Source organism: Arthrobacter nitrophenolicus (genome assembly GCF_000332815.1).
Lineage (GTDB): Bacteria > Actinomycetota > Actinomycetes > Actinomycetales > Micrococcaceae > Arthrobacter > Arthrobacter nitrophenolicus.
In genome coordinates this window covers 1-51,536 of the sequence record NZ_AOFD01000030.1, presented here as the reverse complement: position 1 = coordinate 51,536, position 51,536 = coordinate 1, and the positions used below count along the sequence as shown (strand labels likewise).

The following is a 51,536-nucleotide window of genomic DNA, read 5'->3' as shown; positions in this document are numbered from 1 at the left end:
TCGGCACAATCAAAAAAATATGTACGCACGCCCCACAAACCGCAAACCCTTACAACATGACCTTGGATGCTTCCGGGTCAAGAACGCCATCGTGATGGCCATGATCCCGGTCCGCCAGCGCCGTGAAGCTCGCAGCCTCGAGCGCCTTCCCATATACGGCTTGAACATTCACGCCGTCGACAGCGGCTGGCCAGCTCTGTAAGCCCACGCCTTTGCTGTCAGGCACCAAAAGCAGCCTTACGACGGCGGGACGTCCCGCGTCGTAAGTATGGCACCGGTGCTTCCTCGAGCCCGAGGAGGACATTCGTTAGCGCCGCGCCGCGCACCGGCGAATGCGAAGCACTCCGCAGAACTGCCAGCCGGCACCCTATTGACTTACGTACGATTCGTGTGCTGAAGTGATCGAGGCCGACACCAACATATTCGCCCCTGGTGTCGCGTTTGGAGCATTTGCTCATTCCAGCGCATCCAATGAGGGATACGCACCACGCAGAAGATAGGGCCAGCTTAAATGTCACGTTTTAAAGACCAGGTCGCACTCATCACCGGTTCAGGCCGCGGCATCGGACGAGCCACCGCACTCAAGTTCGCGGAGGAAGGTGCCCTGGTACTCATCAACGACCTTCACCAGGAATCTGCGGACGCGGTCGTTGCAGAAATCAACTCGCTGGGCGGCAATGCTGCCGCCGCAGGGTTTGATATCACCGACCGGGAAGGAGCCGCAAAGGCTGTTCAGCAGATCGTTGAGGACCACGGTCCATCGACGTTCTGGTCAACAATGCAGGCGGCGAGAACATGCAGCCTGCAGAAGCGTATGCCTCCTGGGACCGAGTGATTGGCGTCAACCTCACGGCAACCTTCTTCATGTCCCAGGCAGTCGCTAACGCCTCCATGATTCCGCGCAACCGGGGAGCCATCGTCAATCTGGCAGCCTCGCGGGCCTTGCTGCCCTGCCCAACGACGCCGGCTACACCGCTGCCAAGCACGCGGTCGTAGGGCTCACGAAGGCCTTGGGCGTGGAGTGGGCAAAGTACGGTATCCGCGTCAACGCCGTCGCCCCGGGAATGACCGAAACGCCAGCTTCCTTTGAATGGCAGAAGCGCGAACCCGAGGCCTTTGAGGCGCGCATCGCACGGGTTCCGTGGAAGCGAATGGGCCGGGGTGAGGAGCAGGCTGCTGCCATTCTGTTCCTGGCCTCCGAGGACGCGTCCTTTATTACAGGCCACACGATTCCTGTTGATGGCGGTCAAATGGCCCTCAACCCTGGCCACTCGATCCGACCCCAGTAGGGCCTTGACGGGCACCGCGGCAGCGTCCCGTCACCCGCGGACCGGCGTTCACGCGTCCTTCCAAGGGCCGCAGGTTCAGTCCGGCCCGCTACCTACGTGATGCCCTAACGCATCCAGGACGGCCGAGCTCCCGAATATGGGCTCGGCGTCCGGTACTTTAACTCCCCGATCAATTCGGCTCCCGTCGAAGAATCAAATGCCGCACCAAGGTGCGCACGAGAGCCTCGAACGATCCAGACGAGGACGTCACGTGCGGCTCCGCTGCGTGTCAGCGCTCTCGCTGGCCCTCGCCGCAAAGACCACCTTCCGTCCAACTGACGTGTCCCTTAGGGCCTAACCTGCCGCCGGCCGTGGAACCAGTCTGACACCGGCCCACCGGGATAGCGCCCAATCCTCCTCCGGGATCATGCACCGGGAGGCCTGTTTTCGCGCGCCTGCTTCTCTGCACCTCTAAGTCAACTCAGCGCCTTATCTTCCGCGTTGCATCATCTTTCCCCTACATGAGCTTGACTTTGGCGGCGCTGGTACGTGGGGCGGCCGGCTACTAGGCCGATGAATTTACTACTCGCTGCGTTGCCCGGCAGTGGAACTGTGGACGAACTGAGGGTTATTTTGTGGGTTGCATCGCCTGGTCCATGGCGGCGATATATCGGCTGAGGGCGTCACGGTTTTGCTTGAGAGATGCGATGCGCTCGATCATAGCGTCGCGCTGATTGACCAGCATGCGCCGCAGTTCGGGGTCTGGATCCCGAACGATGATTTCCTGGGATTGGTTGAGGCAGGGAAGAATGTCACCGATGATGCGGGTGGGCACACCGGAATCAACCAGGCCCCTGATTTTGGTGACCCGGTCGACGAGGTAGCCGTCGTAGTCCCTGTATCCGTTCGCTAAGCGCTGGGGTGTAATGAGTCCCTGTTCCTCGTAGTAGCGCAGCATGCGGGTCGCCACGCCGGTCCTCGCGGAGAGTTCACTGATCTTCATGACCCTCAGCCTAACTTGACATTGACAGGGTGTGAAGGTTCCAAGATGGAGTTATGCACCAAAATTCTTTGTCATCCGGGCCTGTCACCGCACTCGAGATGCGTCACGTCCTTGCTGGATTCCCCACGGGTCTTGTCCTCGTCGCCGCCGAGGTTGAGGGCAAAGTCGTTGGACTCTCGGGGAACTCCTTCGCCTCGGTCTCTCTTGACCCGCCCCTTGTGTCCATATCGTTCGCGCACACATCAACGAGCTGGCCTGCCCTGCGGAAGGCCCCTCGCTGGGGGTGAGCGTCCTGGGTGAGCAGCTGGCGCATGTTCTGCAGGAGTTGCGCCTGCCTTCCGCTGAACGGTTCGCCCGTCTCAATATGCAGGTCGAGTCCGGTGCTGCTTTCGTGGCCGGCGCCCTTGCAAGGCTCACGGTGCAGCTCGACACAGAAATCGAGGCCGGCGATCACGCCTTGACGCTGCTGCGGGTTCTTGAGCTTCAGCGCGACACCGAGCAGCTTCCCCTCATCTTTTTCGGCAGCGGCGCGCACCGCCTCGCCCGCTAACAAGCCCCTACGACTAAGGACCACCCACATGACAGAGAAGAAACTCATCCTAGGCTTGGCGCTCCACGACGGATCCGGGGCGTTAAACAACGCCTGGCGGGCCCCTCAGGTCAACCCGGAAAACTATGCGAACTTTGAAGCGAACATCCGTTATGCGCAAGCGGCCGAACGCGGCAAGTTCGCCTTCCTCTTCATCCCGGATTTCCCCGCGGTGCGCGGAGACATCGAACACGGGGGCGTGCGCAACATCATCGACCCGATGATCGCACTGACTGCCATCTCGCAGGCCACCTCACGCATCGGGTTCGTGGCCACCGGTTCCACCTCTTTCCAGGAGCCGTTCAACCACGCACGTCAGTTCAAGGCGCTGGATGTGCTCAGCCACGGCCGTGCGGGCTGGAACGCCGTCACCACGAGCGACCCCGCGGTGGCCGCGAACTACGGTAAGCCTGTCGCCGAACGCTCGGAACGCTACCAGCGGGCCCACGAGTCCATTCAGATCGTCCAGGCGCTGTGGGGCAGCTGGCAGAAAGAGGCTTGGATCAAGAATCAGGCCTCCGGCCAGTACATCGACAGCTCGAAGCTTCAACCGGTCAACTTGCAGGGTAAGTACGTAGCCTCACGCGGACCCCTGGCAATTCCGCCCTCGGAGCAAGGCCAACCCGTGATCTTCTCCTCCGGGGGTCCGAGTCCTCACTTGCTGGCTCTCGCGGGCCGTTACGCCAGTGGTTTCATCGGTGAGGTTTGGACCATCGAGGACGGAAGGGCGCAGCGTGCGATGGTAAGGCGCGCCGCGGAAGAGGCCGGCCGTGATCCCGATGACATTAAGTTCTTCGCCGGGATCATGCCCACCGTTGCCCCGAGTGTTCGCGAGGGCCTCGACCGTCGAATCTCGATCCTTGGAGACACTCTCAAAGCACAGGTACCCCAGCTGGCTAACATGTTGGGAGTACAGATCGACCGCAGACGACTCGATGAGCCTCTCACCACCGAGCAGCTCTCCGGAGCTTACCCGTCACGGGATCCACGCTCCGGTATCGCCCTGGACGTCGCCCGCCAGGGCTGGACTGTCCGCGACATCCTCGCCCACGGCGTCATCGACTACCACCCCACCGTGGTAGGCCCGGCAGCACTGCACGCCGACCACATTCAGGAGTGGTTCGAAGCGGAAGCCGCGGATGGTTTCTGGCTCTCACCTGACATCTTCGAGGACGGCGTCGATGCCTTCGTCGACGAGGTAGTACCCGTGCTCCAACAACGCGGCATCTACCCAAGCGACTACATCGGCACCACCCTTCGCGAGAACCTCGGCGTCGCCGAACAGTACGGCCTCGACCCCCGGGTCGTCGGCACAGAAGACTAGCCCCCGCAACCACCAGCATCGCCTTATCACCCGTTGGTGGCAGCCAGGGAGATGAGTCCTGTCAAGGGCACTCCGGCGGCGGTCCGGCGATCCCACCGATCACATACAGGTGTGCCCCGAATAGGCCACCAATCAGTACGACCATGGAAGAACGTAGATGAATAGCGAACACATGATCCTGGGCGTAGCCCTGACGAACAGTTTTGGTGCGCACCCTGCTGCCTGGCGGTTGCCCCACGTGAACCCAGAGGCCTACACCGACATAGATGTAACGGTTGAGCATGCCCGGACGGCAGAGCGGGGTGGTCTACAGTTCGTTTTCATCGCTGACCGGCTGTTCCTGCACGGAGACCTGGCCGTATCGAATCCGCTGTTCAACATGGACCCGATCGTTACGCTGTCGGCGGTCGCTCAGGCGACCGAACGGATCGGGCTCGCCGGCACGGCCTCCACATCCTTCTTTGAGCCATACCTGTTGGCCCGTCAGCTCAAAACCCTCGACGTGATCAGCAACGGCCGGGTCGGCTGGAACGCGGTACCAAGTTTCGAACCCGATGCATTCGCGAACTTCGGCAAGGAACCCCCTGCACGGGAGAAGAAGTACGAACGACTTCACGAAGTAATGCAGGTCGTCCAGGCGCTGTGGGGCAGCTGGGGGTACGAGGCAGGCAAGCCCGACCAGCAGGAAGGTACGCCGATCCGGCACATGTGAAACCGGTGAACCTGTATGGCACCCAGGTCGGGACGCGCGGCCCGCTACCGGTTCCTCCGTCCGAGCAGGGACAGCCGGTCATCATCATGCCCGCTAGCAGCGGCTACGGCCTGCAAGCGGCGGTCATGTACGCGGACATCATCATCGCCATGCCGTCCAGCATCGAAGAAGGCCGGGCGCAACGCCAGGCCATCCGACAAGCCGCAGCACAGGCCGGCCGGAATCCCGAGGACATCAAGTATCTCGCCTTCGCCGGCTTCACCACCGGCGACACCGAACGTGACGCCCTCGACACCCGCCTCGCGCTGGACGCCCACACCGACATCCGCGGCCCCCTGGCACGCCTGAGCGCTTACCTTGGCCTGCAGCAGCAACTCACCCGTCCCGACGAACCCCTCACCACAGCGCAGCTCACCGCCGTGCAAGCTCACCCCCAGGACGCGCGGTCAATTCGCGCAGTCGAGCTCGCCCACGCGGGATGGTCACCCCGTGACATCCTCGCCCACGCCGTGTTCGACCCTTACCCTTCCGTCGTCGGAACCGCCGGACAAGTCGCCGACCACCTCCAGGAATGGTTCAAAGCCGGCGCTGCGGACGGCTTCATGCTCAACTTCGACGACTTCAGCACCGAAATCGGCAACTTCGTCGAACAGGTCATCCCGGTCTTACGCGAACGTGGCATCTTCCACAACACTTACGAGGGTAAAACCCTCCGCGACCACGTGGGAGTGCCACCGCAGTACGGAGTCAACCCCCGCATCACGACCGGCCCCCAATGAGGTGTCTTGTCCCAGGAAACCGCTTTTCAGACATGACCTAGAACTTCAAACAGGAAGAACGCTCTGGAGACAAGAAAATCAGGTACCTGGCCGACGCTGGGGACCACGGCATGCTCGCCTGATGCCCAGCGTGCTTGTCCAGTTGGAAGTACATTCCCCAGTATTGAGCAGGTTTTTCCGCACCAGGCCTAAAGACGGCGTGTCAGACCGTCATTCCCACAATCCCGTCAAAACCAGCACACCTAGCCTAGCTATCCGCGATGCCGGACAGGTAGGACTCTTCCAGCTCTTTGACTTGGGCACCGATATGGTCCGAGGGGCCCTGGAGAATGACCTTTCCGTCGCGGAGGACATAGGCTCGGTTGGAGACAGCGAGGGCGAGTTCAACCTTCTGTTCGACGAGGATAACGCCGATGCCATGCGTAGAGGCAGCGTCCCTTACCACGTCAAGGAGTCGGTGAACCACGAGCGGGGCTAGTCCGAGGGAAAGTTCGTCGATGAGTAGGAGTTTAGGCTTTCTGCTCAGCGCGCGCGCGATGGTTACCATCTGTTGTTCGCCGCCGGAGAGGAGTCCAGCAGTGCGGTTCATGAGGGGTTCGAGTTCGGGGAACATTTGTAGGCACTCTACTGCGTCCGCTCCACCGACCCGGAAATTTTCCGCAGTCGTAAGTTGCATGAAGACAGAACGTTCTTCGGTGACGAACGCGAGCCCATCTGCAGCCCGTTTATAGAGTGCGTCAGTTCGTTTCCGTCCGAACATCTCCACGGTGCCGCTGAGAGCAGGGAGTTCTCCCGCGATCGCAAGTAGCGTTGTCGTTTTCCCCGCCCCGTTAGGACCGAGCAAAGCTATCACTTCTCCAGGCTCTACAGAGATGTCGAGGTCTGTTACGAAGGCGTGTCCATGGTAGCCGGAGGAAAGTTGGTGTGTTTCAAGCACTGCGGACATAGTCATACCTCCACTCCGCGCCCTGCAGCGTCAGATAGGTTGTGTTCCGTTTCGTCGGTTCGTTGGCCCAGGTAGGCCTCGATGACAGCCGGATCTTCTTGAATTTCCCTTGGCAGGCCCATGGCGATTCGTTTTCCTGTCTCCATGACCACGACTCGGTTGCTGACTCCCATCACTAGTCCCATATCATGTTCAACCAGCAGGATGGCTACTCCCCAGCTCGCTATCTGCCTTATCACGCTTCGAACTCGCGGGTTTCATCGTCGCCCAACCCGGCGGCGGGTTCGTCAAGTAACAGCACCGAAGGTGAACCAGCCATCGCTCTGGCTACGGCAATGAGTCGTCGCTGCCCGTAGGGCAAGTCATCCACACGCTTGTCAAGTACGTCAATAAGTCCGAACTCCTTGACCACCGCGAGTGCGATGGGGTTCAGGGTCGGGCGTTTGGACCAGAAAAGGTCGCGGACGTAGTGGCGTACGCGTCCGTCATCAGCGGCGATGAGAAGGTTATCGCGCACGGACAGGCTCTCGAAAAGCTCCAGCGACTGGAAGGACCGCGCCATGCCTTTCCGGGATCGGATGTGGACGGGAGCGCGGGAGACGTCCTCCCCGTTGAGCAGGACGCGTCCCGTACTCGGCACGAATCCACTGATCGCGTCAATACACGTACTCTTACCGGCACCGTTGGGCCCGATCAGGCTACGACTTCGCCTGGATCGACATGGAACGATACGCCATCCACCGCTACGACCTTCTGCCCGAAACGCACACCCAACGAGTCGACCACCAACCGCACCGGAGGGACTGAGATTGCGGCAACCTCGGGGCCGATAACATCCAGAAGGGCGCTTCGGCCATCCTTCCGTTTGGTCTCAGGAGCACCCTGGGCCGATGGGCGGGCTGCTGCGTCGTTCCCTTTGGTTTGCTTACCGCGAAGGCGGCCACGTATTGCCGCGGCGGTCCGTACCCAGTCGCGAGCGAACCCGTCTGGCTGCAGGAGAACAAACAAGATGACCATGAGTCCACTTATGACCTGCAGCCAAGTGCCCGTGGCACCCGGCCAAATTACGTCGATCAGCCAGCTCCCGAAAGAACCCGGAGCGAATTGACCGCCGGCTGGTGCACCGATGATAAATCCGACGCCGCCCAAGAACGCGTAGGCGATGACTGAGATTGATTGCATTGGAGAGAACGTGGCGGGGCTGAAGGCGGGCGACGAGAATGCCAGAATGATGCCACCCAGGCCTGCGATCGCCGCCGACACCCCAAAAACGTAGAACTTCGCACCGATGACGTTTACTCCCAGCGCGGCGGCGGCACGATCGTTTGTCCGAACGGCTAGCAGTCGCCCGCCCGCTGTTCCACGACGAATCGACGCTGCGATTAGGCAACAAGCGAGGAAGACCACAAACGCGAAAATTGCGTAGCCCTGAGGGTTCAGGAACGGGTCCAGGTCCATGCCGAACAATTCAACCTTCGGGATGAACACACTCCCGAAGGGGCCCACAAACAGCTCATTCTTGAAAATGAACTCGGCCGTGATGCTCGCAATCCCGAGCGTCACAATCGCGAGGTTGATACCGTTCGTCCGCAACGCCGGCAATGCAAAGGCCAGCCCAATCAACACCGTCGCTATGACCGCAACCACCATAGCCAGCGGCAGTGAAACACCAAAAGATGCCACTGAATGGGAAGCAATCAACCCGGCGACCCCGGCCAAAGCTGCCTGCGCCAATGACAGCTGACCGGAGTACCCGATCAGCATCACCACAGACAACACGATGAGCGACCACCCGAACGTTGCTATCGCGGCCGCGAGGAAGGGGTCATTGAACCAAAACCCTATCCCCGCCGCAATCACGGCGACAATAACCGTAAGGGTTCCCCATCTGATTTGCCCTGTCCCAACCATCGGCAACCGTTCAATAACATGCGAGCGGCCGACCCGTTCCTTGCCCCGGACAACCAACAAAATCAGAATCAGAATGAACGGAAGACTCTGAGACATCCCGGGGATGGGAATGAAGCTGAAGATCAAGGATTGACCTACACCAACCACTACCGACGCCCCGAGCAGCAACGGGAACGACTTGAATGATGCGAGAAGAACCGCAGCGAGCACAGGGATGATCATCAACGGCATCGTGTCCACGCTAATCGTGGTGATAGGGGCGATCAGCGTTCCTGCGAGCCCCGCAAGACCTGCACCAACAGACCAGGTCAACAGTCCCAACTTCACGGGCGACCAACCGAGTGCAGATGTCGCCCGCGCGTTTTCCGCTATCGCCCTCAGTGCCAAGCCCACGGCGGTGTGCTTCGCGGTAAGCCACAAGACCACTGTTACAACAATCGCGATCCCGAAGAGAATCAGTCGATCCCAGCTCCCGACCACGCCCAGCACATCTATAGTGCCCGACGGTAGGAACCGTTCAACATTGAATGGACCCGTGCCCCACACGATCACGACAACGCCTTGGATGAGGATAAGCAAACCCAGCGTCGCGATCGTCCGCGCGGTAGCCGAACTTTGCGCCAAAGGACGCATGATCACCAGGTACACCAGAGCACCAAGGGCCGCTGTGGCTGCGACAGCCAGAATGATCGCAACGCCCCACGGCAGACCCAACTGGCCCCTGAGAGTGAGAAACAACATCGCCGCAACAAGCGCCATTGCACCATGTGCGAAGTTCACCACACCCGAACCGCGATTGATGAGAATCACGCCGCAACCCAACAAGGTGTATGCAGCGGCGGCGCCAAGGCCAAGAACCATGTACTGAAGAACTTCAATCAAAGTGTTTTCCAATCAGCGACGAGAAAGCCAACGTCTAAACGCACAGTGCGAGCAGGACTCGGCGCCATCCTCGCGCCTGGTATCAAGAGACAATGTTGCGGCCGGACCCGGCCCGGGCTGCTGAATCCGAACGATCAGACTCGAAAACAGCCCGGACCGGGCCAGTTACTTGCTGTTTTTATTCAGCATCGGAACCAGATCAAAGGGAGCGAGGTCCATGGCAGCGATCTTCCCACCCTTAATTTCGTTGAAGTACGAAACCATTTGTGGCATCCGCTCATAACCGGCAGGGCCCGCCACACCAGGGGTCCACGTTTGGAAACCAAAAAGGTCAATACTCGTATCTGACGCATTCAACGTGTCGGTCAAAGTCTTGGCAGTCACGTCGTCACCGGGGATGAGCTCAACGGCCTTAGCCAGCGCGTAAACGGACAGCCACGCATTAATGTCGTTGTTCCACGACGTATCCAGGACCGCGTCGGCGATCCATTCCTCACCCGTCACACCAGCGTGGGCGCCCCGATCCTGGATGTACTTCTGCATAATCGGCCAATCCGCATGTGCCCGAGGGGACGGGAATGCCGCGGGAGTGAGGTATCCCTCAAGAAGCTCGCCATTCTGCGCGGCCTCCTTTTCCGTAATTGCCTGAGGATTCCCTGCATACAGTGGCTCGAAGCCGATGTCCCGGGCAGCCTTGATAAGCGCAATGGACGTTCCCCCTGAGAGGATCTGAACGACGGCTTCAGGGCCAATACCCTTCGTTTTTTGAACCGCCGGCGAGTAGTCCGGTAAACCCGCGTTAGGCACCTCCAAGGATTCCGGAGCAACGTCCAGTCCAAATTCCGGACCGAAGGTCGAAATCTGCTCTGCGAGGATGCCGCAGGCCGGATATTCACACGCTTGGGACATGACCCGCTTCACCCCCAACTGCTCAAGCACTTGGGGAATCCCAAGGTTTGAAGCAGTCGCACCGGCCGTGATGGGGAAGCTTGCGGGACTGGTGAAGTCCGCCGGATTGGAATAGCTGAAGAGTCCGACTGAGGGGATTCCCGCGGCAGCCAGAAGAGGTAAGGATTGATCCGACTGAATATCATCCTGCCCCACCCACGCGACGATGTCCTTTGCCGATCCTTGCCGCGCGCAAACCAAGGCCTGCTGCGCCTCGAACCGGTTGTCGCACGCGACCAGTTCGATCTGGCGGCCCTTGACTCCGCCGTTCGCGTTAATCGCTTTCACTGCCGCTTCGGCGCCAAGCAGCGTCTGCGGGTGAGAGTTTATGGCGTTCTCCCCGGCGTAGCTGAGAAAAACCTTGATGGTATTTCCCGACCCTTCCTGGGCCGCCTGCCCTGAACATCCCGACAAGACGAGCGCCGAGGCCGTCATAGCGGCAACGGCCAAAGCCGCTTTTCGTAGATAGCCGAAGTTTCGGTTCATACAAAATTCTCCTTAGTGAGTACCTGGGCCGCATTCGGGCATCATTGCCGCGAGTACAAACCGGCGCTTCTGACGGTGGACGTCCATCGCCCAAGACCGCCCGACTAGCTAATTCCTGACGTGGACACTGCAAGGCCAACAAGCCTCCCGACCGGCGTGGCAACTGAGTAACCGAACCGCCATGGTCCGGTAAGCACCACAGCGACCCTTACGGGCCCGGTCGAGTTACTCGGCGCTGATGCAAGTAACTATGAGTGAGCCGTGCCACAAAGTCAACAGGTTTGCGCCACTTACTAGTCAGTACCTCTAGATACGCCAAAGCGAAGTGTCTAAGGCACTGGTTCGAAATCGGTTATTCAACGCCACACGCTGCGCCTTACCGTTCGTCGGAAATGTCCGGGGCCAATCCAAAGCCCCCCCCCCCGCCGCAGTAGCTGGACGCGGCAACGCGGGGTAGAACTCGGCTGGTAGACAGATGCACGCACGCCCCCAGGAGCCGGGGGCTGGCCCTGCATGACGATCGCCACAGCTAGGTCGGATCGGGAGCAAATTCCCTGCTGGTTCGACGAGCAGCCGGCTTGACACGGAGACAGCCCTTCCGACTTACTTAAGGATGATTCCAGTAAGATTGCACGACCCACAGCACGAAGTCCACGGGGCAGGGCTTGTAAGTGGACAATGCCTAAAGTAACGTTTCGAATCACACAGTAGGGGCGCAACTGCGAGGCTCACCGTCGAGTCCGCTCCCATGTGCCCCACGCGGGGTATCTGCGCTCAGACCTTTCATTTGCCAAACTTCTACAGTGGAGAATCCGTGCAGACAGAACAAACCTTGATTAAGTTAATCTGCCACTTCAAGCGCAAGCCCGGCCTGACGCTCGAACAGTTCAGGGACTACTACGAGAACCACCACGTCAAGCTCGTTCTTGAGCTACTCCCTCATCCAATCGACTACCGGCGGAATTATCGGATCGACGACGCAAAGTTCGACCCGTTTGACCAGCATGCGGATGGCGAACCCGATTACGACGTCATCACCGAGAGTTGGTATCGCCGCGAAGACCTCGAGGAGATGGCAGTTATTGCCGCCCGGCCAGAGATCGCTGGCCCCATCGTCGCGGACGAGGAAGAGTTCATGGACCGTTCCGCAACGCAGCTGATGCTGTTCGAAGAGTATGGCACCAAGGGCGGGGTCGGGGGCTTTCGTCGACTCCCCGAGGACGCCCTAGCCACGCGATAGCCCGCGTCCGCGAACGGGAACTGATGCGTCAAAGTCTTTAGCGATTGTGACTGGTGACCCAGAAGTCGTTAGGGGCAGTGCTAGTGACTGGAAAGCGCTTCAGGTAACGCTCCAACTCGTAGCGGAGACACCCTTCACGTAAGTAGGGATCCGCCGGTGTCCGCGACAGGATTCACATTCAATAAAGCAAGATCGGCATTCGTTGTTGAAATTGCCGACTTCGATCACTGCAAGGACGATAGGACTAAAGATGAAGATTGTTGTCGTAGGGGGCACAGGCGCTTTAGGTGCACATGCAGCCTGTTACCTCAAAGGCAAAGGGCATGACATTACAATTGCCTCCCGCAAAGCCCCGCCTAAGAATACACTCATGGCAACATTGCCGTTTCTGCAGGGGGATTATGTCCGAAGGGACTTCACGCCCGACCGGCTGCGCGGCTTCGATGCGGTCGTCTTCGCCGCGGGCAACGATATGCGCCACTTGCCGACGTCGGAAAACGCTGAGGAGCTTTTGATTCGCGCCAACGTTGAGGGTATTCCCCGCTTCGCACGTGCCGCGCGCGAGGCGGGCGTGAAGCGTATGGTCCAGATCGGCTCCGCGTACCCACAAGCCACGCCGGAGTTGGTGAAAGACAGTCCCTACTTGCGCTCACGTCACCTCGCCTGCGAAGGCGCCCGGGCCGAGGGGCAAGCAGGCTTCGACGTGATCAGCGTCAATCCCTCGTTCATGGTCGGAGGCGTTCCCGGCCTGCCCAGTTACTTCCTTGACCCCTATTTTGAGTGGGCACTGGGTCTGGTCGAAGCGCCGTTGTACGCCCCCACCGGCGGCACCAACTTCATGAGCTACCGTTCGCTGAGCCAAGCGATCGAAGGCGCCCTGCTCCGCGGCGAACCTGGCAAGGCCTATCTGGTGGGCGATGAAACCCTCAGCGTTGCCGACTATTTGAACCTGTTCTTCGAGGCGGTCGGCAACCCAGTCCGACTGGAAGCACGCGACGAGGAGCACCCCGTGTTCCCCAGCCACACGATGGTCCAGGGACGCGGCAACTGGATCCGCTACGAGCCCGACGCCGAAGAAGCAGCCCTGCTCGGCTACGACCGAAACGACGTTGCAAACGGCGTCGCGGAGGCCCTTGCGGCCTTCAAAACGACCCACGTCAAAGGCAGCCTACTCACGAATGGATGATCCGGGTAAGGCTGGGCGTTCCGTGAGGCGCACAACGTTATAGTCCCAAACGGCACCTACGCCCTAGTGTTCCCCGGCAATGTCGCGACACGGAACGCCTGGCCTTGGCGTCAGACTTCGCCTAGCACGCGCTGCGCCTATTCTTCCTTGCCGTGGTCCGGGAGCAGTTCGTCCTCGACGAAGCGGCCCGAGCACGCCGCAACGTTCTCCGGCCGCCTTGGGCGGTGGGAAGCCCCCGTTGCTGGCCGCAGCCGGCGTGGATGGTCGCGACCCGACCAGATCGGCTTTCGGTGCGTTACCTGGCATGAGGCACGCAGCATACGTCATCGGGAAAATAGATGTAGAGCACCTAACCAGGGTTGTCTCGCCCAGAAAGGGTCGTGGCAAGAGTTGTCGAGGATCCTCTGTTCTTCACCGTAGCCGGCATTTGGGCCTTGCGTCGGATGGAGACGGGATCTGGATTAGGCAGCAGCAACCCACTCGAGCATCTTTGTCGTCTTTTGGCATATGGACGATCCCCAACCCCCGTAAGTATCTCGGCGATCGTGCTTCCCTCTATCTTCCCCGATGTTACTGGGTGTATCGGGCTGCATCTCCTACTGCAGGCCCGCAATCCTGGGTGCGGTTTGTCTGTCTCCCCCAGAGTCCTCGCACTTCTCGTTATAACTCCCCGCTCCGCGCTAAGTATCTCTGGACCCGGCTGGGACCCAATCGCCTCAGTCCGAAACTGGTCCTTGCCTAATGCCGCGAGCGTACCATCCAGCACTTCGTCGACCCCAGCAAAATTAACCAGCGAAGGCAGACTCATTGCAATACCCCCGCGAATGCTCCGATATGGAAACGAACGCTGCCCGTCCCGCCCGCTCTGCAGAGCGGGCATGCATAGCTCGGCCACAACTTGAGGTGTCTCGCCATGACTAACACCTGGACTATCGTCGTGCCAGTCAAGGGCACGGCAGCCGCGAAGTCCCGGCTCGGTGGTGATCTTGGTCTTGCGCGGGCGATCGCACTCGATACGGTGGCTGTTGCATTACTGGTGGCCCGCGTCGTTGTCGTCACCTCCGACGCCGCTGCCGCCGGTTTCCGTGCCCTTGGCGCCGAAACCGTGCAGGATCCAGGACAGGGGTTGCACGCAGCTGTGCTCTACGGGATCAAAGTGGCAGGCCCTGGCCCCGTTGCCGTGCTCCAGGGAGACCTGCCAGCAATCACTTCGACTGAGCTCGAGTTCGCACTGCGGCTCGCCTCAGCCATTGAACTAGCGTTCGTCGGAGATGCCGCCGGAACCGGTACGACGCTGATTACCGCGCTCAACCCGGAGCGACATCGTCCTGCGTTCGGCGAGGGTTCTCGTGCTGCCCACCGCGCCGTGAGTTACGTCGAGCTCGATTTTGACGATATGTCGGGGCTGCGTTCGGACGTCGACACCTGGGCGGACGTCGAACGGCTCGAGGGGCGGCTCGGCCTACGGACAGCGGCGGCCCTGGAAACGCTCAGGCAGTCTGCACGTTGAGCAGGTAGTCGGCCGGGTCGAACCGGGCGAGCCGCTCCCGGAACGCCGAGGCGGTGTCCGGCCATAGAAGGGTCAGACGGCGGCTCCGCTCGTCGACGTACCAGCTGCGACAGCCACCAGTGAGCCAGACGGTGGTCTCGGCCATACGGTCGATTTCGGCGACGTAGGTTGCCTGTCGCTCCGGCCGGACGTCGAAAGCCGCCACGTCGTGGCTGCGCAGGTACCGGACGGCCTCGAGAACGTACGCGATCTGCGACTCGATCATGTGCACGGCCGAGTTGTGGCCTAGGCTGGCGTTGGGGCCGTCAATGACGAAGAGGTTCGGGAAGCCAGCCACGGTGGTGGAGTTGTGCGCCACCATACCGTGGGACCAGGCGGAGTCGAGGGTGCGGCCGTCGCAGCCACGGATCCTGTGCGCGATTGGTGGCCGGGTCGAGTGGAAGCCGGTCGCCAAGATGAGCGCGTCGAGTTCATAGGTCGCTCCCGAGGCGGCAGCGACCCGGCTGCCCTCGACGGCAGTTGGTGCCGACTGCTCGAGGCGCACCGACTCGCGAGCTAGGGCCGGGTAGTAATCGTTTGATAGCAGGACGCGCTTGCAACCGACCTCGTAATGGGGTGTCAGCGCCTGGCGGAGCGATGGGTCGGGGATTTGCGCCTCAAGGTGCCGTCGCGCCCGGTCGCGGAGCGCGGTGAGGGGGCCCGCGGCGCCCAGCCTCGCTGCAAAACCTGTTTCGGCGTCCCAGAACATCTGCGCTCGGAGCTTGACCAGGGATTCGGGCTCGTCTCGCCAGGCGGCCTTCTCGCCTTCAGTGTAGGCGCGGTCGTCACGGGGAACGACGTACGCGGCGCTCCGCTGGAAGAGAATTATCTCGTCGGCCACCTCGGCCATGCGAGGCAGGATCTGCACGGCAGAGGCACCGCTTCCGACGAGCCCAACACGTTTGCCTGCCAGGTCGAGGTCACGCGGCCACTCGGACGAGTGGAACACGGGGCCCGCGAACGAGTCGAGCCCCGGCACGTCAGGCATCCGCTTCTCGGAGAGCCGGCCCGTCGCCACGATAACCCAGCGGCAGCGGTATGTTTGGCGCGTAGTAACGACCGTCCAAGACATGGTGGTGCTGTCCCAGGCAAGCTCGAGCACGTCTGACGAGAAGCGGAGGTGCGGAAGGATGCCCTCCTCACGGGCGGCCTCCTGCAGGTAGTCGAGGATCTCGGCCCCGGGAGCATAGAAGGAGTTCCAGCCAGTGCGTGGCCGAAACGAGTAGGAGTAGAGATGTGACGGGATGTCGCAGGCGACGCCCGGGTAGACGTTGTCGCGCCAGGTCCCACCGACGTCGGCCCCGCGCTCTACGACGACGAACGACCGCTCACCCGAACGCGCGAGCTGGATCGCGGCGCCGAGGCCAGCAAAGCCCGCACCGATGATGACGGTGTCAACGGGCTCGGGAGCGGCGGGCTTCTCGCCGACGGCGTCAGCGTCGACCGCTTCAGCGACGAAGGTCTGGTTGTCCTTAGCCTCCATCACGGCCGGGCTCGCGGGATGGTGCTGTGGGCCGGGTATCGCCGCGGCTCGCGCAGGAATGAGTCGATGAGATGCGCCTGCTCGGCGGGATGCCCCGCCTCGGCGAAACGCACTTCCATGGCTGCCGAATCGGCCGCGGGCAACCCTTCCGGGACGATGATGAGGACAGGGCAACGGACGTCCGGGGCCGAGGAGCCCAGCACGATCAGGGCGGAGACCCGCGCGTCAGCAGCGAGGGGAGTCTCGCAGCCCGGCGCGACAAGGAGCGCGAAGCGGTCGGGCAGCTCGCCCGAGGAGACTCGCGCGCCGGCTACGAAGACCTGACGCCGCCGTGATAATTGCGGCAGCGCAGCGTCGAGTTCGGGATCCAGGCCAGCCGGGTCGACTGCAATCACGACTGGCTCGAGGGACTTACCGGGCAGCTGCGCGACTCCGGTTACGATCTCTCGCAGGCCCGTGCCCGTCCCGGCGTCAACAAGCATCATGTGGAGCCCCGTGGGACAAGTGTGTAGCTCGTCGTACGTTCCCGAGCCTCGCGGCCGAGAGGGGTCGCGATCCGCTGGACGTCTTCCGGCGTCGCCTCGCGGTACGCCTCGGCGCCAGCCTCCGGCCAGATCGCTCCGTCGAGCAGCAGACCGCCGAAGTCGTCCGCTCCCCCGGCGAGCACGGCCCTGGCGCCGTGGAAGCGAGCTTGGTCCATGCGGCCTGTATGTGGTCTATCCGGCCGTGCAGCATAAGGCGCGCGACCGCGTGGAGCGCCCGCGAGGCTTCGAGGCCAGGCCCTTCACCAGCCACCGCCCGCACCCCGGAGGGCACGTCGAACGGCACGTACGGCATGGCGATGAACTCCGAGAAACCGCCAGTCTCATCCTGGATCTGGGTCAGCCGACGCAGGTGAGCAACGATCTGAGGCGGCGTCTCGACGTGACCGTAGACGATCGTCGCCGTCGACCGGAGACCCGCCCGGTGGGCGGCCACGAGCGGCCGGATCCACTCGTCGACCGGCGGATCGGTGCGTTCGCTCAGCAGCGCGCGCACGCCGTCGTCCAAAATTCGCGCCCCGGTACCAGGAACGCTCGTTACGCCCGCCTCACGCAGTCCTTCGAGGAAAGCATCGACACTAACACCCGTCCGGCGCGCCCCGTCGAGCACCTCCGTGGGGCGGTAGGCGTGGAGTGAGAGGTCGGGCCCGGCTGCGCGGATGCCCGCAGCCAGGTCGAGGTAGGCCGTGCCCGGCAGCGCCTGGTCGATCGGACCTTGGACACAGATCTCGGTCGCACCGAGCGTAACGGACTCCTCGACCAGCCGCCGGACCATGTCGTCAGTGAGCCCCTTGCTGTAGAGCGACGAGTCCAGGTTGCGGTTGACGACGTAGGTCAATGTGTTACCGACCGCTGCGGAGCGGACCTCGTCGGCCAGCGCCGTTACCGCATTGAGGTCGTCTCCACGGGCGGTAAGCAGGGAGCAATACTCAGCGTCCGTCAGCGATTCCGGGGCGATCGAGGCTCTGGCGAGCGCGGAGACAACAGTGGGGTCGGCGCGGCGTGGCAGTCCGGCGGCCACGCCGCGATCGACAGGAGGAGCGGTGGCGGCGACAAGAACTGTAACTGGATCCGCCGAGCGGGGTCGCGGGCCGCGCGCCGCGGGGGGCGCGGGCCTCAGGCGTGCGCCCTCGTCAGCGAGTAGGGACACCGGATCGGCGAGAGCGGTAACGGCGGGGACGATGCGCGGATCCAGCCAGGTTTCTGCATCCTGCAGGTAGGCCGGGTGTGCGGTGAGCCGCTCGCGCAGGGTGAATCCGGCCTGCGCCGTCAGCTCGGCAAGCGTCTGGAGTTCGGGCCAGGGTCGTTCGGGATTGACATGGTCGGGCGTGAGCGGGCTGACGCCGCCCCAGTCGTTGATGCCTGCGCGCACCAGCAGCAGAAGTTCAGAAAGTCCGCTGAGGTTCGGCGGGGCCTGGATGGTGTGGTCGGGGCCCATGACAATCCGGGCGACCGCAACCGCGGCGGCGTACTCCTCGAGGCCGAGGTCGGTCTCGTTCTGCATCGCGGTGTGCGGTTTGGCGCGGAAGTTTTGGACGATGGTCTCCTGCACCTGGCCGTACCGCTGGTGCGACGCCCGGATGGCGAAGAGGGCGTCGGCGCGCTCGGCGTCGTTCTCGCCGATGCCGAGGAGGACCCCGGTGGTGAACGGGATCCGGGAGCGGCCGGCGTCGTCGATCACCCGCATCCGCAGAGCAGGATCCTTGTCCGGGGAACCAAAGTGCACTCCCCCGCGCTCGCTCCAGAGCGCGTGGCCGTGGTCTCGAGCATCAAGCCCATGGACGCGGCGACCGGGCGGAGCCGCTGCAGCTCGGCGAACGACATGACGCCGGGGTTGAGATGCGGCAGGAGGCCGGTCTCGGTGAGCACGAGTTCGGCCATCGCGCCGATGTAGTCGAGGGTCGAGGTGTAGCCGTGGTCCTCGAGCCACTGCCGCGCGACCGGCCAGCGGTTCTCAGGACGGTCGCCGAGGGTGAAGAGCGCCTCCTTGCAGCCGAGCGCTGCCCCCTCGCGAGCGATGCGAAGGATCTCTTCCGGCGGTAGGTAGGTGGGGATCCCTTTCTTCAGCAGGCCGCCCGGCGTCTCGACGAAGACGCAGTAGTGACAGCGGTCCTGGCACAGCTGCGTGACGGGGAGGAACACCTTCTTCGAATACGTGATGATGCCCTCGCGGGAGGCGCGCGCGAGGCCGTCGTCGCGGAGACGCGATGCAACGTTCAGCAACCGGTCGAGGTTGTCGCCTCGAGCTCCGAAGAGCGCCGTCGCTCCAGCGAGGTCCGTCTCACCTGTATCTTCGAGACGAGCGAGAGCATCAGTGAGGGGGGCAGGATTCAGAACGGACTGTTTAGACATAACGGACTGTTTAGACATAACGGACCTTCATAACAAGGACGGCACGGGTCTCCCTTTTCAAACACCGGAGCCGCCTGCGCCCAGTGCCCGCAGGCGCGGCATAAGGTGTTCAGCGAACTGGGACAGGAACCGTCGCTGGTCATGGCCCGGGGCGTGAAAGACCAGGTGATTGAACCCTGCCTCCACATAGGGCAGGACCTGGTCCCTGACCTGCTCCGGATCCGAAGCGACGATCCAGCGTTTGGCGACCTGTTCGATGGGCAGCGCGTCAGCCGCGGCGCCCATGGCCGCCGGATCTTCGAGGCCGGCTTTCTGCTCCGGGCTCAAGGACAGCGGCGCCCAGAACCGCGTGTTTTCCAGTGCCAGGGCGTAATCCGTGTCGAACGAGAGCTTGATCTCAATCATCTTCTCCACGCCGGCCTCATCCCGTCCGGCGGCCGCAGCACCCTCGTATACGGCCGGCAGCAACTTCTCCGTATAAAGGTCCATGCCCTTGCCGCTGGTGCAGATGAAGCCATCGCCGGCTGCGCCGGCGTACCGGGCCACCACTGGGCCGCCGGCGGCAATATAGACCGGAACGGGAGTTGCGGGACGGTCATAGACGGTCGCATTGACCGTGCGATAGTACTCGCCGTTGTAACTGACCCTGTCCTCGGTCCACAGCCGGCGCATCAGTTCCAGCGCTTCCCGGGCCCGGCCGAAGCGTTCCTTGAATGCCGGCCAGTCGGCCCCGGTGACGGCAACCTCGTTCAGCGCCTCACCGGTGCCCATGCCCAGGATGACCCGACCCGGATACAGGCAGCCCAAAGTAGCGAAGGCCTGCGCGACGACGGCCGGATTGTAGCGGAATGTGGGTGTGAGCACGCTGGTACCCATCACAATCCGGCTGGTACGTTCCCCCACGGCGGCCATCCAGGCCATCGCGAAGGGGGCATGACCGCCCTCGTGGCGCCACGGCTGGAAATGGTCCGAAACCATCACGGAATCGAGACCGATGTCCTCGGCAAGAACCGAATACTCGACCAAGGTCCTCGGTCGAATTGTTCCGCGGAGGCTTTATAGCCGATCCTGATGCTCATTTTGACTCCTCGTCGCATGCCTTGAAACGGTCAAATGCAGGAAAGACCTCTGCGTCGGGGAGGGTCTCCCACCTCGCGTCGTGGTGAACGGGCTGGCTAGCGAACCTAGCCACACTCCGGAACCATGTCGCAGGGCAGTCAGAGGCCCTACCACCGCGAACCCGACGAATTCCGCCCGAATCCTCACCCCGGCAAAGGCAGAGCCGTTTTCGCAGACTACCGACCTTGCGGTTCATACAAGTTCTCCTCAGTTCGTAACCCAGACCACAACGCAACATCGTTGCCGCGGATCGCCTCTTCTCACCGTCGAGTCACCGGACCGCCATGGTCCGGCAAGAACCCCGGCGAGGCGCACCAGCTCCGTCCGAGTTACTTGGTGCAAATGCAAGTAACTATGGGTGAGACGTATCACAAAGTCAAAATGTTTCGGCCAGTTACTGGTCGATCTCTATAAATACGCTGTGGCAGGGGTTTTCAGCCCAACGGAACACTTGCTCCGCCGCAAACGACATGCGAGGATGCCCGTGCCGAGTGCGCATCGTCGGCTAAAGCGTGGTTCTGGCTGTTCTTGGTCAACAAACCCCGAATCATGATCGGTGAAGTCCTACGTAACGCTTTTCAGCGGAGGGTAGCTCTGTGGAGGATCTGGAATCCGGGAACACCTTTTGTCGTGACTGTGCTGTTGAGGTGGGGGTATAGGTGACAGGTAAAGCAGCGCGTGAGACATTGGCCGACTTCGCGGTCGGTCCAGCCTCCTTGAGGGGTGTGATATGTGTGGACCCACTGGAGTGCTGGCGGTACCGGCCGCTCACCACGCTTGGATGGTTCATAGGCAACGGACCTTCGGCCGGTTTCGTCAAGAGCCACAACGGCGGGGAGGCGAGGAACGCCACCCCTACCGGCCGTCCCAGCATGGAAAACCCACAGGTTTGTCAAGTTTAGCGGAGAGGTTCCTAGTTCCGGTTCCTGATGGATGGATGCTCATGAGTGACACCTGGACGATTGTCGTGCCAGTCAAGGGCACGGCAGCCGCGAAGTCCCGGCGTGCGAGGGCGGTCGCCCCCGATGCAGTGGCTACCGCACTATAGGGAGGCTGCGTCGTGGTCGTCCGGACGATCGACTATGACCGCTGGTCAGCGGAGTCACGTGCGGTCGGGTAATGGTCAGGACACTCGAAAAATAGACGGCTGCGTCTGAAGGGACACGGAATGAACCAGAATAACTTCGATGGCTTAGAAGTGCGTAAAGCTGAGGAGCCGCCACAGCATGTCGCGGTCATTGGGATCGGTGGCATTGGCGAGATCGTGGCTGGCGATGACCTGGTGACCCTGATTGGGAACGCCGTGGAAGCGGAAATTTCCGCCGGGGATATCGTCGTTGTGACCAGCAAAATAGTCTCAAAGGCAGAAGGACGTTCTTTGCAGGCAGACAGCCGTGAGGATGCCATCACGGCCGAAACAGTACGATTGGTCGCCAGCAAACCACACCCCGGCGGCGTGACCCGAATCGTCCAGAATAAGTGGGGTTTGGTGCTCGCCGCCGCGGGCGTCGACGCGAGCAATACGCCTGACGGCACGGTACTACTTCTTCCGGAGGACCCGGACGCGTCAGCCCGAAAACTCTGCATCGGGCTGCGCCAGTTATTCGGTTTCGACTTGGGGGTGATCATCACTGACACTTTGGGCCGCCCCTGGCGCTTGGGGCAAACCGACCTTGCTATCGGCGCTGCGGGAATGGCTGTCACTCATGATTTGCGCGGTACACGAGACGATTTCGATAGGACCATGGATGTCACAGTTACAGCGGTAGCGGATGAAATAGCAGGGGCAGCTAATCTTGTTCTGGGCAAGACCTCGCGCCGACCGGTCGCAGTCGTCCACGGCATGGGCCACCTCATTCGGCCGATGCAGGAGCCCGGAGCTCAGACCCTAATTCGTCCTGCGGAAGACGACTTGTTCCGCCTCGGATCGGCAGAAGCACATTCAGAAGGATTCCAAGAGGGCTTCGAGGCAGGACGAAGGTCAACTGTTGAATCCTCGACTAACAGAAGGCAGAGCTAGCGCATGAAAGTCACAGTGCTCGCAGGTGGTGTGGGCGGGGCACGCTTCCTAAAAGGCTGCGCCACCATCTGCGTCAGGCGATGCCGGACGGCGCCGGCGGAACGACGGCAAAAATCACCGCAGTAGTCAACACCGGCGATGACATGTGGTTGACGGGCCTGAGGGTCTGTCCCGACCTGGACTCCGTGATGTATGCCCTCGCCGGCGTCAATGACGAATCGCGGGGCTGGGGTCGGAGCGGTGAAACGGAGCGCGTCAGTGCCGAGCTCACCGCTTATGGCGTTGGCTGGCCGTGGTTTACCCTCGGTGATCTGGATATCGGCACCCACATAACCCGCTCTCATCTGCTGCGCACGGGATTGGCGTTGAGCCACGTTACGCGGCAGCTGGCCTCCAGGTGGGATATCGGTATAGAGCTGCTGCCCATGAGCGATGAGGAAGTTGAAACCCAAGTCGTTTTGGATGGCCCTACTGCCGACGTGCCGGAGGTTGTGCACTTCGAGGAATGGTGGGTCCGATACCGCGCCCAGCGCCCGGCCCGCGAGTTCATACAGGCCGGGCTCACGGAAGCGGCCCCGGCGCCGGGCGTTCTGACAGCGATTTCCGCTGCCGACGTGGTCGTCTTGGCCCCGTCAAATCCCGTTGTGTCCGTCGGCACGATCATGAACGTTCCGGGTATCCGGGAAGGGATCCAAACAACACCGGCCCCGGTCGTGGGAATCTCGCCCATTATCTCCGGAGCTGCCGTGAGGGGCATGGCGGAGGCCTGCTTGGCCGCCGTCGGCGTTAGGACCGGCGCGGATGCCGTGGCCTTGCACTATGGTGCGCGTTCCGAGGGCGGCGTTTTGGATGCTTGGCTCATTGACAGCGCCGACGCGAGGCTTTCTGATCCTATCGCCCGTGCCGGAGTCCATCCGGTTGTCGTGCCGCTGTGGATGAACGATGTCCAGACCAGCGCCAATCTTGCAGCAGCCGTCTTAGATGCTGCTTCCACATTGTCAGCTGCAAAGTCCTAGGTGTGTTGACTTAGAGGTCGGTAACGCGGCTAATCGGAAGCTGATCTCTAAGTGAAGTGCGGTCTCGGTGGTGATTGTCGTGATGGAGCGAGTCGGCGAAAGCGGCAACACGCTCGGTTTCTGATTCATAGGGTTTGGTGTAGGCACATTCATCGAGCATGGAGCTCTTGTGCTTCGACTTTGCCGTTGGTGTGGGGCCTGTAGGGGCGGGAGCGGTAGCAGGAGCCGTTATCGGTCAGCACCCGTCTAAACACGATTCCGCAGGATTCAAAGTAGGCGTTGGCGCGCTCTCAGAATCCGGCCACGGTGTCCGTCTTCTCATCAATCAGGATTTCGCTTAGGCGAGCTGGGAGTGCTGATCTTGGTCCGGTTCGGGTCCGCGCCGGCCTTGTTCCATCTAGCCGCGGCCCGGCCGGTGACCCGGTGGCCGCCGTATCAGATCGGGCCGAACTTCTTGGAGTCCACGTGGACCAAATCCGCGAGTGGGGCGTGTTCGTCGCCCGGCGTATAACCCTGCCCCTGGCCCGGTCCAGCCAGGAAAGACGGACCACACGAACCAGGACAGCACCCGGTGCACCGTCGAAGGGGTGGATGCCCAGCAGAAAGGCGATCCGTGCCATACCCCACCGGCGGTTGACCTTGATCGCGGCACTGCACAGCGGCCAACCGTCCTCGACTATGCACCAGGCAAGCCCGGAGCATACCCTTCGGCATCTGGAGCGCCTTATCACGGGACACTGAAGACCTCCTTATGAATCGAAGTCTGAGACGAGCTCCACTCCATTCGAGGGCTTCTTGTGTCACTTAGCCACGGCGAGTGTCCCTGACGTCTGTGGACAATACACATGGGCGGCCGGCAGCAGGACTGCACGAGTATGCCGGCCCAGGCCCAGTTCCTTCGTCACCTGCGGTCAGACGTTGTACCTGAACCGCAGCCCCCGGACATCGGCACTAACGATCCGGGGCAGCGTGAACTCACCACCACCGCCTGAACGGTTGCTGACCGATATCACCGGACACCGCACCGTGGAGGGGAGCTCAGTCTCCTGGGCCGTACTCGGACGCCGTTCCAAGTCTGCGATGTCCTGCACTCCTTGACCACCGTCGGCAGGTGGTCAAGGAGCAGTACGGAGAGATGAAACGTGGGCCAACTCATGTCCCGGCGCGCCATCTGCACAGCGGCCGCCCGCGGCGAAACCGCTTGGTGAGTTGCACTTTATCCCGATCGGCTCAACCAGAGTAAGTTCGCCAGAAGGTATCGACGAGCTCCTTCATCGCCACCGCCATCTCCTCGTCGCCGATCACGCGACCCGTGGGGACATCCAGACCTGGCGGCGCCAACACGACATCGGTCACGCCGAGGTCTACCAGGCGCGCAGCCTCCTGTGCCGTGGCGAGCGCGTCGACTCCTCCGTCGGTCGATCGCACCACCTGGGTCCGGACGACAACACCGATGGAGGAAGCATCCCTCCCGGCTTCTTCCACATGACTGCGCATCGCGGGAATTGACGCGCCTAAATTCACTGCTTCGTCTCCCCACGGCAACCACGCCTGCCCATAGCGCGACAGGCGCCTCACTACTGCGGGATTGAGGGTGCCGCTGATCCAGATCGGCAAGGGCTTCTGAATCGGCTTGGGCATCATGTGCAGGTTCTCGAAGGCGAGGCCTTCGCTCTCGAAACTCGTCACGTTCTCGTCCCAAAACCGGCGGCAGATTTCCAGAGATTGGTCAAGCGCACGACCGCGCTTACCGAAGTCGAGCCCACAGGCCTCGTACTCCGCTCGCTGCCAGCCCACACCGACACCTAAATCCAATCGCCCGAGCGACAGGTAGTCTAGGGTCGCGGCGGTCTTGGCCAGGATCGCAGGCCGACGGAGGGGGGCCAGCAGGATAGTCGTGCCGAGCCGCACCCGAGTCGTTCTGGCAGCGGCCATCGCAAGAACCGTCATCGGCTCCAGCCAGAGCCCGTCAGGACTCGTTGGTTGGCGCCCACCTTCCGTACCACCAGTTGCGGGATTGCCGTACTCGCTGGTGTCGTCACCGTAGACCACGTGCTCTGAGACAACGACCCGATCGAAGCCTGCAGTCTCTGCGGCGTCGATCGCCGCCAGGAGCGATGAGACAGTCGGTGTTCGATCGCCCTCACCCCAAATGGGAAGGGCGATAGAGAGCATGGGAGTTTTCATCAGCTTCCTTTTTCTTGGTGCACGAACTTAGGACGAGGCGTTCCTTCGCCTGGTGACGTGCGTCTCAACGCGACCGATGTTATTGGAGGACCTCTCTACTATCAAGAGTTTCTGTAGAACATGCCTAGTATTAAGCAGTTCCAGGCAGCGAAAGAGCTCCTGGATTCCGACCCTCCTCAGGCCGGGAACGCGTCGATCCCTCGGCAGTGTCGGGCCCAGAGCCGCTAGATGATCGCGGCGACCCTGTGCCGGACGATCCGAATGAATTCGATGATTGCAGCTCCGAGTCCCGCGTGGGCAGCCAAACGACCTGCTGATCAACGCTGGGTGCGTCGCGATCCATTCTCCCTGCGTGGCGAGTCACCAGGCCCGTGGTGGAGCGGGCCATATGGACTGGCGAGGACAACACGGCAGCGCGCAGCTCGACCTTGTAACAAGCCACGATTGCGCCGACAAATGCTCTGCCTCGAACTGCATGGGAGGGGCACCCCCAAGGAAGCATCTCAACCGTTGAGGCCCGCCGTCCGAACGCGGACAAGCAACACCTGCGCACCCGCTGCGCCAACCCGTCTTGGTGGCGCGCGGCTTCGCCGACTGTGCCATCCAGTACACCACAACCTGACGTCCGGCTGTGGTTGCCGGGGCGTCAGCCTCTCAGTCGGTTTCGCCTTTTCCGACATGGACGCAAGGAATCGGGGCCAAACCTGATACTGGACGCGACGCTGCCGACCCCTGCATAAACCGGCCGTAAGTGTGGACACTGTCCACACAACCTTTGGCAGGACGAATGCCGGCGAATGTCTGCGCCTAGCCGCCTTGAAACTGCTTTGCAGGACGCCCTAGATCGAAACGGCCGCAATCATGTCGCTCCCGCTCCCCTGGACCATGGACAGGTGTTGGCCGAACCTGACCAATCAAAGAACCGGAACGAGGAAGCGCAAGAAAGCAGTCATAGCAGGCGGAGGCCCCACCAGCCAGAGTCCTGGACCCGCCACCCACACACCTGAATAGGCCACGGCCTGGCCAAAGCCCGCGACACAACCCGTCAGACGACGCGACCAAGCTTTGCACACACGTCAAAGCAAAAACCCCTCTGACGAGGGGATATGCCGTGCCCGAGGTGGGACTCGAACCCACACACCTTTCGATACCGCATTTTGAGTGCGGCGCGTCTGCCAATTCCGCCACTCGGGCGCGGAATACGTTGAGCAATAAAGTACGCCCACAGCTGACTGTGAGCAACGCGATCGCTTCACGTACGCGGAATTACTCTACATGCAGATAGGCTGAATTCCAGAATCGCGCCGCCGACGCCGCGGATGACCATGCAAGCCAAGTACAGCCGCGGTGGCACCTAAGATAGTGATGTCCCGCCGTACCTTTTCAAGGAGATCCCGTGACTGAACAAACGGAGTCCAAGCCCACGTCCCAGCCCGCGCGCCGCGTCATTGTTGCCGAAGATGAGACCCTCATCCGCCTCGACATCATTGAGATCCTGCGCGGCGAAGGTTACGACGTCGTGGGCGAGGCGGACAACGGCGAGAAGGCCGTCCAGCTCGCTGAGGAACTCAAGCCGGACCTGGTGCTGATGGACGTCAAGATGCCCGTCATGGACGGCATCTCCGCAGCAGAAAAGATCGTGAAGGCCCGCATCGCCCCCGTGGTGCTGCTGACCGCGTTCTCCCAGAAGGAACTCGTGGAGCGCGCCCGCGACGCCGGCGCCATGGCCTACGTGGTGAAGCCCTTCACTCCGGCAGACCTCATCCCGGCACTGGAGATCGCACTCTCCCGGCACGAGGAAATCAAGGCCCTCGAAAGCGAAGTTTCGGACCTGCAGGAGCAGTTCGCCACCCGCAAGCTCGTGGAGCGCGCCAAGAGCCTCCTCACCACCAAGATGGGCCTCACCGAGCCCGAAGCGTTCCGCTGGATCCAGAAGACCTCCATGGACCGCCGCCTGAGCATGCGCGAAGTCGCCGAGACCATCATCAACCAGGTCAACTGACGCTGGCGTCCCGGCAGGTAACGCTCGACGGCGTCCTGCCGGGTTCCAGCCCCAGGCACTAAAAGGACCCCTGCCAGCCCGGCAGGGGTCCTTTTCGTGGTCAGAAGGGCTAAGCCTTCTTCTTCTTTTCCGGCCAGGGGCCGAGCTTTTCCTTGTTGCTGAGGACGTCCCCCGCACGGGTGGAGTCGGCAAGGTCGCCCACCTTGTGCACCTTCAGGGAGTTGGTGGAACCGGCCTTTCCGGGAGGGGAACCGGCGGCGATAACCACCAGGTCACCGTCCTGCACCAGGCCCATTTCCTCGAGGCTGCGGTCAACCTGCGCGGTCATGGCATCGGTGTGGTCCACCATCTGCACCAGCACCGGCTGGATGCCCCAGGTCAGTGCCAGCTGGTTCCAGACCTGCTCCACCGGGGTGAACGCGAACACCGGCTTGATCGGGCGGAGGCGGGACAGGCGGCGGGCCGAGTCACCGGACTGCGTGAACGCACAGATGTACTTGGCGTCCAGCTGGTCGGCGATTTCGACGGCGGCACGGGTGATGGCGCCGCCACGGGTCTTGGGCTTGGTCCCCAGCGGGGGAACGCGCTCCAGGCCGTGGACCTCGGTGGACTCGATGATCCGGGCCATGGTCTTGACCGTATCGATCGGGTACTTGCCCACGCTGGTCTCACCGGACAGCATGACGGCGTCGGCACCATCCAGCACGGCGTTGGCGCAGTCGGAGGCCTCCGCACGGGTGGGGCGCGGGTTGTCGATCATGGACTCCAGGACCTGGGTGGCCACGATGACCGGCTTGGCCCAGCGGCGTGCCAGCTCGATGGCGCGCTTCTGCACGATCGGCACCTCCTCCAGCGGAAGCTCCACGCCGAGGTCGCCACGGGCCACCATGATCGCGTCGAACGCGTCGATGATCTCCGGCAGCTGCTCAACAGCCTGCGGCTTCTCGATCTTGGCGATGACCGGCACGCGTCGGCCTTCCTCGTCCATGATCTCGTGCACCCGGGTGATGTCCGAGGCGTCACGGACGAAGGACAGTGCCACCAGGTCCACGCCGCGGCGCATCGCCCAGCGCAGGTCCTCTTCATCCTTTTCGGACAGCGCCGGAACGTTGACGGCCACGCCGGGCAGGTTGATGCCCTTGTTGTTGGACACCATACCGCCGACAGTCACCTCAGCGACCACCTTGACGTCGTCGACGGCCACGGCGCGCAGGGCAACCTTGCCGTCGTCGATCAGCAGGGCGTCGCCCACGTTGACGTCCTCGGTGAGGCTCTTCAGCGTGGTGGAGCAGATGTCCTTGGTACCGGGAACATCCTCGGTGGTGATGGTGAACGTGTCACCAACGGCGAGGGCGTGCGGGCCGTCGACGAAACGGCCCAGGCGGATCTTGGGACCCTGGAGGTCGGCCATGATGGCCACGGCCTTGCCCAGGTCGCTGCAGCCTTGCGGACGTTTTCGTAGGTGTTGTCATGCACGGTGTAGTCGCCGTGGCTCATGTTCATCCGGGCGACGTCAACACCTGCTTCCAGCACCGCGAGGGTGTTTTCATAGCTGGCAATTGCGGGGCCGAAAGTAGCCACAATTTTTGCGCGTCTCATATACCTACCCTATTGGTCACTTGCATTGGTTAAGTTGTCGCGGGGGTGAACTTCTGCCCGCGGGGTGCAGCGCTAGAGGACGGCGATGGCGCGGTCCGTCGGCGCGACGGGAGCGGGAAGGATGGTGCTTCCCATCAGGTACTTGTCCACGGCGGCAGCCGCCGCACGACCCTCGGCGATGGCCCACACAATCAGCGACTGTCCGCGGCCGGCGTCGCCGGCCACGAACACGCCTTCGGTGTTGGTCATGTAGTAGCCGTCGCGTGCCACGTTGCCGCGGCCGTCGAACTCGGCGTTCACCTGTTCAGTGATGCCCGCCGGCTCCGCGCCGGTGAAGCCCAGCGACAGGAACACCAGGTCCGCGGGGATGATGCGTTCCGTGCCGGCCTTCGGCAGGCGCTTGCCGTCAACGAATTCAGTTTCAGCGACCTTGACGCCGGTCAGCTTGCCGTCCTCGCCCACGAATTCAACGGTGGAGGCGAGGTACGTGCGCTCACCGCCTTCCTCGTGGGCGCTGGCCACCTCGAACAGGGTGGGGAACGTCGGCCAGGGCTGGTGGCTGGCGCGCTCGGCCGGCGGCTGCTTGCCGATGGCGAGCGTGGTCACGGACGCAGCACCATGCCGGTGCGCAGTGCCGAGGCAGTCGGCGCCGGTGTCGCCGCCGCCGAGGATCACCACGTGCTTGCCCTGCGCATGGATCTGGTTTTCGATGGTCTCCCCCGCCACCGCGCGGTTGGCCGGCACAAGGTAGTCCATTGCGAAGTGGATGCCGTCCAGGTCGCGGCCCGGGATGGGCAGGTCGCGCGGAACAGTTGCGCCGGTGCACACCACGACGGCGTCGTAGCGTCGGCGCAGCTGCTCCCACGTCACGTCGGTGCCGACGGCGACGCCGGTCCGGAAGCGGGTGCCTTCCGCCTTCATCTGCTCGACGCGGCGGTCCACCTGCTCCTTTTCCATCTTGAAGTCGGGGATGCCGTACCGCAGCAGGCCGCCGATCTTGTCATCGCGTTCATATACGGCAACGGTGTGGCCCACGCGGGTGAGCTGCTGGGCCACGGCCAGGCCGGCAGGGCCGGAGCCGACGACGGCGACCGTCTTGCCGGTGAGGCGCGCCGGCGGCAGCGGGTGGACCCAGTTGTTGTCCCACGCTTCGTCGATGATGGAGACCTCAACCTGCTTGATGGTCACCGCGGGCTGGTTGATCCCCAGTACGCAGGACGCCTCGCAGGGTGCGGGGCACAGCCGGCCGGTGAACTCCGGGAAGTTGTTCGTGGCGTGCAGGCGCTCGATCGCTTCCTCGCCCTTGTCCCGCCATGTGAGGTCGTTCCACTCGGGAATCAGGTTGCCCAGCGGGCAGCCCTGGTGGCAGAACGGAACGCCGCAGTCCATGCAGCGGCCGGCCTGGGCCTTAAGGGTGCCCTTTTCCTGCGCTTCGTACACTTCCTTCCAGTCCATGATGCGGACGGGAACGGGACGGCGCGGCTGGGTTTCACGCTGGCGTACTTTCAGAAATCCGCGTGGATCAGCCACCGGTCACCTCCAGGATTCGAGACCATACTTCTTCGCCGTCCGGGTCAAGGCCCTCTTCGATGGCGTCGAGACGGGTTTGCAGCACTGCCGCGTAGTCGCGCGGCAGCACCTTGGTAATGCGGGCGGCGGTGTCATCGAAGTTTTCGAGGAGGCGCGCCGCCAGCTGGGAGTCAGTTTCTTCAACGTGCTTGACCAGCAGGCCGTGCACGATGTCGCGGTCCTCGGCGTCCAGCTCGCGGAGCTGTAGTTCGCCGGACTGCAGGGCGTCCTTGTTGACCTTGGCAGTATCCAGGTCCAGGACGTAGGCGGTGCCACCGGACATGCCGGCGCCGAAGTTGCGGCCGGTGCGGCCGATGATCAGCGTCTGGCCGCCGGTCATGTACTCGCAGCCGTGGTCGCCGATGCCTTCGACGACGGCGGTGGCACCGGAGTTGCGGACCAGGAACCGTTCGCCCACCTGGCCGCGCAGGAACATCTCGCCGCTGGTGGCGCCGTAACCGATGACGTTGCCGGCGATGACGTTGGTCTCCGCCTTGAACACATTGGTGCGGTCCGGGCGGACGATGATCCGGCCGCCGGAGAGGCCCTTGCCCACGTAGTCGTTCGAGTCGCCGTACAGCCGCAGGGTGATGCCTGCGGGCAGGAAGGCGCCCAGGGACTGGCCGGCGGTGCCGTTCAGCGTGACGTCGATGGTGTCCGTGGCGAGCACGTCGGTACCGAAGGTCTTGGTGACCACGTGGCCGAGCATTGTGCCCACGGAGCGGTCCGTGTTGATGACGTCCACGGTGATCTTCACCGGGCTGCGGTCCGTCAGGGCCTCGGTGGACATGGTGATCAGCCGCTGGTCGAAGTGCTTGTCCAGCTCGTGGTTCTGGCCGGTCATGTTGCGCAGCGGCGCGTCGTCGTCGAACTCGAGCCCGTGCAGGATCGGGTCCAGGTCCAGGCCGTCGGCCTTCCAGTGGTCGATCGCCTCACGGGTGTCCAGGACCTCGGCGTGGCCGATGGCCTCTTCCAGGCTGCGGAAGCCGAGCTCTGCCAGGATCTCGCGGACTTCCTCGGCAAGGAACTCGAAGAAGTTGACCACGAACTCGGGCTTGCCGCTGAACCGGGCACGGAGCTCCGGGTTCTGCGTTGCAACGCCCACCGGGCAGGTGTCCAGGTGGCAGACGCGCATCATGATGCAGCCTTCCACCACCAGCGGGGCGGTGGCGAAGCCGAACTCCTCGCCGCCCAGCAGGGCTGCGATCACAACGTCGCGGCCGGTCTTCAGCTGGCCGTCAACCTGCACCACCACGCGGTCGCGCAGGCCGTTGAGCATCAGGGTCTGCTGCGTCTCGGCGAGACCGAGCTCCCACGGAACACCGGCGTGCTTGAGCGAGTTCAGCGGCGAGGCGCCGGTTCCGCCGTCGTGGCCGGAGACAAGCACGACGTCGGCCTTCGCCTTGGTCACGCCGGACGCCACGGTGCCGATTCCGACTTCCGACACCAGCTTCACGTGCACCCGGGCCGAGGGGTTGGCACGCTTCGCATCGTAGATGAGCTGCGCGAGGTCCTCGATCGAGTAGATGTCGTGGTGCGGGGGCGGCGAAATGAGTCCGACGCCGGGGGTCGAGTGGCGGGTCCTGGCCACCCACGGGTAGACCTTCTGCGCCATCAGCTGGCCGCCTTCGCCGGGCTTGGCACCCTGGGCCATCTTGATCTGGATGTCGTCGGCGTTGGTCAGGTAGAGGCTGGTCACGCCGAAACGGCCGGAGGCGATCTGCTTGACGGCGGAGCGGCGCTCCGGATCCATCAGGCGGTCCACGTCTTCGCCGCCCTCACCGGTGTTGGACTTGCCGCCCAGCCGGTTCATGGCGATGGCCAGCGTCTCGTGTGCCTCCTGCGAGATGGAGCCGTAGCTCATCGCGCCGGTGGAGAACCGCTTGACGATGCTGGAGACGGGCTCCACTTCCTCGAGCGGAACCGCGGGCCGGTCGTTCTTGAACTTCAGCAGGCCGCGCAGCGTCATCAGGTTGGTGGACTGGTCGTCCACGCCCTTGGTGTACGCCTTGAAAATGTCGTAGCGGCGTTCGCGGGTAGCGTGCTGCAGCCGGAAGACCGTCTCCGGGTTGAACAGGTGCGGTTCGCCGTCGCGGCGCCACTGGTACTCGCCGCCGCCCAGCAGCGGACGGTGGGGCTGCTCGATGCCGCCCTCGGGGTACGCCATCTGGTGCCGTGCCGAGACCTCGGCGGCGATCACGTCCAGGCCCACGCCGCCCAGCTGCGAGTGGGTGCCGGCGAAGAACTCGTCCACCAGCTCCTGGCCGAGGCCAAGTGCCTCGAACGTCTGGGCGCCGGTGTAGGACGCCACAGTGGAGATGCCCATCTTGGACATGATCTTCAGGACGCCCTTGCCAAGGCCCTTGATCAGGTTGTAGACGCCGTCCTGCGGGGTGACGCCGGTGACGTCGCCGGCAGCGATCAGCTGCTCCACGGATTCCATGGCCAGGTACGGGTTCACGGCGGAGGCGCCGTAGCCGATGAGCACGGCCACGTGGTGCGTTTCGCGCACGTCGCCGGCCTCGACCACCAGGGCGGTCTTGGTGCGGTTGGCGCTGCGGAGCAGGTGGTGGTGAACGGCGCTGACCAGGAGCAGCGACGGGATGGGTGCCCACTGCGCGTTGGAGTCACGGTCCGAGAGCACGATGTACTGCACGCCGCGGTTGATCGCACCGGAAACCTGCTCGCAGATTTCGGTGAGCCGGGCGCGCAGGGCGTTTTCGCCGCCCTCGGGGCGGTAGAGGCCGCGGACCTTCATGGCCACGCGGTTGCCGTCGGCGTCCTCGATGTTGGCGATCTTGGCGAGCTGGTCGTTGTTGATCACGGGGAACGGCAGCTGGACCTGGGGCTGGCGGACCTGCTTGGTGTCCAGCAGGTTGCCGTTGGGGCCGATGGCGCAGGTCAGCGACGTGACCAACTCTTCGCGGATGGCGTCCAGCGGCGGGTTAGTGACCTGCGCGAAGGACTGCACGAAGTAGTCGAAGAGCAGCCGGGGGCGCTTGGACAGCACGGCCACGGGGGTGTCGGAGCCCATGGCGCCCAAGGGTTCGGCACCGGTGCGGGCCATCGGACCCAGCAGGATCTTCAGCTCCTCGGTGGTGTAGCCAAAGGTGCGCTGGCGGATGTTCACGGACGCGGCGGTGTGGACCACGTGCTCGCGCTCGGGAAGGTCGTTGAGGTCGATCAGGTTGTCCTTGACCCAGTCCGCCCACGGGTTGGCGGCGGCGACCTCTGCCTTGACCTCTTCGTCGTCGATGATGCGGCCGGCGTCGGTGTCCACCAGGAACATCTTGCCGGGCGACACGCGGCCCTTCTTGACCACCTTGGAGGGTTCGACGTCGATGACGCCCACCTCGGAGGCGAAGACGATCAGGCCGTCTTCGGTGATCCAGAAGCGGCCCGGGCGCAGACCGTTGCGGTCCAGGGTGGCGCCCACGAGGTTGCCGTCGGTGAAGGAGACGGCGGCGGGGCCGTCCCACGGCTCCATCAGCAGCGAGTGGTACTCGTAGAACGCGCGGCGGGCCGGATCCATGGTGGCGTGGTTCTCCCATGCCTCCGGGATCATCATCATGATCGCGTGCGTGATGGGTCGGCCGGAGAGCCACAGGAGTTCCGCCACCTCGTCGAAGGAGGCGGAGTCGGAGGCGCCGGGCGTGCAGATGGGGTACAGCTCTTCGGGCGAGTCGCCGAGCAGCGGGTTGGCCAGCTGGGACTGCCGTGCGCGCATCCAGTTGCGGTTGCCCTTGACCGTGTTGATTTCGCCGTTGTGGGCGATGGTGCGGAAGGGCTGCGCCAGTGGCCAGGACGGGAAGGTGTTGGTGGAGAAGCGCGAGTGGACGATGGCCAGCTTGGTCTTGAAGCGTTTGTCCGAGAGGTCCGGGTAGAACGGCTCCAGCTGGGCGGTGGTGAGCATGCCCTTGTACACGATGGTGCGCGAGGACAGCGACGGGAAGTAGACGCCGAACTTGTTCTGGGCGCGCTTGCGGATCCGCCAGGCGCGGGCATCAAGCTCGTTGCGGTCCAGTTCCTCACCCGTGGCGGATGCGAGGAAGGGCTGGGAGAAGTAGGGCATGCAGGCACGGGCCATGGCGCCCACCAGGTCGGCGACGACGGGCACTTCGCGCCAGCCAAGGACCTTCAGCCCCTCGTCCGCGGCGAGGCCCTCGATGCCGGCTTTCGCCGCATCGGCTTCGCGCTGTTCCGCAGGCAGGAACGCGGTGCCGGCCACGTACTGGCCGGGGGCGGGAAGTTCGAACTCGGTGACCGCCCGGAAGAACTCGTCCGGGATCTGCATCAGGAGGCCGGCGCCGTCACCGGTGCCCTCATCTGCGCCCACGGCACCGCGGTGCTCGAGGTTGCGCAGGGCGGTGAGTGCGGCGTCAACAATGTCGTACCCGGGCTCGCCGCGGAGGGTTGCGATGATCGCAAGGCCGCAGGCGTCCTTCTCCTGCTCGGGGTTGTAGAGCCCGGCGGCCTCCGGCAGGGCTGCGAAGCGCTTGAACGGCGACAAGGCAGCCTCGCTGATCCGGTTCGGACCAGCTGGGAGTGTGCAGAGTTTGGGTCATGGAAGACGTCCTTCCTCCTGATCGTGCGTATGGAAGGGACACCGTTGGCCCCACTCGTCAGGCCCCCAGATGATGGGCACAACAAAGTGTTACTTCATGGAAATTGTAGGTCAGCCCGGCCTGCTGAACTAACGGTTACAGAGGCCCCTGCCCAGGGCTCCATCCGGCAGCAGCTCTATGCTGCCCGGCTGGAACCCCATGCCACGACATTGTGGTTTCGGGAGCTCCGAGCGGTGGCTCTGCTGCCCTGCGTGAGGCCGGCGCTTACTTGCTGGTGCCGGCCTCCGATGCGGATCCTGTGGCTGTGCTGCCGGAGTGTCCGGCAGCCGTGGCATCCGTCCCCGGCTTGGAGCCGGAGGGTGCCGCCGTGGCCTTTTCCGTGGGGGCGGAATCAGGCCTGGAACCGTTTTGGTTATCAGGGAGATTATCACGCGATTCACTATCTGAGACAACCGGGTCCGTATCACGGACCCCGTCTTCGGTGCCCCCAGCGTCCCCGGTCACGGCCGGTTTTGCCGGTTCCCGCCCCGGAAGATAGACGGTGTCGGGCTCCGGGCGGCCCTTCCTGCCCAGCAGGATGAAGACGGCCAGCGCAGTCACAAAGACGAAAATACTCGTCCAGACATTCAGGCGCGTGGTGAGCCCGAAGAGCGAGATCTGCTCCGCGTCGTCGATCCGCATGGCCTCGATCCACACCCGTCCCAGGGTGTAGTACATGGCGTACAGCCAGAACAGCCGGCCGCGGCGGAAGTTGAACCGGCGGTCCAGGACTAGCAGGAGCGCGACGCCGGCAAGGTTCCAGAGCGATTCGTACAGGAACGTCGGGTGGAACAGTGTGCCGGCGGGAACGCCCGCGGGGAAGTTCGCGTTGTCGGCGTCGATCTCCAGGCCCCACGGCAGCGTGGTGGGCCCGCCGAAGAGTTCCTGGTTGAACCAGTTGCCCCAGCGGCCGATGGCCTGGGCCAGCAGGAGGCCGGGCGCGGCAGCGTCCATGAAGGCGGGAAGCCTGACGCCTGCCCGGCGGCAGCCGATCCAGGCGCCGACGACGCCGAGCACCACGGCACCCCAGATTCCCAGGCCGCCGCGCTGGATCTGCGGGATCAGCGAGAGGTCGCCGGTGCCATCGAAGCCCGGGCCGAAGTAGGCGTCGGGCGATGAGAACACATGGTAGAGGCGGCCGCCGATGATGCCGAACGGGATGGCCCACACCACGATGTCCCAGACGCTTCCTTCAGGCGCGCCGCGCTTGGCCCAGCGGACCGAGGTCAGCCAGAGGCCTGCAACGATGCCGGCCAGGATGCAGAGGGCGTAGGCGTGGATGCGCAGCGTCCCCCACGGCAGCGGGATGTCGAATCCGGACCAGTCCGGGCTGGGAATGCTGGCGGGCACCAGGACGGCTGCCTGGAGGAGGCTCTGCATTGGTTAGGCTTCTTCCCTGGCAAGTCCGGAGCTGAGCTCCCTGGTCAGCGATCCGACGGCGTCCACGCCGCCATTGCCCAGTGCTGACACCAGTGCGGTGCCCACAATGACGCCCTCGGCGTAGGCGGCAATTTCGCGGACCTGCTCGGCGTTGGAGACGCCCAGGCCGACGCAGACGCGTTCCGCGCCGGCGTCGTGCGCCGCGGCCACGACGTTCCGCGCGGCGGTGCTCACCGAGGAACGGGCGCCGGTGACGCCCATGATGGACACGGCGTACACGAAGCCGCGGCTGGCGTCGACGGTCCGCTGCATGCGCTCGGCAGTGGACGACGGTGCTACGAGGAACACGCGGTCCAGCCCGTATTTGTCAGAGGCGGCCATCCATTCGTCGGCCTCGTCCGGGATGAGGTCCGGCGTGATGAGCCCGGCTCCCCCGGCTTCGGCCAGGCGGCGGGAGAACTCGTCCACGCCCATCCGGACCACGGGGTTCCAGTAAGTCATCACCAGGACGGCGGCGTCAGTCTTGGCGGTGATGCCGGCGACCACGTCGAAGACCTGCCGGACGGAGAAGCCGTTGGCCAGTGCCTGCGTGGTGGCGGCCTGGATGACCTGGCCGTCCATCACGGGATCGGAGTACGGGATGCCGATTTCGATCAGGTCGGCACCGTTCTCCGCCAGGGCGATGCCTGCGGCGATGCTTTCCTCCACGGTGGGGTACCCGGCGGGCAGGTAGCCGACGAGCGCGGCACGCCCCTCGGCGCGGGCTTTGTCGATGGCCGCTGCCGACTTGCTGGTCATCTGTGTCTTGCCGGCCGTCTGTGCGCTGCCGTCAATTCCTGCACTGCTCACAGCTGCTCTCCCTCTTTGCCGATTTCCGATTCCGCGGAGTCCTTGTCCAACAGGTTGAACCACTCGGCGGCGGTGGCCACGTCCTTGTCGCCTCGGCCGGACAGGTTCACGATCACGATCTTGTCCCGGGCGGCAGCGGCGTCTTCCGCGGCGAGCCGCTGGCCCACCTTGATGGCCCCGGCCAGGGCGTGCGAGGACTCGATGGCGGGAATGATGCCCTCGGTGCGGCAGAGGAGTCGGAAGGCCTCCATGGCCTCGCTGTCCGTGATGGGCTCGTAGTTCACCCGCCCGATGTCGGCGAGGTAGGAGTGCTCCGGGCCCACACCCGGGTAGTCAAGGCCCGCGGAGATGGAGTGCGACTCGATGGTCTGGCCGTCGTCGTCCTGCATGAGGTAGGAGCGGGCGCCGTGGAGGACGCCCGGCTTGCCCAGGGTGATGGTGGCAGCATGGCGTCCGGTGTCCACGCCGTCGCCGCCTGCTTCGAAGCCGTAGATCTTGACGGACGGATCATCGAGGAAGCCATGGAAGATGCCGATGGCGTTGGATCCGCCGCCGATGCAGGCGCACACGGCGTCCGGAAGGCGGCCTGCCTGCTCCAGGATCTGGGCGCGCGCTTCCTCGCCAATGACCTCGTGGAAGTAGCGGACCATGGCGGGGAACGGGTGCGCCCCGGCGGCGGTGCCCAGCAGGTAGTGGGTGTTGTGCACGTTGGCCACCCAGTCGCGCAGGGCGTCGTTGATGGCGTCCTTAAGGGTCTGCGAACCGCTGGTGACGGGGATGACGGTGGCGCCCAGCAGTTCCATCCGGGCAACGTTCAGGGCCTGCCGGCGGCAGTCCTCGGCACCCATGTAGACCACGCACTCCAGCCCCATCAGGGCTGCGGCCGTGGCGCTGGCCACGCCGTGCTGGCCGGCGCCGGTTTCGGCGATGACGCGGGTCTTGCCCATGCGCTTGGCGAGCAGGGCCTGGCCCAGCACGTTGTTGATCTTGTGCGATCCGGTGTGGTTGAGGTCCTCGCGCTTGAGGAACACCCGCACTCCCCCGGCATGTTCGGAGAACCGCTTGGCTTCGGTCAGCAGCGACGGGCGGCCCGAGTAGTTCTTGTTCAGGTCCGCGATCTGGGCCCGGAAGTCGGGATCGTCCTTTGCCTTCTCGAAGGTCTCCTCGAGTTCGTCCAGGGCTGCGATGAGGGACTCGGGCATCCAGCGTCCGCCGTAGCTGCCGAAGTACGGCCCCGGAGCGTGCCGGAGGGAGCCGCCCGCCAGGAATGCGTCCGCGGCCTTGTTGTCAGCGTTTCCTGAGGGTGCGTCGGCCATCAGTCCCGTCCTGTTCGAAGTTGATCGGTCAAAAGTATGGTCCGGCCGGGGCCGGAAGAAATACCGGACATTGCTGCCCCCTAGATGCGGCCCTGCGGCAGCCTTGCGGGCAGCGCGGCCGGTCAGCCGCGGGCGGCGATGGCGGCCGCGCCGGCGGCCGTGAACTCCGCGATCCGCTCGCGCGGGGTGGAGTGGCTAACCAGCGCCTCCCCGACCAGCACCGCGTTGGCGCCGCTGGCGGCGTAGTGAGTGACGTCGTCGGTGTCCCTGACACCCGATTCCGCCACGACCAGCGCACCGGCCGGAATGCGTCCGGCGAGGGATGCGAACAGGGAACGGTCGACGTCGAGCGTCTTCAGGTTCCGCACGTTGACGCCGATGATGCGGGCCTTGGCCGCGGCGGCGCGTTCGATTTCCTCTTCGGTATGCGTTTCCACCAGCACGTTCATGCCGAGCTCGGCACTGAGGGCGCTGAATTCGTTGAGCTGGGCGTCGGAAAGGGCCGCAACGATGAGCAGGATGAGGTCCGCGCCGTGGGCGCGGGCTTCCCAGATCTGGTACTCGTCCAGCGTGAAGTCCTTGCGGAGCAGGGGGACGTCGACGGCGGCACGGACGGCATCGAGGTCCGCCAGGGACCCGTTGAAACGGCGCTGCTCGGTGAGGACGCTGATGACGGAAGCCCCGCCGTCGGCATACTGCCGGGCGAGCGACGCGGGATCGCCGATGCTGGCGAGGTCGCCCTTGGAGGGGCTGCGCCGCTTGATTTCCGCAATGACCTTGAGCTCGCTGCGGGCCGGCGACGGACCGCCAAGCGCGGCCCAGGCGTCGCGGGCAGGCGCAGCGGCCTGGGCCCGGTCCTTCAGTTCAGCCAGCGAAACGAGCCGCTTCCTGGCCTCCATATCCTCCCGGACACCGGCGTTGATGTCGTCGAGAACTGTTGCCATCAGTGGCCGGAGTTCTTGAGCTTGCTGCCTTCGACTCCGTAGCCTGCCTTGCGCATGACGTAACCGAGGATGAGGCCGAGCACCATCACGCCGGCGCCGACGATGAAGATGGGGGTGCTGGCGATGACGAACGCGATCGATGCGATGAGCGCGCCCACCAGCATGGTGATGACACAGGTCCAGGCGGCGGGGCTATTGCCGTGGCCGAGTTCCTGGCTGTGGTCGATGGCGCCGGGGGCTACCGTGCGGGTGCCGGACTTGGAAACGGACGCAGGTGCTTTGCTCATGGAAAATCTCCTCAGGATGAATACTGCTTACATTCTGCCATTTTTTGGGCCGTGACCTGTTATCGGCGGCCGCCCTGCCGTCACCGGCTGCGGGGCTCCGCCAGGGTCAGGTGGGATCGTCCCCCCGGGAGAGCCGGTCCCAGCTGTCGATCTCGTCCACCGGCCCCGCCGCGGGAGCACTGCCCGCCGCCGCCGGCGCGTCGTATTTGGTTCGCGTCTTCCAGTGCCGGCCCGCGGGAATGATGAGCAGGGCCGCCAGTGCCAGCAGGCAGCCGGCGGCGACGGCGAGGGTGGGGAAGGCGGTGACGTCCACCTGTGCCTGGCTGCCGCTCACGCCTGTCGCGGCCGCAATGGAACCCTGTGCTGCGGCGAGGGGATCGGCGAGCACGGTGGCAGCGGCGGCTATGATGCCTGCCGAGGCGAGGACGATGATGGCGGTGATGACCCACCGGGCGATCCTGCCTGCGATTGCCGCGGCCAGTCCCCCGGCCAGCGCCACCAGGGCCAGCGCGGTCACCGTGGTGGCGGCATCGCTGCCCTGCACCTTCAGCGGTTCCTGTCCGGCACCTGCCTGGCCCACCTGGTTGGGATCCAGGGTGACGGTCATCCAAGTCTGCGTGGTGGTGCCAAAAACCGCCAGCGCCAGGACCGCGATGAGCAGCACCAGCGTTGACTTCCGCGCCCAGGCGGGCGCAGCCCTCTTTCCGCTGCCGGCCTGCCCGGACGCCGTTTCCTGCTGGGGCATCAGGCGTCGGTCCCGCCGGGCAGTGACTCCGCGGAAATGTTCTGCAGCGAGCCGGCCGTGTGGACTGCGCGGAGGGGCGCCGCGGCCTTGTTGACAGTTTCGAGCGCCTCCGTGGGATTCACCGAGTCCGCAACGATGCCGCCGCCGGCCTGGACGTAGGCACGGCCGTCCCGGAGCAGCGCCGAGCGGATGGCGATGGCCATGTCCATGTCGCCGGCGAAATCGAGGTAGCCCACCACGCCGCCGTAGATGCCGCGGCGGTGCGGTTCCAGTTCGTCAAGCAGGCGCAGCGCCCTGGGTTTCGGGGCGCCCGACAGCGTGCCGGCAGGGAAGGTCGCCTTGAGGACGTCGTAGGCCTTGGCCTGGGGCGACAGTTGGCCCACCACCGTGGACACCAGGTGCATTATGTGGCTGAAGCGCTCCACCTCCATGAACTGGGTGACGTCCACCGTGCCGGCCACGCAGACCTTGGACAGGTCGTTCCGGGACAGGTCAACCAGCATCAGGTGCTCGGCGCGTTCCTTCTGGTCGGCCAGCAGTTCCTCGGCAAGCGCCTTGTCCGCCTCCACGGTCTTCCCGCGCGGCCGTGATCCGGCGATGGGGTGCGTGATGACTTCCCCGCCTGTGACGGTGACCAAGGCCTCGGGCGACGAGCCCACAATGGAGTACTCCCGGCCGTCGGCGTCCTCGAGGCTGAAGATGTACATGTAGGGGCTGGGGTTGGTGTTGCGCAGCACCCGGTACACGTCCAGCGCTGAGGCCTTGCACTCCATCTCGAACCGGCGCGAGATGACCACCTGGAAGACTTCGCCGTCGACGATGGCTTCCTTGCCCCGGTCCAGGGCGGCCAGGTATTCGTTTTCGTCCCAGCGTTCCTGGACGCTGGAGGCAAAGTCCAGTGCAGCAGGAGCCAGCACCGACACGGGCTGGGCCACGGGGCTGCTGACCTTGGCCAGGAGGGCCTTGACCCGGGCCACGGCGTCATGCCAGGCCTCGTCAACGCGTTCGGAGCTGTTGTCGAAATTGATGGCGTTCGCGATCAGCAGCACAGTGCCGTCCACATTGTCGTGGACCGCCATGTCGGTGACCAGGTTCAAGGCCATTTCGGGCAGGTGCAGGTCATCTTCGGGAGGGCTGACCAGCCGCTCCCAATGCCGGACGGTTTCCCAGCCCAGGAACCCCACCAGGCCGGAAGTGAACGGCGGCAGCCCCTCGAACCGGTCCGTGCGCAGGGCCTCGATGGTGTCGCGGACGGCGTCCACCGGGCTGCCGTCCACCGGCACTCCGGCGGGCGGCTCGCCCAGCCAGTGCGCGTTGCCGTCCTTGGTGGTCAGCGTGGCCCGCGACCGCGCGCCAATGAACGAATAGCGGGACCAGGCTCCGCCCACCGCCGCGGATTCCATGAGGAACGTCCCGGGCTGGCCCTGGGCCAGCTTGCGGTACAGGCCGATAGGGGTCTCGGCGTCGGCAAGCACCTTGAGCCGGACGGGGATGACGCGGCTGTGGCCGGCGAGTTCCCGGAACTCCTCCAGGCTCGGGCTGATGGTTCCAAGGTCCTGCATGGCTATGGTTTCCGCCTGTTCTCGTGAGGGCCGGCAACGCCGGACGCCTTAATTCTTCCTGCAGCGGGCCGCGGCTGCCGCTATTGTGCGGACGCCGGCAGGGCCGCCGGTACGGTTCAGACCGCCTGGGCCGTGGTGACGTTCAGTTCCCTGCCGTCGAAGCAGGTGCGGGTGCCGGTGTGGCAGGCGGCACCCACCTGGTCCACGCGCACCAGCAGTGCGTCGCCGTCGCAATCCATGGCGACGGACTTCACCCACTGGACGTGCCCGGACGTGTCCCCCTTGCGCCAGTACTCCTGGCGGGAGCGCGAGTAGAAGGTGACGCGGCCCGTGGTCATGGTGCGGTGGAGGGCCTCGTCGTCCATCCAGCCAAGCATCAGGACCTCGTTCGTGTCGTACTGCTGCACCACGGCGGCCACCAGGCCTGCGCTGTCCCGCTTCAGGGCGGCTGCCAGCTCCGCGGGGAGCGGGCCTGCGTCAGCGGCGGCGGGGCTTCCGGGCACGGCGGAACCGGAGGCTTGGACAGTGGTTTGTGCGGGGGCGGGCTGCTCAGACATCAGGTCAAGTCTAGTGCCTTCGGCGGAGCGTTCCGGATGTGAACAACGGCACGCCAGCGGCGCCCGGGAAGCTGCCCAACTTCGCGCCTGTCGTGCTAGTTTTCCAAGTGATGCATTTCGTCGAACCGTCCCGAGAAGTCCTGGCCGAGACCCTGCTTGCGGCCGGTCCTGATGCGCCCACGCTGTGCAAGGGCTGGCGTACCAGGGATCTCGCCGCGCACCTTTACCTGCGGGAGCGCAAAGCCGCCGTGGGGCTGGGCCTGATCATCAAGCGGCTGGCCAAAGCCTCGGACCAGGCCACGGCAGCCCTCGCGGCCAAGTTGACCACTGCCGAGGACTACGCCCGGCTGGTCAACACGTTCCGGTCGGGCCCGCCTGCATTCTCGCCGATGAAAATCAAGGCCTTGGACGAAAGCTCCAACCTCATCGAATACTTCGTGCACACTGAGGATGTCCGCCGGGCCGTTGACCGTTGGGCGCCCCGGGCCTTGGACGAGGCCTACTCGGACGCCTCTGGGATGAACTGGTTAAGCGTGCCGCCATCCTCTACCGCGGCGTGGACCTCGGTATCGTCCTGGTGCGCCCGTCGGGGCCCCGCCACGTCGCCAAGCGCGCGCCGGTATCCGTGGCCATCGTCGGCGAGCCGGGAGAACTGCTCATGCACGCCCACGGCCGCACGCGCCACGCCCTGGTCACCTTCGAGGGCCAGCCGGACGCCGTCGCGCTCCTCCAGTCCGCCGAAGTGGGGCTGTAACCGAATTCGGTGATTGAGCCTGTCGAAATCCGGTTTCGACAAGCTCAACCAACGGTTTTAGCGGACTTCGAAGCCTGCGGCCCTGATGGCGTCCTTGACCTGGTGCATCATGTCGTTCGGGCCCCAGTGGAAGATCGAGGCCGCCAGTACGGCATCGGCACCCGCGGCCACTGCCGGCGGGAAATGTGCAGGCTCGCCGGCCCCGCCGGAGGCGATCAGCGGCACCTTCACGGCGGCGCGCACGGCCCGGATCATCTCCAGGTCGAAGCCGTCCTTGGTGCCGTCGGCGTCGATGGAGTTCAGCAGGATCTCCCCCACGCCCCGGTCCGCCGCTTCCCTCGCCCATTCGATGGCGTCGATCCCGGTGCCGGTGCGGCCGCCGTGGGTGGTCACTTCGAAGCCCGACGGCGTGGGCTGCGACCCCGGGCGGGTGCGCCGGGCGTCGACGGACAGGACCAGGACCTGCGAGCCGAAGTGCCGGGTGATTTCATCGATCACGTCCGGACGCGCCACCGCGGCGGTATTGATGGCAGCCTTGTCCGCGCCGTAGCGCAGCAGCTTGTCCACTTCGGCCACGCCGCGGACGCCGCCGCCCACGCATAGCGGAATGAACACTTCCTCTGCGGTGCGGCGCACCACGTCGAAGGTGGTTTCGCGGTTGCCGGATGAGGCGGTGACGTCAAGGAACGTCAGTTCGTCGGCACCGGCGTTGTCGTAGCGGTGCGCCAGCTCCACGGGGTCGCCGGCGTCGCGGAGGCCCTCGAAGTTGACACCTTTGACGACGCGCCCGGCGTCCACGTCAAGGCAGGGAATGACGCGTACTGCTACTGCCATGGGAAACTCCTGGAAATCTTGGTGGTCCTGCTGCGCTGGGTGGAAGGGCTCAGATGCGGCAGGCGTGGATGCTGCTGACCAGGATGGCACGGGCGCCGAGGTCGTACAGCTCATCCATGATCCGGTTGGTTTCCTTCTTGGGCACCATGGACCGGACGGCCACCCAGTCCGAATCCCGCAGCGGCGACACCGTGGGCGACTCCAGGCCGGGGGTCAGCGCGGCGGCCTTCTCCACGAGTTCCTTGCGGATGTCGTAATCCATGAGGACGTACTGCCGCGCCACCAGGACGCCCTGGAGGCGGCGGATGAGGACGTCGATTTCCCGGGCGGTGCCGTTGGCGGCGCCGCCTTCACCGGTGCGGCGGATCAGGACAGCCTCGGACTTGAGGATGGGTTCGCCGAAGATTTCCATCCCGGCGGCCTTGAGGGTGTTGCCGGTCTCCACGACGTCGGCGATGGCGTCGGCCACGCCCAGCCGGACGGAGGATTCCACGGCGCCGTCCAGGCGGACCACCTTGGCGTTGATGCCGCGCTCAGCCAGGTAGCCGCGGAGGAGTCCGTCGTAGCTGGTGGCGAGGCGCTTGCCCTCGAGTTCCTCGGCGGCGGAGAAGTCGCCTACCGGACCGGCGAAGCGGAAGGTGGACGCGGCAAATCCGAGGGGAAGCAGTTCTTCGGCCTCCACCTCGCGTCCAGCAGCAGGTCCCGTCCGGTGATGCCGACGTCGAGCGTTCCCTGACCCACGTACACCGCAATGTCGCGGGGACGGAGGAAGAAGAACTCGATGTCGTTGTCCGGGTCCACCATGACCAGCTCACGGGTATCGCGGCGCTGGCGGTATCCGGCTTCGGACAGCATGGCGGAGGCGGCTTCGGACAGGGATCCCTTGTTCGGGACGGCTACTCGCAGCATGGGGGATGTTCTTTCTGGATTGGAAGGTCTGGGTGTTCAGGCAGTGCAGGCCACAGGGAGCACGGCGGCGGGAAGCGCGCCGGGCCGGTGGCTACAGATGCTTGTAGACGTCTTCCAGGGTCAGGCCTTTGGCGAGCATCAGGACCTGCAGGTGGTACAGCAACTGGGAGATTTCCTCGGCCGCGGCTTCGTCGGATTCATATTCGGCAGCCATCCATACTTCGGCTGCTTCCTCAACGACTTTCTTGCCGATGCCGTGAACACCGGACTCCAACTCAGCGACGGTGCGGGAGCCTTCCGGGCGGGTGGCTGCCTTCTCGCTGAGCTCAGCGAACAGCGTCTCGAAATTCTTCACACCCTCCAGCCTACTTGCTGCGGGCCGGAGGGCGCTTCCCGGGCCGTAGCATGACGGGCGCGATGTGAGGGATCACACACGCGCCCGCCATCCTGCGGTCCGTTTAGTTTTTGTACTGCTTGAGGACGACGGCGGTGGCCAGCGCCGCGGTGACCGCCTCGTGGCCCTTGTCTTCCTTGGAGCCCGGCAGGCCGGCGCGGTCCAGGCCCTGCTGTTCGGTGTCGCAGGTAAGGACACCGAAGCCCACCGGCACGCCGGTGTTCACGCTGACGTCGGTGAGTCCCGACGTCGCGGCCTGGCAGACGTAGTCAAAGTGCGGGGTACCGCCGCGGATGACGACGCCGAGCGCCACCACGGCGTCGAAGTGCGGTGCGAGCCGGGCGGCGGCAACGGGAAGCTCGAAGCTGCCGGGAACGCGCAGGACGGTGGGCTCGCTGATGCCGGCGTCCTTGGCGGCGCGGAGGGCCCCGTCGAGGAGTCCGTCCATGATCTGGGTGTGCCAGCTGGCTGCCACGATGGCCAGCCGCAGCTGGGAAGTTTCGGCCGGGCTCAGGGTGCTGAGGTCGATGTCGGGGGCGCCGTGTCCGCTCATAGGTACGTTGTTTCCGTTCAGTCTTGTTCGTGGATGAGGGTGTTCGGGGTGGTGACGGGCACGGGTGCGACGTGCGTGTCCAGGAGGAGGCGGTGCTCCATCCGGTCCTTCTTGGTCTGCAGGTAGCGGATGTTCTGGTCGCGGGAAGGCACCTCGGTGGGAACCATTTCCACCACCTTCACGCCTGCCCTGGCCAGCCGGTTCTGCTTGTCCGGGTTGTTGCTCAGCAGGCGGACCTCGTGCAGGCCCATTTCGGCGAGGACCTGGGCGGCGGCGTTGTAGGACCGTGCGTCAATGGGCAGTCCCAGCTGCTCGTTGGCTTCGACAGTGTCGAACCCCGCCTCCTGCAGTGCGTAGGCCTTGATCTTGTTGGCCAGGCCGATGCCGCGGCCCTCCTGGCCGCGGAGGTACAGCAGGGTTCCGCCTTGTTCATGGATCAGCTCCAGGGCGTAGGCGAGCTGCTCGCCGCAATCGCAGCGGTAGGAGCCGAAGACGTCGCCGGTGAGGCATTCGGAGTGCAGCCTGACCAGCGGGGCCTTGCCGTCGCCGGGCGGGTTGGGGGAACTGACGGCCAGGTGTTCAACACCGGTGGCCAGGTCCGTCCAGGCCTGTGCCACGAAGTCGCCGAAGGCTGTGGGCAGCTGCACGATCGGGCCGCCGCTGACAGGATGGGGCACAACCCCGCTGCCGGTCCGCCCGCTGTGGTGGGCGTCCTGGTGGTGGCCATCCTGGTGGCCGTTGCTGGCCGCAGATGCCGTCATCGTTCCTCCTTCTCCCCGGCCGGTGCAGGCCGTACTCCGTGCTCCGGAGCATCCCCCGCCCCGGTTGCAAGGTACCCCACCAGATCTTCGATGGAAATCAGGGGGCAGCCATGCTCCGCCGCGAACGTCCGAAGGCCGTCCAGGCGCATCATCTCGCCGTCGTCATACACCACTTCGGCGATGACGCCCACGGGCTCCAGGCCTGCGAGGCGGCACAGGTCCACCGCGGCCTCTGTGTGGCCGGGTCGTTCCCGCACACCTCCGTCAACTGCCCGGAGCGGAAAAATATGCCCCGGACGGGTGACCGAGGCCGGCCCGGCCTGCGGGTCGGCCAGGACGCGCGCGGTAAGGGCGCGGTCCGTGGCGGAGATTCCCGTGCTGACGCCAACGGCGGCGTCGCAGGAAACTGTGTAGGCGGTGCCCTTGGCGTCCTCGTTGACTGCCACCATGGGAGGCAGCGCGAGGGCGTCGGCCCGTTCGCCGGACAGCGGGACGCAGATGACCCCGGAGCTGTACCTGATGGTCCAGCCCATCAGCGCCGGTGTGGCGTGCTGGGCCGCGAAGATGATGTCGCCTTCGTTTTCCCTGTCCTCGTTGTCCACCACGAGGACAGGTTTCCCGGCCGCGATGGCACGGACGGCCGTTTCGATGGAATCCAGGACATGCCCGTGTCCTGCGACGCCTCCGAGGACGGTTTCCGGTGCCACGGCTTCAGGCGCCCCTGTTTCCGGCTTCAGCCGGACGGCGGCGTTCACAGTGCACCGCCGGCGGGTGCGGAGGAATCGCGGAAGGCCAGGAGGCGCTCGGTGTATTTGGCAAGCACATCCACCTCCAGGTTGACGCGGCTGCCGGCCTGCTTGGCGCCCAGGCCTGTCTCAGCCAGGGTGGTGGGGATGAGCCCGACTTCAAACCACGGCTCCGCTTCCGCTGCGTCGCTCACGGCCGTCACGGTGAGGGACACGCCGTCAATGGCAATGGAGCCCTTTTCCGCGATGTAGCGGGCAAGGTTTGCCGGCACGCCGAACCGCAGCCGCTCCCAGTTGCCCAGCGGCTCGCGCTCCAGGAGCACACCTACGCCGTCCACGTGTCCCTGGACAACGTGGCCGTCCAGCCGTCCGCCGGCCGGAACGCAGCGTTCCAGGTTGACGGAGTCGCCGGGGGCCAGCTCACCGGTGGTGCTGCGGACCAGGGTTTCCCCCATGACGTCCACGCTGAACTCCTTGCCGTTGATTTCGGTGGCCGTGAGGCAGACGCCGTTGACTGCGATCGAGCCGCCCAGGGCAAGGCCCTCGGTGGTGCCGGGTGCGTGGAGCCGGATGGTGGCGCTGGTATCGCCGTCCCGGTCAACGGACACCACGTGCCCTTGTTCGGCAATAATTCCTGTAAACATCAGTGGCCTCCCTGGGCTTGCTCCGCGCTGTGGCGGGACGGTTGTGGATCAAGGGCAACAGAACGTTGCGGTCGTAAGTGGAGTCGAAGGTCACGGCCCAGCGTGCGCACGGCGCCGCCGTCGGACGGGTCCCATTCCCACTGCTGGGCATCGGGAAGGCTGGTGATGCCCAATCCGTTGAGGGCGGGAGTTCCCGAGCCCAGCAGCGTGGGGGCCAGGTAGACGACGAGTTCGTCGACGAGACCTGCCGTGAGGAAGGCACTGAGGATGCGGGAACCCCCCTCCACCATGACGTGCCGGGAGCCGGAGGCGTACAGCAGGGACAGCGCATCGTGGGCATCCCGGGTGGGCAGATGGACGGCGAGGCCGTCTTCCCCGCGGATGGCGGCGTCGGCCGGAATCTCCCGGAGCCCCATGACGGCGCGGACGGGCTGCTTCGCGGCCGGCACCCCCTGCGGGTCCCGGGCGGTCAGCCGGGGGTTGTCCACGAGCACCGTCTGGGTGCCCACCAGGATGGCATCGATGCGGCCACGGATGGCGTGGTTGTCAGCCAGTGATTCCGGGCTGGAGATCCACTGGCTGGTGCCGTCCTCGGCGGCGATGCGGCCGTCGAGGGTCTGCGCGATATGGAGAGTCACGAAAGGGCGTTTTGCGGCCACTGCCTCAAACCATCGCCGGTTCAGGTCCAGTGCTTCCTCGGCCCCCAGGCCGCTGCGGACGCGCACGCCGGCATTGCGCAGGGTGGCTGCCCCGCCGGCGGCGGGATCGTGGGGATCATCGACGGCATACACCACGTCCGTGATGCCGGCGGCAATGATCGCCTCGGTGCAGGGTCCGGTGCGGCCCACGTGGTCGCAGGGCTCCAGTGTGACCACCATGCTGCAGCCGGCCAGGTCCAGCCCGGCGGCCTTCGCCTGCGCGATTGCGTCGGCTTCGGCATGGGCCGTTCCGGCGCCGCGGTGGTATCCGGTGACCAGCGGGAGCCCGTCAGGACCAATTACGACGGCGCCCACCAGCGGGTTTGCCCCCCGCGGCCCCTGCAGGGCTGCTTCGAGCGCAGCCTCCATGGCGGAGGTTTCGGCGGGAGTGAAGGCTGTGACGGTCCCGCTGGCCGGCCGGAGGTCCGGGTGTCCTGCCATGTGGCCGGCCACTGGCCGGCCGGAGGTAAAGGGCAGCGCAGACGGCGGGTTGCTGACCGTCATGCGGTGACCGCTGGACTCGTGGTGGCAGCTGCGGAGGCAGCGGCAGTTTCGGCATCATCAAAGAGCCATCGCATGGGGTTCATTCCTGCGTCGTTCCTTCCCTTTCGAACCGCGATGGCTCCGGGGGTATACGACAGCAGAACGCTGCGGGACCGCACGGCCCTGCAGATACAGCTGTACGTGCTTCTCTCATCCAGACTTTAACTGTCGGTACCGGAATTTCACCGGTTCAACCGTCCGCCGGGCCTTCTCCTGGGAGAAGCACCGGCTCGCGGGTCGCGGACTGTCACCGCCGGTTCGGACTTACACCGACCCCGGAGCACGTATGTGTTTTGTTATTGTGCCACAACAGAATGGGGTGCCCTGTTATTCCGTCGCCGAGCGTAACGTCCGCGCGCCCTTTTCCCGCAGCCTGTCGATGGCGGCAGCGGGATCGTCGGCACCGTAGACGGCGGAACCGGCCACGAAGACGTTGGCCCCGGCTTCCGCTGCACGCGTGATGGTCTCCTCCGTGATCCCGCCATCCACCTGGATGGCCACGCCCACTCCCGAACCATCGATGGCCGCCCTTGCCCGGCGGATCTTGGGCAGCGTGATGTCCAGGAACGCCTGGCCGCCAAAGCCGGGTTCCACCGTCATGATCAGCAGCATGTCCAGTTCGGGCAGCATGTCCAGGTAGGGCTCCACCGGCGTGGCGGGCCGCAGCGCCATCCCGGCCTTGGAGCCCCTGCTGCGGAGTTCGCGGGCAAGCTTCACCGGGGCGATGGACGCCTCGGCGTGGAACGTGACCGAGGCCAGGCCGGCGTCGGCGAATCCGGGCGCCCAACGGTCGGCATCGGCGATCATGAGGTGCGCGTCCAGCGGCACCGGGCTGACGGCCTGGATGCGCTGCACCACGGGGAGCCCGATGGTCAGGTTGGGCACGAAGTGGTTGTCCATCACGTCCACGTGCACGGCGTCGGCATTGCTAATGCGCTGCAGTTCAGCCTCGAGGTTGACGAAGTCGGCGGAGAGGATGCTCGGGTTGATGCAGCATTGCGTCACGGGGATGCCTTTCACTGGTTCTGGTGGAGGAGTCGGTCAGGGGGCGTGCCCGGCTTGAGGCAGCCACTGCCGCGGTTGCGCCGGGTCAGGCCTTCTTGCGGATCAGGCCTTCTTGTGGATGAGGGCCAGGAACATGGCGTCGGTGCCGTGGATGTGCGGCCAGAGCTGCGCCGTGGATTCGTAGCCGGCGCCCAGATCTCCGGTCAGGCTGACAGCGTCGAGGGCAGCTCCGGCGTCCAGGAGCTCAAGGTCGTCGCGCTTGCGGAGGGCATCCGCCACCACGGCCTTGGTCTCAGCAGGATGGGGCGAGCACGTCACGTATGCCACCACTCCCCCGGGCCGGACGGCGGCCAGTGCCGAGGCAAGGAGTTCGCGCTGCAGGGGTGCAAGGTCCGTCAGGTCCTTCGGTGACCTGCGCCAGCGGGACTCGGGCCGGCGCCGGAGCGCGCCGAGGCCGCTGCAGGGAACGTCCACCAGGACCCGATGGTAGGACTCCGGCTGCTCGGCACCGACCTCGCGGCCGTCGCCGGTGCGGACCTGCCACGTGTCCCCCGGTACTGCGGACAGCGCCTGGCTGACGAGCTTGGCGCGGTGCGGGGCCGGCTCGTTGGCCAGCAGGGTGGCTCCGCGTTCCCGGGCAAGGGCGCCCAGCAGGGAGGCCTTGCCGCCGGGGCCGGCGCAGAGGTCCAGCCATGCTTCGCCGGTACCGGCGCCGCCCGGGCCGAGGTCCACTGCGGCC

The 51,536-nt window shown here is 64.6% G+C and carries 40 protein-coding genes, 1 tRNA gene, 7 pseudogenes and 1 riboswitch; of the genes and pseudogenes, 13 read left to right on the top strand and 35 right to left on the bottom strand.

Translation table 11 applies throughout. The features are described from left to right. On the top strand, window positions 1-202 hold a 202-nt coding region (locus G205_RS22870; RefSeq protein WP_235046902.1), incomplete at its 5' end, for a hypothetical protein. Window positions 203-511: 309 nt separating this feature from the next. After that, window positions 512-1,289, top strand: a pseudogene (locus G205_RS24055) (SDR family NAD(P)-dependent oxidoreductase). Between the two features lie 607 nt (window positions 1,290-1,896). Here G205_RS24055 and G205_RS12055 read toward each other — a convergent pair. Continuing rightward, complete coding sequence (locus tag G205_RS12055; protein WP_009358204.1) at window positions 1,897-2,271, bottom strand: MerR family DNA-binding transcriptional regulator; 375 nt, start codon at window positions 2,269-2,271, stop codon at window positions 1,897-1,899. A 53-nt stretch (window positions 2,272-2,324) separates the two neighbouring features. Between G205_RS12055 and G205_RS24200 the strand changes: the two are divergent. From G205_RS24200 to G205_RS23475, 4 genes and pseudogenes are all read left to right on the top strand, one after another. Further along, window positions 2,325-2,821: pseudogene (locus G205_RS24200) on the top strand (flavin reductase family protein). A 28-nt stretch (window positions 2,822-2,849) separates the two neighbouring features. Then, on the top strand, window positions 2,850-4,184 hold the full coding sequence (locus G205_RS12045; protein ID WP_009358202.1) for an NtaA/DmoA family FMN-dependent monooxygenase: 1,335 nt from the start codon (window positions 2,850-2,852) through the stop codon (window positions 4,182-4,184). A gap of 157 nt (window positions 4,185-4,341) precedes the next feature. Further along, window positions 4,342-4,896 carry an LLM class flavin-dependent oxidoreductase gene (locus G205_RS23480; protein WP_052014119.1) on the top strand — a complete coding sequence of 185 codons (555 nt, stop codon included), beginning with the start codon at window positions 4,342-4,344 and terminating at the stop codon, window positions 4,894-4,896. After that, a complete protein-coding gene (locus G205_RS23475; protein ID WP_338058415.1) occupies window positions 4,827-5,675 on the top strand; it encodes an LLM class flavin-dependent oxidoreductase in 849 nt (282 codons plus the stop codon). Before G205_RS23480 ends, G205_RS23475 begins: the two co-directional genes overlap by 70 nt. A 247-nt stretch (window positions 5,676-5,922) precedes the next feature. Here the strand turns inward: G205_RS23475 and G205_RS12035 are convergent, their stop codons facing one another. The 5 genes from G205_RS12035 to G205_RS12025 form a co-directional block, all read right to left on the bottom strand. Beyond that, window positions 5,923-6,627: an ABC transporter ATP-binding protein gene (locus tag G205_RS12035; protein ID WP_009358201.1), complete on the bottom strand. Its 705-nt coding sequence runs from the start codon at window positions 6,625-6,627 to the stop codon at window positions 5,923-5,925. Then, on the bottom strand, window positions 6,624-6,767 hold the full coding sequence (locus tag G205_RS24045; protein WP_420874311.1) for an ABC transporter ATP-binding protein C-terminal domain-containing protein: 144 nt from the start codon (window positions 6,765-6,767) through the stop codon (window positions 6,624-6,626). Before G205_RS24045 ends, G205_RS12035 begins: the two co-directional genes overlap by 4 nt. Before the next feature lie 89 nt (window positions 6,768-6,856). Next, the gene (locus G205_RS20635) at window positions 6,857-7,261 is read right to left on the bottom strand and encodes an ATP-binding cassette domain-containing protein (protein ID WP_235046901.1); all 405 of its coding nucleotides are present in this window, start codon (window positions 7,259-7,261) and stop codon (window positions 6,857-6,859) included. A 53-nt stretch (window positions 7,262-7,314) separates the two neighbouring features. After that, complete coding sequence (locus tag G205_RS20630; RefSeq protein WP_052014114.1) at window positions 7,315-9,414, bottom strand: ABC transporter permease; 2,100 nt, start codon at window positions 9,412-9,414, stop codon at window positions 7,315-7,317. Between the two features lie 165 nt (window positions 9,415-9,579). Beyond that, window positions 9,580-10,848 carry an ABC transporter substrate-binding protein gene (locus G205_RS12025; protein ID WP_009358200.1) on the bottom strand — a complete coding sequence of 423 codons (1,269 nt, stop codon included), beginning with the start codon at window positions 10,846-10,848 and terminating at the stop codon, window positions 9,580-9,582. Window positions 10,849-11,662: 814 nt separating this feature from the next. Between G205_RS12025 and G205_RS12020 the strand changes: the two genes are divergently transcribed. The 3 genes from G205_RS12020 (at window position 11,663) to G205_RS21135 (ending at window position 14,784) form a co-directional block, all read left to right on the top strand. Continuing rightward, window positions 11,663-12,088, top strand: coding sequence for an EthD domain-containing protein (locus G205_RS12020; protein ID WP_009358199.1), 426 nt, complete (start codon window positions 11,663-11,665; stop codon window positions 12,086-12,088). 250 nt (window positions 12,089-12,338) lie between these two features. Continuing rightward, on the top strand, window positions 12,339-13,274 hold the full coding sequence (locus G205_RS12015; RefSeq protein ID WP_052014113.1) for an NAD-dependent epimerase/dehydratase family protein: 936 nt from the start codon (window positions 12,339-12,341) through the stop codon (window positions 13,272-13,274). 913 nt (window positions 13,275-14,187) lie between these two features. After that, on the top strand, window positions 14,188-14,784 hold the full coding sequence (locus G205_RS21135; RefSeq protein ID WP_009358197.1) for a CofC family guanylyltransferase: 597 nt from the start codon (window positions 14,188-14,190) through the stop codon (window positions 14,782-14,784). On the opposite strand, the gene G205_RS12005 is transcribed toward G205_RS21135, so the two are convergent. The 5 genes and pseudogenes from G205_RS12005 to fgd form a co-directional block, all read right to left on the bottom strand. Then, the gene (locus G205_RS12005; RefSeq protein WP_009358196.1) at window positions 14,765-16,306 is read right to left on the bottom strand and encodes a flavin-containing monooxygenase; all 1,542 of its coding nucleotides are present in this window, start codon (window positions 16,304-16,306) and stop codon (window positions 14,765-14,767) included. The genes G205_RS21135 and G205_RS12005 overlap by 20 nt on opposite strands. After that, window positions 16,306-16,791 (bottom strand): hypothetical protein, encoded by a 486-nt coding sequence (locus G205_RS12000; RefSeq protein WP_009358195.1) that lies wholly within the window; start codon window positions 16,789-16,791, stop codon window positions 16,306-16,308. Before G205_RS12000 ends, G205_RS12005 begins: the two co-directional genes overlap by 1 nt. Beyond that, window positions 16,778-18,535: a 7,8-didemethyl-8-hydroxy-5-deazariboflavin synthase CofG gene (gene cofG, locus G205_RS11995; protein WP_052014110.1), complete on the bottom strand. Its 1,758-nt coding sequence runs from the start codon at window positions 18,533-18,535 to the stop codon at window positions 16,778-16,780. The genes G205_RS12000 and cofG overlap by 14 nt, the downstream gene beginning before the upstream one ends. Next, complete coding sequence (locus G205_RS22855; RefSeq protein WP_235046900.1) at window positions 18,526-19,071, bottom strand: radical SAM protein; 546 nt, start codon at window positions 19,069-19,071, stop codon at window positions 18,526-18,528. The genes cofG and G205_RS22855 overlap by 10 nt, the downstream gene beginning before the upstream one ends. Before the next feature lie 186 nt (window positions 19,072-19,257). Then, window positions 19,258-20,279, bottom strand: a pseudogene (gene fgd, locus G205_RS11990) (glucose-6-phosphate dehydrogenase (coenzyme-F420)). A 1,208-nt stretch (window positions 20,280-21,487) separates the two neighbouring features. Here fgd and cofE point away from each other — a divergent pair. Further along, on the top strand, window positions 21,488-22,339 hold the full coding sequence (gene cofE, locus G205_RS11985; protein ID WP_009358193.1) for a coenzyme F420-0:L-glutamate ligase: 852 nt from the start codon (window positions 21,488-21,490) through the stop codon (window positions 22,337-22,339). Between the two features lie 80 nt (window positions 22,340-22,419). After that, on the top strand, window positions 22,420-23,355 hold the full coding sequence (gene cofD / locus G205_RS11980) for a 2-phospho-L-lactate transferase (RefSeq protein WP_009358192.1): 936 nt from the start codon (window positions 22,420-22,422) through the stop codon (window positions 23,353-23,355). A gap of 10 nt (window positions 23,356-23,365) precedes the next feature. Here cofD and G205_RS21740 read toward each other — a convergent pair. The 3 genes and pseudogenes from G205_RS21740 to G205_RS11970 form a co-directional block, all read right to left on the bottom strand. Then, window positions 23,366-24,093 (bottom strand): annotated as a pseudogene (locus G205_RS21740) (transposase family protein). A gap of 492 nt (window positions 24,094-24,585) precedes the next feature. Then, window positions 24,586-25,542 (bottom strand): TIGR03619 family F420-dependent LLM class oxidoreductase, encoded by a 957-nt coding sequence (locus tag G205_RS11975; RefSeq protein WP_009358191.1) that lies wholly within the window; start codon window positions 25,540-25,542, stop codon window positions 24,586-24,588. A gap of 1,112 nt (window positions 25,543-26,654) precedes the next feature. Next, window positions 26,655-26,736: transfer RNA gene (locus G205_RS11970), tRNA-Leu, on the bottom strand. Window positions 26,737-26,938: 202 nt separating this feature from the next. Between G205_RS11970 and G205_RS11965 the strand changes: the two genes are divergently transcribed. Continuing rightward, window positions 26,939-27,544, top strand: a complete 606-nt coding sequence (locus G205_RS11965; protein ID WP_009358190.1) for an ANTAR domain-containing response regulator — start codon at window positions 26,939-26,941, stop codon at window positions 27,542-27,544. Between the two features lie 109 nt (window positions 27,545-27,653). Here the strand turns inward: G205_RS11965 and pyk are convergent. The 11 genes and pseudogenes from pyk to hisI all read right to left on the bottom strand — a co-directional run bounded on the left by pyk (window position 27,654) and on the right by hisI (window position 42,956). Then, window positions 27,654-29,143 (bottom strand): annotated as a pseudogene (gene pyk, locus G205_RS11960) (pyruvate kinase). Window positions 29,144-29,215: 72 nt separating this feature from the next. Beyond that, window positions 29,216-30,673 (bottom strand): glutamate synthase subunit beta, encoded by a 1,458-nt coding sequence (locus G205_RS11955; RefSeq protein WP_009358188.1) that lies wholly within the window; start codon window positions 30,671-30,673, stop codon window positions 29,216-29,218. Then, on the bottom strand, window positions 30,666-35,222 hold the full coding sequence (gltB, locus tag G205_RS11950; protein WP_009358187.1) for a glutamate synthase large subunit: 4,557 nt from the start codon (window positions 35,220-35,222) through the stop codon (window positions 30,666-30,668). The genes G205_RS11955 and gltB overlap by 8 nt, the downstream gene beginning before the upstream one ends. Window positions 35,223-35,541: 319 nt before the next feature. After that, on the bottom strand, window positions 35,542-36,696 hold the full coding sequence (gene lgt / locus G205_RS11945) for a prolipoprotein diacylglyceryl transferase (RefSeq protein ID WP_009358186.1): 1,155 nt from the start codon (window positions 36,694-36,696) through the stop codon (window positions 35,542-35,544). A gap of 3 nt (window positions 36,697-36,699) precedes the next feature. Continuing rightward, the gene (gene trpA, locus G205_RS11940; RefSeq protein ID WP_035752880.1) at window positions 36,700-37,494 is read right to left on the bottom strand and encodes a tryptophan synthase subunit alpha; all 795 of its coding nucleotides are present in this window, start codon (window positions 37,492-37,494) and stop codon (window positions 36,700-36,702) included. 47 nt (window positions 37,495-37,541) lie between these two features. Further along, window positions 37,542-38,861, bottom strand: coding sequence for a tryptophan synthase subunit beta (trpB, locus tag G205_RS11935; protein ID WP_009358184.1), 1,320 nt, complete (start codon window positions 38,859-38,861; stop codon window positions 37,542-37,544). 122 nt (window positions 38,862-38,983) lie between these two features. Next, window positions 38,984-39,805, bottom strand: a complete 822-nt coding sequence (gene trpC / locus G205_RS11930) for an indole-3-glycerol phosphate synthase TrpC (RefSeq protein WP_009358183.1) — start codon at window positions 39,803-39,805, stop codon at window positions 38,984-38,986. Then, window positions 39,805-40,092 (bottom strand): HGxxPAAW family protein, encoded by a 288-nt coding sequence (locus G205_RS11925; RefSeq protein WP_009358182.1) that lies wholly within the window; start codon window positions 40,090-40,092, stop codon window positions 39,805-39,807. The genes trpC and G205_RS11925 overlap by 1 nt, the downstream gene beginning before the upstream one ends. A 106-nt stretch (window positions 40,093-40,198) precedes the next feature. Continuing rightward, entirely contained in the window at window positions 40,199-40,837 is a 639-nt protein-coding gene (locus G205_RS11920) for a Trp biosynthesis-associated membrane protein (protein ID WP_009358181.1), read from the bottom strand. Continuing rightward, window positions 40,837-42,399, bottom strand: a complete 1,563-nt coding sequence (locus tag G205_RS11915) for an anthranilate synthase component I (RefSeq protein ID WP_009358180.1) — start codon at window positions 42,397-42,399, stop codon at window positions 40,837-40,839. The genes G205_RS11920 and G205_RS11915 overlap by 1 nt, the downstream gene beginning before the upstream one ends. A 116-nt stretch (window positions 42,400-42,515) precedes the next feature. Further along, entirely contained in the window at window positions 42,516-42,956 is a 441-nt protein-coding gene (hisI, locus tag G205_RS11910) for a phosphoribosyl-AMP cyclohydrolase (protein ID WP_009358179.1), read from the bottom strand. A gap of 110 nt (window positions 42,957-43,066) precedes the next feature. Between hisI and G205_RS11905 the strand changes: the two are divergent. Next, window positions 43,067-43,710, top strand: a pseudogene (locus tag G205_RS11905) (TIGR03085 family metal-binding protein). A 57-nt stretch (window positions 43,711-43,767) separates the two neighbouring features. On the opposite strand, the gene hisF reads toward G205_RS11905, so the two are convergent. The 10 genes and pseudogenes from hisF to G205_RS11855 form a co-directional block, all read right to left on the bottom strand. Continuing rightward, on the bottom strand, window positions 43,768-44,544 hold the full coding sequence (hisF, locus tag G205_RS11900) for an imidazole glycerol phosphate synthase subunit HisF (RefSeq protein ID WP_009358177.1): 777 nt from the start codon (window positions 44,542-44,544) through the stop codon (window positions 43,768-43,770). Window positions 44,545-44,593: 49 nt separating this feature from the next. Next, window positions 44,594-45,453 (bottom strand): annotated as a pseudogene (gene hisG, locus G205_RS11895) (ATP phosphoribosyltransferase). A gap of 91 nt (window positions 45,454-45,544) precedes the next feature. Then, the gene (locus tag G205_RS11890; RefSeq protein ID WP_009358176.1) at window positions 45,545-45,808 is read right to left on the bottom strand and encodes a phosphoribosyl-ATP diphosphatase; all 264 of its coding nucleotides are present in this window, start codon (window positions 45,806-45,808) and stop codon (window positions 45,545-45,547) included. Window positions 45,809-45,911: 103 nt separating this feature from the next. Next, a complete protein-coding gene (ribH, locus tag G205_RS11885) occupies window positions 45,912-46,400 on the bottom strand; it encodes a 6,7-dimethyl-8-ribityllumazine synthase (RefSeq protein ID WP_009358175.1) in 489 nt (162 codons plus the stop codon). 17 nt (window positions 46,401-46,417) lie between these two features. Continuing rightward, on the bottom strand, window positions 46,418-47,161 hold the full coding sequence (gene ribA / locus G205_RS11880; protein WP_009358174.1) for a GTP cyclohydrolase II: 744 nt from the start codon (window positions 47,159-47,161) through the stop codon (window positions 46,418-46,420). Further along, the gene (ribB, locus tag G205_RS11875; RefSeq protein ID WP_009358173.1) at window positions 47,158-47,916 is read right to left on the bottom strand and encodes a 3,4-dihydroxy-2-butanone-4-phosphate synthase; all 759 of its coding nucleotides are present in this window, start codon (window positions 47,914-47,916) and stop codon (window positions 47,158-47,160) included. Before ribB ends, ribA begins: the two co-directional genes overlap by 4 nt. Next, on the bottom strand, window positions 47,913-48,551 hold the full coding sequence (locus tag G205_RS11870) for a riboflavin synthase (RefSeq protein WP_009358172.1): 639 nt from the start codon (window positions 48,549-48,551) through the stop codon (window positions 47,913-47,915). Before G205_RS11870 ends, ribB begins: the two co-directional genes overlap by 4 nt. Then, a complete protein-coding gene (gene ribD, locus G205_RS11865; RefSeq protein ID WP_035752877.1) occupies window positions 48,551-49,690 on the bottom strand; it encodes a bifunctional diaminohydroxyphosphoribosylaminopyrimidine deaminase/5-amino-6-(5-phosphoribosylamino)uracil reductase RibD in 1,140 nt (379 codons plus the stop codon). The genes G205_RS11870 and ribD overlap by 1 nt, the downstream gene beginning before the upstream one ends. 239 nt (window positions 49,691-49,929) lie before the next feature. Then, a riboswitch (FMN riboswitch) is annotated at window positions 49,930-50,080 on the bottom strand. A gap of 39 nt (window positions 50,081-50,119) precedes the next feature. Then, window positions 50,120-50,797, bottom strand: coding sequence for a ribulose-phosphate 3-epimerase (gene rpe / locus G205_RS11860; RefSeq protein ID WP_035752874.1), 678 nt, complete (start codon window positions 50,795-50,797; stop codon window positions 50,120-50,122). A 102-nt stretch (window positions 50,798-50,899) separates the two neighbouring features. Beyond that, window positions 50,900-51,536 (bottom strand): RsmB/NOP family class I SAM-dependent RNA methyltransferase (locus G205_RS11855; RefSeq protein WP_009358169.1); only part of this gene is annotated, 637 nt, incomplete at its 5' end.

Bases quoted from the DNA above. Each gene is read 5' to 3' on its own strand.
- G205_RS12055 (WP_009358204.1), bottom strand. From the start codon at position 2,271: ATGAAGATCAGTGAACTCTCCGCGAGGACCGGCGTGGCGACCCGCATG.
- G205_RS12045 (WP_009358202.1), top strand. From the start codon at position 2,850: ATGACAGAGAAGAAACTCATCCTAGGCTTGGCGCTCCACGACGGATCC.
- G205_RS23480 (WP_052014119.1), top strand. From the start codon at position 4,342: ATGAATAGCGAACACATGATCCTGGGCGTAGCCCTGACGAACAGTTTT.
- G205_RS12035 (WP_009358201.1), bottom strand. From the start codon at position 6,627: ATGACTATGTCCGCAGTGCTTGAAACACACCAACTTTCCTCCGGCTAC.
- G205_RS24045 (WP_420874311.1), bottom strand. From the start codon at position 6,767: ATGGAGACAGGAAAACGAATCGCCATGGGCCTGCCAAGGGAAATTCAA.
- G205_RS12025 (WP_009358200.1), bottom strand. From the start codon at position 10,848: ATGAACCGAAACTTCGGCTATCTACGAAAAGCGGCTTTGGCCGTTGCC.
- G205_RS12015 (WP_052014113.1), top strand. From the start codon at position 12,339: ATGAAGATTGTTGTCGTAGGGGGCACAGGCGCTTTAGGTGCACATGCA.
- G205_RS21135 (WP_009358197.1), top strand. From the start codon at position 14,188: ATGACTAACACCTGGACTATCGTCGTGCCAGTCAAGGGCACGGCAGCC.
- G205_RS12005 (WP_009358196.1), bottom strand. From the start codon at position 16,306: ATGGAGGCTAAGGACAACCAGACCTTCGTCGCTGAAGCGGTCGACGCT.
- G205_RS12000 (WP_009358195.1), bottom strand. From the start codon at position 16,791: ATGATGCTTGTTGACGCCGGGACGGGCACGGGCCTGCGAGAGATCGTA.
- cofG (WP_052014110.1), bottom strand. From the start codon at position 18,535: ATGCGGGTGATCGACGACGCCGGCCGCTCCCGGATCCCGTTCACCACC.
- cofE (WP_009358193.1), top strand. From the start codon at position 21,488: ATGAACCAGAATAACTTCGATGGCTTAGAAGTGCGTAAAGCTGAGGAG.
- cofD (WP_009358192.1), top strand. From the start codon at position 22,420: ATGCCGGACGGCGCCGGCGGAACGACGGCAAAAATCACCGCAGTAGTC.
- G205_RS11975 (WP_009358191.1), bottom strand. From the start codon at position 25,542: ATGAAAACTCCCATGCTCTCTATCGCCCTTCCCATTTGGGGTGAGGGC.
- lgt (WP_009358186.1), bottom strand. From the start codon at position 36,696: ATGCAGAGCCTCCTCCAGGCAGCCGTCCTGGTGCCCGCCAGCATTCCC.
- trpA (WP_035752880.1), bottom strand. From the start codon at position 37,494: ATGACCAGCAAGTCGGCAGCGGCCATCGACAAAGCCCGCGCCGAGGGG.
- trpB (WP_009358184.1), bottom strand. From the start codon at position 38,861: ATGGCCGACGCACCCTCAGGAAACGCTGACAACAAGGCCGCGGACGCA.
- trpC (WP_009358183.1), bottom strand. From the start codon at position 39,805: ATGGCAACAGTTCTCGACGACATCAACGCCGGTGTCCGGGAGGATATG.
- G205_RS11925 (WP_009358182.1), bottom strand. From the start codon at position 40,092: ATGAGCAAAGCACCTGCGTCCGTTTCCAAGTCCGGCACCCGCACGGTA.
- G205_RS11920 (WP_009358181.1), bottom strand. From the start codon at position 40,837: ATGCCCCAGCAGGAAACGGCGTCCGGGCAGGCCGGCAGCGGAAAGAGG.
- G205_RS11915 (WP_009358180.1), bottom strand. From the start codon at position 42,399: ATGCAGGACCTTGGAACCATCAGCCCGAGCCTGGAGGAGTTCCGGGAA.
- hisI (WP_009358179.1), bottom strand. From the start codon at position 42,956: ATGTCTGAGCAGCCCGCCCCCGCACAAACCACTGTCCAAGCCTCCGGT.
- hisF (WP_009358177.1), bottom strand. From the start codon at position 44,544: ATGGCAGTAGCAGTACGCGTCATTCCCTGCCTTGACGTGGACGCCGGG.
- ribH (WP_009358175.1), bottom strand. From the start codon at position 46,400: ATGAGCGGACACGGCGCCCCCGACATCGACCTCAGCACCCTGAGCCCG.
- ribA (WP_009358174.1), bottom strand. From the start codon at position 47,161: ATGACGGCATCTGCGGCCAGCAACGGCCACCAGGATGGCCACCACCAG.
- G205_RS11870 (WP_009358172.1), bottom strand. From the start codon at position 48,551: ATGTTTACAGGAATTATTGCCGAACAAGGGCACGTGGTGTCCGTTGAC.
- ribD (WP_035752877.1), bottom strand. From the start codon at position 49,690: ATGGCAGGACACCCGGACCTCCGGCCGGCCAGCGGGACCGTCACAGCC.